Origin of the sequence: Limimaricola soesokkakensis (assembly GCF_900172345.1) — a bacterium.
Classification (GTDB): domain Bacteria; phylum Pseudomonadota; class Alphaproteobacteria; order Rhodobacterales; family Rhodobacteraceae; genus Limimaricola; species Limimaricola soesokkakensis.
In genome coordinates, this window is the sequence record NZ_FWFY01000010.1 from 110,904 (window position 1) to 162,457 (window position 51,554).

At 69.3% G+C, this 51,554-nt stretch carries 53 protein-coding genes and 1 pseudogene (1 of these 54 only partly in view); 20 read left to right on the plus strand and 34 right to left on the minus strand.

Going from position 1 to position 51,554, the window contains the following annotated elements; all coding sequences use genetic code 11:
- From LOS8367_RS14880 to LOS8367_RS14900, 5 genes are all read left to right on the plus strand, one after another.
- Positions 1–20 carry the end of a class I fructose-bisphosphate aldolase gene (locus LOS8367_RS14880; protein ID WP_085897327.1) on the plus strand. Its footprint begins 910 nt before the window's first position, so the window shows 20 of its 930 coding nt (coding positions 911–930); its start codon lies off the left edge, out of view; the stop codon is at positions 18–20.
- 160 nt (positions 21–180) lie between these two features.
- Entirely contained in the window at positions 181–477 is a 297-nt protein-coding gene (locus LOS8367_RS14885; RefSeq protein ID WP_085897328.1) for an FtsB family cell division protein, read from the plus strand.
- 164 nt (positions 478–641) lie between these two features.
- Positions 642–1,688 carry a pyruvate dehydrogenase (acetyl-transferring) E1 component subunit alpha gene (gene pdhA, locus LOS8367_RS14890; RefSeq protein WP_085897329.1) on the plus strand — a complete coding sequence of 349 codons (1,047 nt, stop codon included), beginning with the start codon at positions 642–644 and terminating at the stop codon, positions 1,686–1,688.
- 3 nt (positions 1,689–1,691) lie between these two features.
- On the plus strand, positions 1,692–3,092 hold the full coding sequence (locus tag LOS8367_RS14895) for a pyruvate dehydrogenase complex E1 component subunit beta (RefSeq protein ID WP_085897330.1): 1,401 nt from the start codon (positions 1,692–1,694) through the stop codon (positions 3,090–3,092).
- 12 nt (positions 3,093–3,104) lie between these two features.
- Positions 3,105–4,463, plus strand: a complete 1,359-nt coding sequence (locus LOS8367_RS14900) for a pyruvate dehydrogenase complex dihydrolipoamide acetyltransferase (protein ID WP_085897331.1) — start codon at positions 3,105–3,107, stop codon at positions 4,461–4,463.
- 100 nt (positions 4,464–4,563) lie between these two features.
- Here the strand turns inward: LOS8367_RS14900 and LOS8367_RS14905 are convergent, their stop codons facing one another.
- Positions 4,564–4,950, minus strand: a complete 387-nt coding sequence (locus LOS8367_RS14905) for a carboxymuconolactone decarboxylase family protein (protein ID WP_085897388.1) — start codon at positions 4,948–4,950, stop codon at positions 4,564–4,566.
- 343 nt (positions 4,951–5,293) lie between these two features.
- Between LOS8367_RS14905 and LOS8367_RS14910 the strand changes: the two genes are divergently transcribed.
- Entirely contained in the window at positions 5,294–7,540 is a 2,247-nt protein-coding gene (locus tag LOS8367_RS14910) for a pyrroloquinoline quinone-dependent dehydrogenase (protein WP_085897332.1), read from the plus strand.
- Positions 7,541–7,654: 114 nt separating this feature from the next.
- Positions 7,655–8,551, plus strand: a complete 897-nt coding sequence (locus tag LOS8367_RS14915) for a DMT family transporter (protein ID WP_085897333.1) — start codon at positions 7,655–7,657, stop codon at positions 8,549–8,551.
- Between the two features lie 34 nt (positions 8,552–8,585).
- Here LOS8367_RS14915 and cysE read toward each other — a convergent pair whose 3' ends face one another.
- The 21 genes from cysE to fabF all read right to left on the minus strand — a co-directional run bounded on the left by cysE (position 8,586) and on the right by fabF (position 26,268).
- Entirely contained in the window at positions 8,586–9,401 is an 816-nt protein-coding gene (cysE, locus tag LOS8367_RS14920; protein WP_085897389.1) for a serine O-acetyltransferase, read from the minus strand.
- A gap of 58 nt (positions 9,402–9,459) precedes the next feature.
- Complete coding sequence (locus tag LOS8367_RS14925; RefSeq protein ID WP_085897334.1) at positions 9,460–9,744, minus strand: DUF7742 family protein; 285 nt, start codon at positions 9,742–9,744, stop codon at positions 9,460–9,462.
- Positions 9,741–13,655, minus strand: coding sequence for a baseplate multidomain protein megatron (locus LOS8367_RS14930; RefSeq protein ID WP_085897335.1), 3,915 nt, complete (start codon positions 13,653–13,655; stop codon positions 9,741–9,743). The genes LOS8367_RS14925 and LOS8367_RS14930 overlap by 4 nt, the downstream gene beginning before the upstream one ends.
- Positions 13,655–14,074: an NlpC/P60 family protein gene (locus LOS8367_RS14935; protein ID WP_242665614.1), complete on the minus strand. Its 420-nt coding sequence runs from the start codon at positions 14,072–14,074 to the stop codon at positions 13,655–13,657. The genes LOS8367_RS14930 and LOS8367_RS14935 overlap by 1 nt, the downstream gene beginning before the upstream one ends.
- A 221-nt stretch (positions 14,075–14,295) precedes the next feature.
- The gene (locus LOS8367_RS14940) at positions 14,296–15,147 is read right to left on the minus strand and encodes a phage/gene transfer agent baseplate hub protein (RefSeq protein WP_085897337.1); all 852 of its coding nucleotides are present in this window, start codon (positions 15,145–15,147) and stop codon (positions 14,296–14,298) included.
- Positions 15,144–15,776, minus strand: a complete 633-nt coding sequence (locus LOS8367_RS14945; RefSeq protein ID WP_085897338.1) for a DUF2460 domain-containing protein — start codon at positions 15,774–15,776, stop codon at positions 15,144–15,146. The genes LOS8367_RS14940 and LOS8367_RS14945 overlap by 4 nt, the downstream gene beginning before the upstream one ends.
- 11 nt (positions 15,777–15,787) lie before the next feature.
- Positions 15,788–16,426, minus strand: coding sequence for an RcGTA-type gene transfer agent tail tape measure protein (locus LOS8367_RS14950; RefSeq protein WP_085897339.1), 639 nt, complete (start codon positions 16,424–16,426; stop codon positions 15,788–15,790).
- Entirely contained in the window at positions 16,423–16,608 is a 186-nt protein-coding gene (locus tag LOS8367_RS14955) for a rcc01693 family protein (RefSeq protein ID WP_085897340.1), read from the minus strand. Before LOS8367_RS14955 ends, LOS8367_RS14950 begins: the two co-directional genes overlap by 4 nt.
- Positions 16,608–16,922, minus strand: coding sequence for a gene transfer agent family protein (locus tag LOS8367_RS14960; protein WP_085897341.1), 315 nt, complete (start codon positions 16,920–16,922; stop codon positions 16,608–16,610). Before LOS8367_RS14960 ends, LOS8367_RS14955 begins: the two co-directional genes overlap by 1 nt.
- The gene (locus tag LOS8367_RS14965) at positions 16,922–17,335 is read right to left on the minus strand and encodes a phage major tail protein, TP901-1 family (RefSeq protein WP_085897342.1); all 414 of its coding nucleotides are present in this window, start codon (positions 17,333–17,335) and stop codon (positions 16,922–16,924) included. The genes LOS8367_RS14960 and LOS8367_RS14965 overlap by 1 nt, the downstream gene beginning before the upstream one ends.
- Positions 17,336–17,359: 24 nt before the next feature.
- Positions 17,360–17,770 (minus strand): DUF3168 domain-containing protein, encoded by a 411-nt coding sequence (locus tag LOS8367_RS14970; protein WP_085897343.1) that lies wholly within the window; start codon positions 17,768–17,770, stop codon positions 17,360–17,362.
- Positions 17,767–18,105, minus strand: a complete 339-nt coding sequence (locus LOS8367_RS14975; protein ID WP_085897344.1) for a head-tail adaptor protein — start codon at positions 18,103–18,105, stop codon at positions 17,767–17,769. The genes LOS8367_RS14970 and LOS8367_RS14975 overlap by 4 nt, the downstream gene beginning before the upstream one ends.
- On the minus strand, positions 18,102–18,701 hold the full coding sequence (locus LOS8367_RS14980; protein WP_085897345.1) for a head-tail connector protein: 600 nt from the start codon (positions 18,699–18,701) through the stop codon (positions 18,102–18,104). Before LOS8367_RS14980 ends, LOS8367_RS14975 begins: the two co-directional genes overlap by 4 nt.
- Positions 18,702–18,767: 66 nt before the next feature.
- Positions 18,768–19,919 (minus strand): phage major capsid protein, encoded by a 1,152-nt coding sequence (locus LOS8367_RS14985; RefSeq protein ID WP_085897346.1) that lies wholly within the window; start codon positions 19,917–19,919, stop codon positions 18,768–18,770.
- A complete protein-coding gene (locus LOS8367_RS14990; protein ID WP_085897347.1) occupies positions 19,912–20,460 on the minus strand; it encodes an HK97 family phage prohead protease in 549 nt (182 codons plus the stop codon). Before LOS8367_RS14990 ends, LOS8367_RS14985 begins: the two co-directional genes overlap by 8 nt.
- 11 nt (positions 20,461–20,471) lie before the next feature.
- Complete coding sequence (locus tag LOS8367_RS14995; protein ID WP_085897348.1) at positions 20,472–20,687, minus strand: GTA head formation protein, RCAP_rcc01685 family; 216 nt, start codon at positions 20,685–20,687, stop codon at positions 20,472–20,474.
- Positions 20,680–21,852: a phage portal protein gene (locus tag LOS8367_RS15000; RefSeq protein WP_085897349.1), complete on the minus strand. Its 1,173-nt coding sequence runs from the start codon at positions 21,850–21,852 to the stop codon at positions 20,680–20,682. The genes LOS8367_RS14995 and LOS8367_RS15000 overlap by 8 nt, the downstream gene beginning before the upstream one ends.
- Before the next feature lie 181 nt (positions 21,853–22,033).
- Positions 22,034–23,419, minus strand: coding sequence for a DNA-packaging protein (locus LOS8367_RS15005; protein WP_085897350.1), 1,386 nt, complete (start codon positions 23,417–23,419; stop codon positions 22,034–22,036).
- Entirely contained in the window at positions 23,322–23,654 is a 333-nt protein-coding gene (locus LOS8367_RS15010) for a hypothetical protein (protein WP_085897351.1), read from the minus strand. The genes LOS8367_RS15005 and LOS8367_RS15010 overlap by 98 nt, the downstream gene beginning before the upstream one ends.
- Before the next feature lie 182 nt (positions 23,655–23,836).
- Positions 23,837–25,000, minus strand: coding sequence for an endolytic transglycosylase MltG (gene mltG, locus LOS8367_RS15015; RefSeq protein ID WP_085897352.1), 1,164 nt, complete (start codon positions 24,998–25,000; stop codon positions 23,837–23,839).
- Positions 25,000–26,268, minus strand: a complete 1,269-nt coding sequence (gene fabF / locus LOS8367_RS15020) for a beta-ketoacyl-ACP synthase II (RefSeq protein WP_085897353.1) — start codon at positions 26,266–26,268, stop codon at positions 25,000–25,002. Before fabF ends, mltG begins: the two co-directional genes overlap by 1 nt.
- Before the next feature lie 155 nt (positions 26,269–26,423).
- Between fabF and LOS8367_RS15025 the strand changes: the two genes are divergently transcribed.
- Positions 26,424–27,242 carry a PilZ domain-containing protein gene (locus tag LOS8367_RS15025; RefSeq protein ID WP_085897354.1) on the plus strand — a complete coding sequence of 273 codons (819 nt, stop codon included), beginning with the start codon at positions 26,424–26,426 and terminating at the stop codon, positions 27,240–27,242.
- Positions 27,243–27,308: 66 nt separating this feature from the next.
- Here LOS8367_RS15025 and LOS8367_RS15030 read toward each other — a convergent pair whose 3' ends face one another.
- The 4 genes from LOS8367_RS15030 to LOS8367_RS15045 form a co-directional block, all read right to left on the minus strand.
- On the minus strand, positions 27,309–27,542 hold the full coding sequence (locus LOS8367_RS15030) for an acyl carrier protein (RefSeq protein ID WP_017929475.1): 234 nt from the start codon (positions 27,540–27,542) through the stop codon (positions 27,309–27,311).
- 182 nt (positions 27,543–27,724) lie between these two features.
- Entirely contained in the window at positions 27,725–28,462 is a 738-nt protein-coding gene (gene fabG, locus LOS8367_RS15035) for a 3-oxoacyl-ACP reductase FabG (protein WP_085897355.1), read from the minus strand.
- A gap of 122 nt (positions 28,463–28,584) precedes the next feature.
- Positions 28,585–29,511, minus strand: coding sequence for an ACP S-malonyltransferase (gene fabD, locus LOS8367_RS15040; RefSeq protein ID WP_085897356.1), 927 nt, complete (start codon positions 29,509–29,511; stop codon positions 28,585–28,587).
- A 72-nt stretch (positions 29,512–29,583) separates the two neighbouring features.
- On the minus strand, positions 29,584–30,138 hold the full coding sequence (locus LOS8367_RS15045; RefSeq protein WP_133056343.1) for a hypothetical protein: 555 nt from the start codon (positions 30,136–30,138) through the stop codon (positions 29,584–29,586).
- Between the two features lie 256 nt (positions 30,139–30,394).
- Between LOS8367_RS15045 and rpsF the strand changes: the two genes are divergently transcribed.
- The 6 genes from rpsF (at position 30,395) to LOS8367_RS15080 (ending at position 35,088) form a co-directional block, all read left to right on the plus strand.
- The gene (gene rpsF, locus LOS8367_RS15050) at positions 30,395–30,748 is read left to right on the plus strand and encodes a 30S ribosomal protein S6 (protein ID WP_085897358.1); all 354 of its coding nucleotides are present in this window, start codon (positions 30,395–30,397) and stop codon (positions 30,746–30,748) included.
- Between the two features lie 24 nt (positions 30,749–30,772).
- The gene (gene rpsR, locus LOS8367_RS15055) at positions 30,773–31,000 is read left to right on the plus strand and encodes a 30S ribosomal protein S18 (RefSeq protein WP_017929480.1); all 228 of its coding nucleotides are present in this window, start codon (positions 30,773–30,775) and stop codon (positions 30,998–31,000) included.
- A gap of 12 nt (positions 31,001–31,012) precedes the next feature.
- Positions 31,013–31,597, plus strand: a complete 585-nt coding sequence (rplI, locus tag LOS8367_RS15060; RefSeq protein WP_085897359.1) for a 50S ribosomal protein L9 — start codon at positions 31,013–31,015, stop codon at positions 31,595–31,597.
- 231 nt (positions 31,598–31,828) lie between these two features.
- Positions 31,829–32,578, plus strand: coding sequence for a PAS domain-containing protein (locus LOS8367_RS15070; protein ID WP_085897361.1), 750 nt, complete (start codon positions 31,829–31,831; stop codon positions 32,576–32,578).
- Positions 32,579–32,827 carry a sensor histidine kinase gene (locus LOS8367_RS15075; RefSeq protein ID WP_133056344.1) on the plus strand — a complete coding sequence of 83 codons (249 nt, stop codon included), beginning with the start codon at positions 32,579–32,581 and terminating at the stop codon, positions 32,825–32,827.
- Positions 32,828–33,129: 302 nt separating this feature from the next.
- Positions 33,130–35,088 carry a bifunctional 2',3'-cyclic-nucleotide 2'-phosphodiesterase/3'-nucleotidase gene (locus LOS8367_RS15080; RefSeq protein WP_085897363.1) on the plus strand — a complete coding sequence of 653 codons (1,959 nt, stop codon included), beginning with the start codon at positions 33,130–33,132 and terminating at the stop codon, positions 35,086–35,088.
- Positions 35,089–35,395: 307 nt separating this feature from the next.
- On the opposite strand, the gene LOS8367_RS15085 is transcribed toward LOS8367_RS15080, so the two are convergent.
- Complete coding sequence (locus LOS8367_RS15085) at positions 35,396–35,731, minus strand: DnaJ family domain-containing protein (protein ID WP_085897364.1); 336 nt, start codon at positions 35,729–35,731, stop codon at positions 35,396–35,398.
- A gap of 274 nt (positions 35,732–36,005) precedes the next feature.
- On the opposite strand from LOS8367_RS15085, the gene LOS8367_RS15090 reads away from it, so the two are divergent.
- Positions 36,006–36,272, plus strand: coding sequence for a hypothetical protein (locus LOS8367_RS15090; RefSeq protein ID WP_085897365.1), 267 nt, complete (start codon positions 36,006–36,008; stop codon positions 36,270–36,272).
- A 164-nt stretch (positions 36,273–36,436) separates the two neighbouring features.
- Here LOS8367_RS15090 and LOS8367_RS15095 read toward each other — a convergent pair whose 3' ends face one another.
- The 6 genes from LOS8367_RS15095 to LOS8367_RS15120 form a co-directional block, all read right to left on the minus strand.
- Positions 36,437–37,657, minus strand: coding sequence for a CaiB/BaiF CoA transferase family protein (locus tag LOS8367_RS15095; RefSeq protein WP_106535123.1), 1,221 nt, complete (start codon positions 37,655–37,657; stop codon positions 36,437–36,439).
- Complete coding sequence (locus tag LOS8367_RS15100) at positions 37,654–38,430, minus strand: enoyl-CoA hydratase (RefSeq protein WP_085897367.1); 777 nt, start codon at positions 38,428–38,430, stop codon at positions 37,654–37,656. The genes LOS8367_RS15095 and LOS8367_RS15100 overlap by 4 nt, the downstream gene beginning before the upstream one ends.
- Positions 38,427–39,707 carry a TRAP transporter large permease gene (locus tag LOS8367_RS15105; protein ID WP_085897368.1) on the minus strand — a complete coding sequence of 427 codons (1,281 nt, stop codon included), beginning with the start codon at positions 39,705–39,707 and terminating at the stop codon, positions 38,427–38,429. The genes LOS8367_RS15100 and LOS8367_RS15105 overlap by 4 nt, the downstream gene beginning before the upstream one ends.
- Positions 39,707–40,273 (minus strand): TRAP transporter small permease, encoded by a 567-nt coding sequence (locus tag LOS8367_RS15110; RefSeq protein ID WP_085897369.1) that lies wholly within the window; start codon positions 40,271–40,273, stop codon positions 39,707–39,709. The genes LOS8367_RS15105 and LOS8367_RS15110 overlap by 1 nt, the downstream gene beginning before the upstream one ends.
- 182 nt (positions 40,274–40,455) lie before the next feature.
- Positions 40,456–41,433: a TRAP transporter substrate-binding protein gene (locus tag LOS8367_RS15115; protein ID WP_085897370.1), complete on the minus strand. Its 978-nt coding sequence runs from the start codon at positions 41,431–41,433 to the stop codon at positions 40,456–40,458.
- Between the two features lie 125 nt (positions 41,434–41,558).
- Positions 41,559–42,746, minus strand: a complete 1,188-nt coding sequence (locus LOS8367_RS15120; protein ID WP_085897371.1) for a pyridoxal-phosphate-dependent aminotransferase family protein — start codon at positions 42,744–42,746, stop codon at positions 41,559–41,561.
- Positions 42,747–42,891: 145 nt separating this feature from the next.
- On the opposite strand from LOS8367_RS15120, the gene LOS8367_RS15125 reads away from it, so the two are divergent.
- Entirely contained in the window at positions 42,892–45,795 is a 2,904-nt protein-coding gene (locus LOS8367_RS15125) for an FAD-binding and (Fe-S)-binding domain-containing protein (protein ID WP_085897372.1), read from the plus strand.
- Between the two features lie 10 nt (positions 45,796–45,805).
- Positions 45,806–46,501 carry a GntR family transcriptional regulator gene (locus tag LOS8367_RS15130; RefSeq protein ID WP_085897373.1) on the plus strand — a complete coding sequence of 232 codons (696 nt, stop codon included), beginning with the start codon at positions 45,806–45,808 and terminating at the stop codon, positions 46,499–46,501.
- 78 nt (positions 46,502–46,579) lie between these two features.
- On the opposite strand, the gene nagB is transcribed toward LOS8367_RS15130, so the two are convergent.
- Positions 46,580–47,359 (minus strand): glucosamine-6-phosphate deaminase, encoded by a 780-nt coding sequence (nagB, locus tag LOS8367_RS15135; protein ID WP_085897374.1) that lies wholly within the window; start codon positions 47,357–47,359, stop codon positions 46,580–46,582.
- A gap of 741 nt (positions 47,360–48,100) precedes the next feature.
- On the opposite strand from nagB, the gene LOS8367_RS15140 reads away from it, so the two are divergent.
- From LOS8367_RS15140 to LOS8367_RS19100, 3 genes and pseudogenes are all read left to right on the plus strand, one after another.
- A complete protein-coding gene (locus LOS8367_RS15140) occupies positions 48,101–49,000 on the plus strand; it encodes an ROK family protein (RefSeq protein WP_085897375.1) in 900 nt (299 codons plus the stop codon).
- 142 nt (positions 49,001–49,142) lie between these two features.
- Entirely contained in the window at positions 49,143–50,234 is a 1,092-nt protein-coding gene (locus LOS8367_RS15145; protein ID WP_085897376.1) for an N-acetylglucosamine-6-phosphate deacetylase, read from the plus strand.
- 467 nt (positions 50,235–50,701) lie between these two features.
- Positions 50,702–51,554 (plus strand): annotated as a pseudogene (locus LOS8367_RS19100) (hypothetical protein); the annotation flags it as partial.

Below are 51,554 nucleotides of genomic sequence, written 5' to 3' on the forward strand. Positions count from 1 at the left end.
TCTATCTGGGCAAGGCCTGAGGGACGGCCTGACCGGACCGACTGCGCCAAAGCGGCAATCCGGTCACGGTCTCCGGCAATAAGGCGCCAAGGCGGCGGAAACGCGATGTTTCCGCCGCCTTTTTCGTGGCATGCTGGTCGCAGCCGCCCGACCCAAGAGGTGGCACACGAGGCACGAGTGATGTTGAAACGCACCCCTTCTCTGGGCCCCGCCCTCTACCTGATCGGCATGCTGCTGATCGGTCTCTACTTTACCTTTGCCGCCGTCCAAGGCGATTACGGCGTGTTCCGCCGGGCCGAGGTCGAGGCCGAGGCCCGGGGCCTGGAGAAGGAACTCGCCAGCCTGCGCGAGGAAGTGGCGCGGATGGAGAATCTGACCCGCCGACTCTCCGACCGCTATCTCGATCTCGACCTGCTCGACGCCCGCGCCCGCGAGGTGCTCGGCATGATCCGCGCCGACGAGATCGTCATCCGCTGACCTTGCGGCAGCTTCACCCGCCTTATTTTGCTGCGCCGCGTCGGTTTTTCGAGCGCGGCGTTCGTCATTTCGCCGATCGCCAGATTGCCCTGTTGCATCCCGCGCAAGTTCTGTAAGTGATAGTTCAAGGCTAAACTATCCGTCACAGCGCGAAGGGAGACGCCATGGCGACCCGGAAGACCTCCGACACAGGCCCCGCCAAGGGTTCCAATCCTGCCCCCAAGGGCTCCAACATCCCCGCAGAAGAGCTGAAGCACTACTACCGCGAAATGCTGCTGATCCGGCGCTTCGAGGAGAAGGCGGGCCAGCTCTACGGCATGGGTCTGATCGGCGGCTTCTGCCACCTCTATATCGGCCAGGAGGCCGTGGTGGTCGGGCTCGAGGCCGCGGCCGAGGAAGGCGACAAGCGCGTCACCTCGTACCGCGATCACGGCCACATGCTGGCCTGCGGCATGGACCCCAAGGGGGTGATGGCCGAGCTCACGGGCCGCGAGGGCGGCTACTCGAAGGGCAAGGGCGGGAGCATGCACATGTTCTCGAAGGAAAAGCACTTCTACGGTGGCCACGGCATCGTCGGCGCGCAGGTGCCGATCGGCGCCGGCCTCGCCTTCGCCGACAAGTACCTCGAGAACGGCCGCGTGACCTTCGCCTATTTCGGTGACGGCGCCGCCAACCAGGGCCAGGTCTACGAGACCTACAACATGGCCCAGCTGTGGGAGCTTCCGGTCGTCTTCGTGATCGAGAACAACCAGTACGCGATGGGCACGAGCGTGCAGCGCTCGACCAAGTCTCCGTCGCTGTGGGAGCGCGGTGCCGCCTACGGCATCAAGGGCGAGGAAGTCGACGGCATGGACGTGCTGGCGGTCAAGGAGGCCGGCGAGCGCGCCGTGGCCCACTGCCGCGAGGGCAAGGGCCCCTACATCCTCGAGATCAAGACCTACCGCTACCGCGGTCACTCGATGTCCGACCCCGCGAAGTACCGCTCGCGCGAGGAAGTGCAGAAGATGCGCGAGGAGCGCGACCCGATCGAGCAGATCCGGCAGGTGTTGCTTGCCGGCCAGCACGCGACCGAGGACGACCTCAAGGCGATCGACAAGGAGATCAAGGAGATCGTCAGCGAGTCCGCCGAGTTCTCCAAGGAAAGCCCCGAGCCCGCGCTCGAGGAGCTTTGGACCGACATCTACGCTGAAGAAGCCCCGCAGGAGGCCTGATCCATGGCGACCGAAATTCTGATGCCCGCCCTCTCCCCGACCATGGAGGAAGGCACGCTCGCCAAGTGGCTCGTGAAGGAGGGTGACACCGTCGCCTCCGGCGACATCCTGGCCGAAATCGAGACCGACAAGGCCACGATGGAGTTCGAGGCCGTCGACGAAGGCACTGTCGGCAAGATCCTGATCTCCGAGGGCACCGAGGGCGTGAAGGTGAACACCCCCATCGCGGTGCTGCTCGAAGAGGGCGAGGACGCCTCCGCCGCCGAGAGCGCCGGCACCAACAAGGGCGAGGACGCCAAGGCGCAGGTCAAGGAAGAGACCAAGGCCAAGGACACCCTGCCCTCCGACACCCCCGCCGCCGCGTCGCCCGCCGCCGCCGCGCCCAAGCCGCCGCGCACCCCGGACTGGCCCGAGGGCACCGAGACCAAGACCACCACGGTCCGCGAAGCGCTGCGCGACGCCATGGCCGAGGAGATGCGCCGCTCCGACAACGTCTTCCTGATGGGCGAGGAAGTGGGCGAGTATCAGGGCGCCTACAAGATCTCGCAGGGTCTCCTGGACGAGTTCGGCCCCAAGCGTGTGGTCGACACGCCGATCACCGAGCACGGCTTCGCCGGCATCGCGGTCGGTGCGGCCTTCGGCGGTCTGCGCCCGATCGTCGAGTTCATGACCTTCAACTTCGCCATGCAGGCGATCGACCACATCATCAACTCGGCGGCCAAGACGCTCTACATGTCGGGCGGCCAGATGGGTGCGCCGATGGTGTTCCGCGGCCCCAACGGCGCTGCCGCCCGCGTCGGTGCCCAGCACTCCCAGGACTACGCCGCCTGGTACATGCAGATCCCCGGCCTCAAAGTCGTGATGCCCTACTCCGCCGCCGACGCGAAGGGCCTGATGAAATCCGCGATCCGTGACCCCAACCCGGTGATCTTCCTCGAGAACGAGATCCTCTACGGTCGCTCCTTCGAGGTGCCGGTGCTGGATGACTTCACCATCCCGCTCGGCAAGGCGCGCATCGCCCGCGAAGGCACCGACGTGACCATCGTCTCCTTCGGCATCGGCATGACCTACGCCCTCGAGGCGGCCGAGAAGCTGGCGGCAGACGGCATCGAGGCCGAGGTGATCGACCTGCGGACCATCCGCCCGATGGACACCGACGCGATCATCGAAAGCGTGAAGAAGACCAACCGCTGCGTCACCGTCGAAGAGGGTTGGCCGCAGGGTTCGGTCGGCGGCTACATCTCCTCGGTGCTGATGCAGGAGGCGTTCGACCATCTCGACGCGCCGGTCATCAACTGCACCGGCAAGGACGTGCCGATGCCCTATGCCGCCAACCTCGAGAAGCACGCGCTGGTGACGACCGACGAGGTCGTCGAGGCGGTGCGCAAAGTGACCTACAAGTAAGGGGCGCGAGACATGCCAACGGAAATCCTGATGCCCGCGCTGTCGCCGACCATGGAGGAAGGCACGCTCGCGAAATGGCTGGTCAAGGAGGGGGACACCGTCTCCTCCGGCGACCTTCTGGCCGAGATCGAGACTGACAAGGCGACGATGGAGTTCGAGGCCGTCGACGAAGGCGTCGTCGGCAAGATCCTGATCGCCGAGGGCACCGAGGGGGTGAAGGTCAACACCCCCATCGCCGTGCTGCTCGAGGATGGCGAGAGCGCGGACGACATCGACGCCTCGACCGCGCCCAAGAAGGGCGACGCCGACAGCCACGCCGAGCCCGCCACCCCCAAGGCCGAGACCTCGCCCGCCAAGGGCTATGGCGACGATGCCGGTGCCGCGCAGCAGGCCAAGGGTGGCGACGCCGCCCCGGCCTCCTCGGGCGCCTCCGGTGATCGCGTCTTCGCCTCGCCGCTGGCGCGGCGGATCGCGGCCGACAAGGGCCTCGACCTGAGCCAGATCACCGGCTCGGGCCCGAATGGCCGCATCGTCAAGGCCGATGTCGAAAGCGCCAAGCCGGGCCAGAAGCCCGCCGAGGCCGAGAAGGCGCCCGCCGCTCAGGCCGACAAGGCCCCGGTGGCCGCTCCCGCCGCCCCGGGCGCGCAAGCCGAGCAGATCCGCAAGATGTACGCGGATCGCGAGTTCGAGGAGGTCAAGCTCGACGGCATGCGCCGCACCATCGCGGCGCGTCTCACCGAGGCCAAGCAGACCATCCCGCATTTCTACCTGCGCCGTGACATCAAGCTCGACGCGCTGCTGAAATTCCGCAGCCAGCTGAACAAGCAGCTCGAAGGGCGCGGCGTGAAGCTCTCGGTCAACGACTTCATCATCAAGGCCTCGGCCCTGGCGCTGCAGGCCGTGCCGGACGCCAACGCCGTCTGGGCCGGCGACCGGGTGCTGAAGCTCAAGCCGTCGGACGTCGCCGTCGCCGTGGCGATCGAGGGTGGCCTGTTCACCCCGGTTCTGCGCGACGCCGAGAGCCGCTCGCTGTCGTCGCTCTCGGCGCAGATGAAGGACCTCGCCAAGCGGGCCCGCGACAAGAAGCTCGCGCCGCATGAATACCAGGGCGGCAGCTTCGCGATCTCCAACCTCGGCATGTTCGGCATCGACAATTTCGACGCCGTGATCAACCCGCCGCACGGCGCGATCCTCGCGGTCGGCGCCGGCGTGAAGAAGCCGGTCGTCAACGACGCGGGCGAGATCGAGGTCGCGACGGTGATGTCTGTGACGCTCTCGGTCGATCACCGGGTGATCGACGGCGCGCTGGGGGCGGAACTGCTCAAGCAGATTGCCGAGGCGCTGGAAAACCCGATGATGATGCTGGCCTGACAGGTCGCGTCACGCCGTTCGAAGGGGCCGCACCAGCAAGGTGCGGCCCCTTTGCCTTTCCCGTCCGTGTCGCAGCAGTCGGCCAGTTCGATCGGTCGCATCAGTTGGTCGGCGGCATCCTCTCGTCATGCTCGGCCTTGTATGCCTCGAAGTCGTAATCCATCCCGTTGAGCATCGTGCTCCACATGCGGACATTGGCGGCGGTCGCCACCGCCTCCCGGACCTCGGCCTCCGACGCGCCCGCGCTCATCGCATTCTTCTTGTGGGCATAGACGCAGTAATCGCAGGGGATCTGCGCGGCGACCGCGAGCGCGACAAGCTCGCGGGTCTTGGCGTCAAGCTCCGCCTCTTCGCCTCCAAGGGCTCCGTAGAGCGCCATCGCCTCGTCGAAGGCGTGCTCGGGATAGATGCTGCGGAAGAATTCCGGCGGTCCCTGGTCGCCCTGCGCATCGGGCATCGCCTCTTGGGCCTCCTGTGCGCCGGCCATCCCTCCGGCACACGCGACCGCGATAGCCATCATCATGCGTTTCATGGCATTTCCTCCCATGAGCTTCTGAAAATGTGGGATCAGGGCCAGTCGCCAAGATGTTTTCGGCGAAGGCCGAAAATTTCCGCGAGTCTGTTCACGATTATACCACGTATTGGTGCGCGATGCACTTGGCGCCGTTGCCGCGCCGCGTCGTTCTCCTGCGATGAACCCGCGCGTTGCCTCATCCCGCGCGACCTTCCCCCTGTGCGGGCGATACGCCGTCGTTCCCTCGTTCCCTTGGCGCAGGCAGGAACCCGCCGCCCGACCTCGCGTTTCCCTCAGGTAAAAGTGAGGGAACCGAATGACCTATCGTGACAAGCAGCCGGGCATCGGCCTGACCCTGATCGCCGCCATCGTCGCCGGCGTGGCGCTGGCAATCGCCTATTTCCGCCCCGAGAGCGGCGTCGCCGGAAGCGTCGGTGCGGGGCTGGCGCTGTTCGGGGCGCTGGCGGTCGCTGTGGCCTCGGCGCTGGTCCTGTTCAAATGGATGCCCTACTGGCTGAACCTCACGCTGAAATGGCTCACGCTTCTGGGCGCGGCGCTGACGGCGCTGGCCGCCTATTTCCTGATGCAGGACATCGCGATGTGGTCGATGATCCTCGCCACCATCGGTGCCATCTGGAACCTCGTCTCCCGCAAGGGCCACGACCGCCGTGCCGCCGCACTGGTGCTACTGGCCATGCCCCTCGCCCATGCGCCGGAGGCGCGCGCGCAGGACTGGCCCGGCTTCCACGGCGACCTGCAGGCCCGCAAGTACAGCCCGCTGACCGAGATCACCGCCGCCAACGTGCACCTGCTGGAGCCGGTCTGGGAGGTCGAGACCGGCGACGTCTCGGACGGCTCGGGCGAGCTGCCGCAGACGGTCTGGTCCGCCACACCGATCTACGCCAACGAGACGCTCTATGTCGGCACCCCCTTCTACCGCATCCTCGCCCTCGACCCCGCCACCGGCGAGGAGCGCTGGTCCTATGACAGCCAGTCCCGGCTCGAAGCTCTCACCCAGCCCGCACTGAAGAACCGCGGCGTCACCTATTGGGAGGAGCCGGGTGCCAGCGGCATCTGCGCCAAGCGCGTCTATATCGGCACGATGGACGCCAAGCTGCACGCGGTCGACGCCGATACCGGTGCGCCCTGCGAGGATTTCGCCGAGGCCGGCGTGCTCGACGTGAACCAGTGGAACGACACCAATGACCGCTGGCCGCTGTCGCTGTTGCAGCCGCCCGTGGCCCATGAGGGTCGCCTGTTCATCGGCTGGGCCGGCAAGGACTGGGAAAGCGCGCAGGCCCCTCCGGGCACCGTCTTCGCGGTGGACGCGAAGACCGGCGAACTCGACTGGACCGTGAACTTCATCCCCAAGGAGCTGTGGGACCGCACCGGCACCGCCAATGTCTGGACCCACATGACCGTCGATCCCGAGCGCGACATCATCTACATGCCGGTCTCCTCGCCCTCGCCCAACTATTACGGCGGCAACCGCACCGAAGAGCTTCCCCTCGCCACCTCGGTAACGGCGGTGGACACCAATTCGGGCGAGATCATCTGGTCGCGCCAGCTCGTGTATCACGACATCTGGGATTACGACACCGGCGCCGCCCCCACACTCGTCGACATCGAGCGGGACGGCGAAACCATCCCGGCGCTGATCCAGACCTCGAAGCAGGGCATGCTCTACGTGCTGAACCGCGAGACCGGCGAGCCGGTCTTCGGCATGGAGGAGCGGCCCGTCCCCGCCTCGGATCTGCCGGGCGAAGAGGCGGCGCCGACGCAGCCCTTCTACGACGTGCCCAAGCCCACCAATACCTACGACACATGGCCCGGCATCTGGTGGCTCGCCGATCTGGCAAGCTTCGGCTATTGCTCGCGCACCCTCGAAGAGCTGCGCTACGAGGGGCTGTTCACGCCGCCCACCGCCGAAGGTAAGGGCACGCTGATGTATCCGGGCACGGCGGGCGGCATGCAGTGGGGCGGCGGCGCGCTCGATCCCGAGACCAACACCTTCTACGTGAACACCCAGAAGGTGGCGCAGATCCTGCGGATGATCCCGCGCGAGGAATACGAGGAGATCGCGGGCGAGAGCGGCGCCGAGCAGGGCTTCTACCCTCAGGAGGGCGTGCCCTACGGCTTCGAGCTGACCAACTTCCTGACGCCTCTGGGCCTGCCCTGCTGGAAACCGCCCTTCGGCACGATCCTCGCCTATGACCTCGACACCGGCGAACAGCTCTGGGAACGGCCCTTCGGCCAGACCCAGCAATGGGGCTTCTACGCGCCCGAGGATTGGGGCAGCCCGACGCTGGGCGGCCCGGCGGTGACGGCGGGTGGCGTGATCTTCATCGGCGCCTCGATGGACGCGCATGTCCGCGCGCTCTCGGCGGCGACCGGCGAGGAGCTGTGGAAATGGCGGGTCGAGGCGCCCGCGGTCGCCATCCCGGCGGTCTTTGAGCATGAGGGGCGGCAATATGTGAGCTTCGTCGCCGGCGGTAACCCGATCCTCAAGCCGCAGGTCGGCGACCAGCTGATCACCTTCGCGCTGCCGATGCTGGAGGAATGACCCCATGGCCGTCGCGAAGCGCGTGCCGGGCGGATCTAGCCGCCCGCTAATAGCCGAACGCGTCCGACCAGCCCGACGCGATGCCAACCCCGTCCTGCCGGGAGAGCCGCGCGCTTGACCGATGAGACCACCCGCCGCGTCGCCAGCCTGCTCGTGGTCGCCTCTGGCGTGCTCTGGGGCTTTTACTGGCTGCCGGTCCGAAGGCTCGAGGAGATCGGCCTGTCGGGCGCTTGGGGCACCTTCGCGATCACCCTGGCCGCGACGGCGCTGCTCTCGCCCGCCGCGCTGGCGCGCCGGCGGCTGCGCCATGCCGACCCCTGGGCCCTGGCCTCGGTGGCGCTCGGCGGCGCGGCCTTCATGCTCTACTCGGTGGGCTTCATCTATGGCCGGGTCGCGATCATCATCCTGCTGTTCTTCCTCACCCCGGTCTGGAGCACGCTGATCGGCCGCCTGCTCGGCTGGCACACGCCGAGGCTGCGGCTCGTGGCGATCGCGGCGGGGCTTGCGGGGCTGGCGGTGATGCTTGGCGCGGATGGCGAATGGCCGCTGCCGCGCGGCGCCGGCGAATGGCTGGCGCTGGCGTCGGGGCTCATGTGGTCGGTCTCGACCACCGGCATCCGGCTGCGCCCGGCGCTGGCGCCGCCCGAAGCCGCCTTCGTCTTCGCCGCGGGGGCGAGCGCGGGCGCGTTGGCGATCGCGCCGCTGTTCGGGCCGCTTCCCGGCCCCGGGGTCGAGATCGCCCCGGCCCTGCTGTGGTCGGGCGCCACCGGCGGGCTGTGGTGGGGGGTCTTCATGGCCGGGCTGATGTGGGCCACTACCCGGCTGGAACCGGCGCGCACCGGCATTTTGTTGATGTCAGAGGTGCTGGTCGGCGCGCTCTCCGCTGCATGGCTCGCGGCCGAGCATCTGGGGCCGCTGGAACTCGCGGGCGGGGCCTTGGTGCTTTGCGCCGGGGTGCTGGAGGTCTGGCCGGTGCGCCGCCCGACGGCGCCCTTGCCATCCGAGGGCTGACACCGTGGGCGGCCCAAAAGACCGCCCAAATCGCTCAGACCTGTTCGTCGCCCTTGAATGTCTGATCCATCGACACCGACGGCTGGGCGCAGCCCGCCTCGCCGACGATCCGCGCGGGCACGCCCGCCACGGTCTTGCAGGCCGGGATGTCGATCAGCACCACCGACCCGGCCGCGATCCGCGAGCAGTCGCCGATCCGGATGTTGCCCAGCACCTTCGCGCCCGCGCCGATCAGCACGCCGTTGCCGATCTTGGGGTGGCGGTCCTGCTCTTCCTTGCCGGTGCCGCCAAGCGTCACCGAATGCAGCATCGACACGTTGTCGCCGACCACCGCCGTCTCGCCGATCACCACCGAATGGGCGTGATCGATCATCACGCCGCGCCCGATCCGGGCTGCAGGGTGGATGTCGACGCCGAACGTCTCCGAGACGCGCATCTGCACGAAATAGGCGAGGTCGAGCCGCCCCTCCTGCCAGAGCCAATGGCCGAGGCGGTAGGCCTGGATCGCCTGGTAGCCCTTGAAGTACAAAAGCGGCTGCAGGAAGCGGTGGCAGGCCGGGTCGCGCTCGTATGTGGCGACCAGATCGGCGCGGGCCGAGACCACCAGCTCGGGCTCGGCGCCATAGGCGCCATCGATGATCTCGCGCAGGATCTGCGCCGGCATCTCATCCGAGGCGAGCTTGAGCGACAGCCGGTAGGCCAGCGCGCAGGCAAAGCTCTGGTGATGCAGCACGCTCGAATGAATGAGCCCGCCCATCAGCGGCTCGGCCGCGATCGCCTCCTCGGCCTCGCTGCGAATGCGGCTCCAGACCGGATCGATCTCGGCCAGCTGCGCCTGTGGTTTTGCCATCGCCATGGCCTCCTGATGCCGCGTCCTGTCTAGCCCAGATAGGGCCTCCCGGCCAAGATCAAAGGCCGGAGGAGCCGTCAAGGGCATCGAGCACCTGCCGCAGCGCCGCCCGCGCCTCGCGGCCCAGCGATGGCGGCAGCGGCCGCGCCGGGTGCCGCAGCGCCGCCGACATCAGCGAGCCGTCGCCCCACAACGGATGCGCCCGGCCGCGCCGCTTGCGCCAGGCATCGGCGGCGCGCGCTTCCGACACGATCCGCAGCGCCAGACCCGCGCGCCCCTCGGGCGGCGCGGCGAGCAGCGCCGCCACCGCCCGGTCGAGGCATCCCGGCAGGATCGGCCTCATCCCGCCACCGCGATTTCGGCGAAGGGGCCGGGCCCGAAGGCCTCCGAGATCTGTGCCACCTGCACCACGAGCGGCCCCGCCGCGCCGTCGGCTGCGCGCATCGCCGCCGTGTAGGCGAATCCGGGCGCGGCAAGCTCCGCCTCGCGCAGGGCCACGCCATTGGCTGAAATACGCAGCAGGTAGGCCTCGCGCGCCTCGGCCAGCGGCACCTCGCGCCCCTCCCAGCCATCGCCGCCGATCCGCGCCCGCCGGACCCACGAGATCGCGAGATCGCCCCCGGTTTGCCGCACCCGCAGATGCACCGGCGCCCAGGGCCGAAGCCCGATGCCCGCGAAGGCCCGCGCCGCGTGCCGCCAGCTCGGATCGGTCAGCGGCCGCCGCGCCGGGCCAAAGCGGTAATGCCGGGTCAGCCCGCGCGCCGCGTCCGGCAGCGCGACCTGCCGCGGCACGCCGTCGAGCAGCACGACGCGGCTGCCCGCGGGCCAGATGTCGGGCATCACCGCGTCGGTTCCCGCCTGCCCCCTGAGCCGCATCGAGATCTCGAAGACCCCCGGCTCCACCGGATCGGCCCGCAGGAATTGCAACAGCTCCCAGTGATCGCTCTCGCCATCGCCGATCGCCATCAGGTTGGCGCCCGCCAGAACCGCCGCCCGGCTGGCCCCGGTCAGCTGCCCCTGCGCCAGCCGCAGCCGCAGCGCCGGGCCGCGATCCCACAGCCCGGCAGGCGCGGCGGCGAGCGGCGTCAGCGTCGTGCCGATGGTGGCGGCCAAAGGCTGTGTCAGGTTGAGCCGATGATCGGCATCCTCGACCCCCGAGACCAGCGCCACCGCGCCGGGCCAGGGCCTCGCCGTGGCCGCGAAATGCGGCGCGTGCGGGACCTCCTCCCCGGTGAGCAGCGGCAGGTCGAGGAACACCCCCTCGACCGGCACCGGCGGGACATAGGCGCCGGGGGCCTCGGCGTCGTCCTCGGCGGGCTGCGGCAGATAGAGCCCCGGCGCGGTGCGCACCGCCTCGATTGCTGCATGGGACGTCCGCTCCAGCCGTTCGATCCGCCAGGCGCCGCCCTCCCCGCCATCCCCACCCGCGATCTCGACCACGTCGCCGGGGCCGAGGCCATGCGCCGAGGGCGGCAGCGCGAATTCGGCGCGCTCGCGCCCGAGCCGCATCTCCGCCAGCCAGCGCGCGGCCATGGCCTGCGCCTCGGCCCGGGTCAGCACCATCGGCAACTCGGCCGCCTCGACATGGCGCGCGGCGCCGCCCGGCAGCGCCGCCTCGACGCTGCCCGTGGCCCCGGTTTCGGCCGCGACATAGCCCAGCCGCACCCGGTCGGGCAGCGCCGCGCCAGCCTCGCGCGCGATCTCCAGGATCGGCATGTCCGGCGACACGCGCACCAGCCTCCCGGAATCGAGCGCGGCATCCGCCAGCCCGTCGCGGGTGCGGAACACCAGCCGCCCCTCGCGCTCCACCGCGTCGAAGCCATGCGCCAGCATCAAGGGCTGCAACATCGCCCGCGCGCTCTGCTGGCCCCGGGCGAGATAGCCGCGCACCAGCCCGTGCAGCCGCGAGGTGTCGATCTCGCTCACCCCCGCCTCGGCGCAGATTTCCGCCACCACCGAGGCGAGGTCGCGATGCGCGGTGCGCCCGGTGATCCAGTGCCCGCGCGCCCAGTTCGCGCCGTCGCCCCAGACCTCCGACAGCCCCGGAAACCACGGATAGGGCCGCAGGTCCCACGCCCAAACCAGCATCCGCTCGGTATCGAGCATCGGCGCGCCGTAGATCTCCGAGACCGGGTTCGCCCCCGGATCGGCGAAATGCCGATGCACGGCGCGCAGATACTGCATCTGGATCCGCTCGTCGCGATGGCCGCGCGAATGGTAGGGCAGCGCCGATTCCGAGGATTTCGGATCGATGAACTTGTTGGGCTGGTTGCTGCCCCGGTCGACGGCGGCGCAGCCCAGCTCGGTGAAGCGAATGGGCTTCGATCCCGGCTGCCACGCGGTCGGCGCATCCTGCCGCATCCCGTCGATCCGCTCGTGATGCGGGTTGCCCCACCAGCCCACGAGGTCCTTGTAGCGCCAGACCCACGGCTCGCCGTCGCCATCGGTGATCGGCGTGCGGATCTGCGCCGCGCGGGCCTCGGGCGAATGGTAGTACCAGTCATAGCCTTCGCCGCCCGCGACATTGCCCGCGAGATAGTCGAGATCGTAAATCGAGCGATGCTGCGCGGCGTCGAGATGATCGGTGCCGTCGCGCCAGTCCGACAGCGGCATGTAATTGTCGATGCCGATGAAATCGATCTCCGGGTCGGCCCAAAGCGGGTCGAGGTGGAACCGCTTGGTCGCCCCGCCCGGCTGGTGGCCGTGATATTCGGTCCAGTCGGCGGCGTAGGAGAGCTTCACTTGCTTCCCCAAGATGCCGCGCACCTCGGCCGCGAGATCGCGCAGCGCGTCCACGGCGGGGTAGCTGTCGCCCGCCCCCCGGATCGTGGTGAGCGCCACCAGCTCCGAGCCGATGCAGAACGCCTCGACCCCGCCCGCCATGGCGCACAGATGCGCCTGGTGCAGCACGAAGCGCCTGAGGCCCCAATCCTCAGGGCCCTCATAGACCGGCCCGTCGACACCGATCCTGAAATCCGAGGCCCGCGCCGCGCCGAAGAAGGCCGCGACCTCGGCCTCGGCCGCCGCCGTCCGGTCGGTGGTCCCCGGCTGCCCCGGCGCGCGCGCGGTGCTGATCCGGCCGCGCCACGGCAAGGCGGCCTGTTCGGTCCCGCCCCACGGATCGGGCAGGCCGTTGCCCGGCAGCTGGTCCATCAGGATGAAGGGGTAATAGGTCACCTCCAGCCCGCGCGCCGCCATCGCCCGGATCGCCTCGATCACCGAGAGGTCCGAGGGCGTGCCGCCATAGACCGGCCGATCCTCGACGCGCGGCACCGCCATCGCGCCCGCGCGGTCCAGCCCCGAGACCCGCCACGGCATCTCCTCGCCCTCGCCCTCGCCCTCGCGGCGCTCGACCTTGGGGCGGATCCTGCAATGCCCGGCGCGCAGGTCATCGCCGAACCACGACACCACCAGCGAGGCGGCGCGGCATTCGGGCAGCTCCTCCACGAGATCGTCGAGCGCGGCCTCGGCGTCGCTCGGCCCCGAGGGCCCGTGCAGGTTGGCGGGCCTTCGCTCGGCAAAGCCCGAGGCCACATGCACCGGCGTCGCGGCCAGCGCGTATTCGCCGGTGCCCGGGATCACCGCGACGCCGCGCACGAGACGGGCGATGTCCTCGGCCCGCGCGGGGTCCGACAGGTCGGCGGGGCGCAGCACCTCGAAGGAGAATTGCGGCACCCGGTTGCCGAAGCGCGCGAGGTCGAGATCCTCGATCACCACATAGGCGAGCCCGCGATAGGCGGGCGCGCGGCCGATCCCCTTGACCGCCTCGATCTTCGCATCCGGCCGCTGGTCCTCGCGGCCCTCGTGCAGCCGCCACGTGATCTCGTCGCGGCCAAGCTCGACCCCGTCGGCCCAGATCCGCGCCACCCGGCGCACCGGCCCCTCGCAGAGCCCGATGGCGAGGCTCACCGCGTAGGAATACTCGACCACCTCCGGGCGCGGCGCACCCTTGCCGCCGCCCGAACTGGCGCGGCGCTCCTCGAAATCCGAGGCCCAGATTACCTGCCCGCCGATCCGCATCCGGCCCCAGAGCCGGGCGATCGGCTCGCCCTCGCCCGCGCCGGTGAAGCGGTACCGGTCGACCCGTCCGGTCTCGACCGGGTCGGCCCCGGCCCCCAAGAGCCGCGCATCGATCGCCCGGCCCAGCGCCGCGCCGCCCGCGCGGCCCAGCATCGCGCCCGACAGCCCCATGAGGCTGCCGCCGACCGCGCCGCCAAGGGCCATCCCCGCCGCTCCGAACACGATGGTCGCCATCAGCCGATCCTTTCCGTTAATGCGAAACCGGCGGCGATGCGGCGCCGCCATGGCGGGGTCAGCGGGCTCTCGACCACGCCATGCCCCTCATAGGCGTGGATGAAGCGCGGCGCCTCGGGCGGCCCCGAAAGCAGCCCCAGATGCCGTGCCGCCATCCCGTCCCGAAGCCGGAACAGCAGCAGGTCGCCGGGCCCGGCCTCGGCGGGCGCGATCTCGCGCAGATGCCGCCGCGCCGCATCGCAAAGCACCTCGCCGCCCCGCGCCTCGTGGCGCGGATAGGCGGGCACAGGCTCGGGCTCCGTCCCCGCCAGCGCCATCCAGACGCCGCGCACCAGCCCGAGGCAGTCGCAGCCCGCGCCGCGCCGCGCGGCCCCGTGCAGATAGGGCGTGCCGATCCAGAGCCGCGCCTCGGCCACGATCCGGTCGCCCGCCGCTGGCAGCGGTCCCGCGCCCGCTCCTGGCGAGAATTTCTCACACGCGTTCGGCAGGACTTCCCTGCCCGAACCGGGCAAGACCTCTGCGCATGGCGTTGGCGAAACCTTTGCGCACGCTTCCGGCAACGCTCGCCCGCACGCCTTTGGCAAGCCTTCCCCACACACCTCCGGCAAGTCGTCCCGGCACGCCTTTGGCGTGACCCGTCTCATGCGCCGCCCGCCCGTGGCACCGCCATCAGCCAGTCCGCCCCCGGCAGATGCGGGAAGCCTCGGAAGTTCAGGAAGTTGTCGAATTTCAACCGACAGGTCTCGCCTCGCTTGTCGCAGCCCGCGACGAGGCGCAGCGCCGTGCCGGGCGCGAGCGCGACACCGATGGGCCGCCACAGTTCGAGGATCCGCGCGCCCCCATCGACCCGGTCCTCGCGGATTTCCGCCGCGAGCCCGGCGCCGGGCCCGTCCAGCACCTCGACCCGGCCATGGCCGAACCAGCCCGCGGCCGGCCCGTCGGGCCAGTCGAGGCGCAGCCGGGCGCCCTCCGCCGCCCCGAGCGAGCGCGTCACCGAAGCCCCGGCCTGCCCGAGATCGACCCCGCAGCGCGCATCGCCCAGGCAGGCGTCGCAGCGCGGCTGGTAGACCCGGCCCAGCGGTTGGTTCAGCAGGTCCGACAGCCCGCGCAGTTCGGCCCGGAACAGCGTGCCGTCTCGGCGGATCTCGCCCAAGCGCCCCCGGAACTCCAGCACCCGCTGCTCGGGCGCGGCCCAGTTGACCCGCCAGAGCCGCAGCTCGGCCCCGTCGAGCCGGCCTTCGGCGATCTCGGCCTCGGTGATCCCTGCATCCGAGATCGCGCCCAGCGCCTCGCCGGTATCGGCGGCGAGCCCCGCGCCCTGCACCAGCGCGCTGGCGCTCATCCCGGTCTCGGGGCGGAACGCGATGCCCTCGAAGGACAGGGCACGGTCGTGATCGGTAAAGCCGCGCTCCAGCCCGTCGGCGCGCCTGAGCGCCCAGGCGCGGCAGAGCGTCGTCACCCCGCTCGCGAGATGGCCCTCCAGCCCGCTCACAGCCGGATCTCCACCACCGGGATCTCCGGCACCGTCCCGGCCCGGAACCCCGCGACCGATCCCGACAGCGTTTCGGTGTCGAACCGCGCGGGCACGTCGAATTCGAACCCGGCGGTGACGATCTCGCCCATGGCGGGCGGCACCGCGAAGCGCACCGTCCCCGTGGCGTGATCCACCTCGACCCCCTCGCCCGGGCCGATCTCGTCGCCGCCCACCGCGACCCGGACGCTGCCCGCGATCGGCTTGACGATGGGGCGCAGATAGGGGCTCGGGCCGTCGCCATAGCGCTTGACCAGCTGGAACGCCGTCGTGGTGTCGTCGCCGAAGCCGATCTGCTGGTCGAGCGGCCCGACCGGGCGCGCCGCCGGGGCCGAGCGGAAGTCGAGCCAGTCCTTCCAGCGAAACCCGAAGAGCGGGCCGCGCCGCGCCTCGAAGAAACCCATCACCGTCTCGACATCCTCGAGCGCGCGCAGCCCGAGCCCGGCGTCGTAGCGGCGCCGCGCATGCGCCCAGGGGCTGTTGCGCTCCTCGAAGCCATTGGCGAGGGTGACGATCTCGCAGCGCCGCTCCGGTCCGCCAGAGGCGCCGAAGCTCAGCGCCACGGGAAATCTCACGTCGTGGAACCCCATATTCGCCTCCCTCACCTGTCGCGGCGGCCGCGATCGACCGCGCGGGCGATCTGCGCGGCCACCTGCCCGCGCGAGCGGCGGAACCCCTCGATGTCGGGCGTGGATATGTTGACCGTGACCTGCGCCGCCCCGCCGCCACCGCCCGCGGCGACGCCGAGACGCCCGTCGGCACCGCGCGCCAGCGGCAGGATCGCCTCCGGCCCCGCCTCACCCATCAGCCCGGTACCGCCGCGCATCGGAAAGGCCACTGGCCCCGAGACCACGCCGCCACGGGCGAATGGCGTGACCCGCCCGCCCGCGAAGGCGCCCCCCTCGGCGAAGGGCATCAGCCCCGCTACCAGCCCGTTCACCCCCTGCGCCAGCATCCCGCCGAGCCGGTCGGTCACGGGCCGCATCGCGTTGCCATAGACGGTGTGCGACATGCTCCCCGCCAGCCCCTTGAGCGCGCCGCCGACCGAGCGGCCCTCGAACAGCACGCCGTCGATGGCGCGGCGGATGCCGCCGGAAAAGCCGCGCTCCAGCCGGCCGAGATCGCGCGTCGTCTCGCTCAGCCCGGCGCGCATCCGCTCCAGCTCGCGCGAGAAGCTCTCGGCGACGCCGCCCGCCTCCTCCATGGCGCGCTCCAGCGCCTCGAACTCGTCCTCGGTCATGTCCTCTCCCTGTCAGGATGCTCGCGGCACAGCGCCTCGAAGCGGGCCCGGTCCATCGGCGCGGGCCCGGGCGGGCCCAGCATCAGCCGCAGTTCGGCCGGGGTCAGCGCCCAGAACTCGGACGGCCTGAGCCCGAGCCCGCAGATCCCCGCCCGCATCATCGCCGCCCAATCGAGCCGCATCAGCCGATCTCCCCGAAGGCGCGCGCCACCAAAAGCGCCGCGAGGCGCGCCGCCTCGACCGGCCCGCCCTCGATCTCGGCCGCCACCAGATCGGCGGCCCGGCCGGGCCAGCCGCCGCCCCTGAGTCCCGCGACGATCAGAGCCAGGACGTCGCGGGCCGACACCGCACCGCTTTCGAGCCGCGCCACCAGCGCCGCGATGCTGTCCGCGCCGAGGCTCTCCTCCAGCTCGGCCAGCGCGCCGAGGCTCAGCTTCATGATATGGCGCCGCCCGTCGAGGATCAGCGCCACCTCGCCGGCGCGCGGATTGGCCATCAGGGCGCCGCCTCGAAGGCGAGCGGCCCGGCCGAGACCAGCGCGATCTCGAAGCTGGCCTCGCCGTCATGGCTGCCGGCATAGTCGATCGAGGCGATCTGGAACGACCCGGTCATGGTGCCGAAATCGGGGATCACCAGCTGGAAATCCGGTGTCTCGCCCGCGAAGAAGATCGCCCGCGCCCGGGCGTCGGTCGAGGCGTCGCGGAACACGCCCGAACCCGCCACGGCGGCCGAGCGCATGCCGGCGCCGCCCAGAAGCTCGCGCCAGCCCTCGCTGCCCAGATGGGTGATGTCGACGCTCTGCGCGTTGAGCGTAAGCCGCGTCGCGCGCAGCCCTGCCATGGTTTCGAACAGCCCGTCGCCGGTCATGTCGATCTTGAGCAGGAGATCCCTGCCGTTCTGAGCCGCCATTGCCTGGCCCTCCCTCGCTTGTGTTCAGACGTCCTCGCTGCGGGCGCGGAACACCAGGTCGATGCGCCGCGCCTCGCCGCTGCCGATCCGCTTGGCCCGGGCGCGCAGGAACCACAGCCCCACCAGCCGCCCGCGATCCAGCGGAGGGATGGTGCCCGACAGCGCGTCACAGATCGCCGCCGCCGCCAGCTTGGCGCTTCGGAACCCGGCCGCGTCGCTGACCACGCTCACCGTGATGTCGTGCAGCGCCCCCGCCGCCGTCCCGTCGGAGCGATCGCGCGCCGTCTCGGGGCCGAGCACCGCGTAGAGCGGCGGCAGCGGCCCGGCGGGCAGCGCGTCGAAGATCGCGGCGCCCAGCAGATCGGCCAGGGGCGGATGCGCCGCCAGCCGCGCATGGATCGCGGCTTGCAGCGCTGCCGAGACCGCGTAGCTCATCGCGCCACCTCCTCTTCGGCTTCGCACAGGAGATAGCGCCCCTCGGCGTCGAGCTCGCGCACCGCGCGGATCGCGAAGATCCGCGCCCCCTCGCGAAAGCGCTGCTCGGGCGCCGGGCGCATCGTCGAGCCCGGCGGCGCGGCGCGGGTGACAATGCGCAGCCTGACTCGGCTCAGCGCCGCGCCCATGCCGTCGAGATCGCGCCCCGAGCGCGCCTCGACCGAGGCCCAGAGCGTGCCCAGCGCGGTCCAGCCGCGTTCGAACCCGCCCGAGCCGTCGGGGGCGCGTCGGGGCGCCTCGAGCAGGAGCGCCCGGTTCAGCCGCACCGGCCTCATGCCCCGCCCCCCGCCGAAAGCCGCAGCGCCCGGAACCGCTCGGTCAGCGCGGTGACGCCGAACGGCATGCAGCCCGGGCCGAGCGCGGTGTCGTGACGGTATTCGTGGTAATGCGCCGCCAGCATCATCACCGCCTGTGCCAGATCGGCGGGGATCTCGGACCAATGCGCCCCGTAACCCGCCTCGAAGCCGATGCGCGAGGTGCCGCCCTGCGGTATGCCCGGCCAGCCCGCCGCGACGGGCAAAAGATGCGGCCGCTGGTCGTCCATTACCGCCTGCCAGCGCTCCGGCGCCACCGCCACGGCCGCGCCCTGCGCGTCGACGATCTCGAACGCCGTCACCACGCGCAGCGGCGCCACCGGCAGCGCCAGCCGCCGCGTGTCGCGCCAGCGCCCGACTTCCAGCACGAAGCCGCGCGCCAGCAGCACCTTGCCGGTGCGGCCCTCGATCGCGGCGATCGCCGCGCGCAGGAACCCCGCCAGCGCCGCGTCCTGCAGCCCAGCCTCGGCAAAGCCGGTGCCGATCCGCAAATGCGCGCGAAAGCCCTCGACCGGCAGCGCCGCCTCGGGCACAGCGCCCGTCTCGATCAGTCTCATCACCCGTCCTTTCGCGGTCGCAGCCATGATGCCGTGCCGCGACGCCGCGCGGCCCGGCCCCCCGCATCAGGCGATGCCGAATTTCAGCAGCTTGATCGCCGCGAAATCGCTCACCGCGCCGCCGACCCGCTTGGTCGCGTAGAAGATCACGTGCGGCTTGGCCGAGAACGGATCGCGCAGCACCCGCAGGTCGGGCCGCTCGGCGATGGTGTAGCCCGCCTCGAAATTGCCGAAGGCCAGCGCGCAGGCGTCGGAGGCAATGTCGGGCATGTCCTCGGCGATCAGCACCGGGTAGCCCAAGAGCCGCGCCGGCTCGCCCGCCGAGAGGCCGTCGGACCACAGGAACCGCCCATCGGCGTCCTTGAGCTTGCGCAGCGCGCCCGCGGTGCGCGAGTTCATCACGAAGCTCGCGCCCGCGCGATACGGCGCGCCGAGCCGGTAGACGAGGTCGATCACCGCGTCGGCCGGGTTCGCGGCGTCGAAGCCGCCATCGGTCCCGGTCGCGACATAGCCGAGGCTGTTCCAGGCCCAGCCGTCATCATCGACCCGCGGATAATCGAGGATGCCGCGCGGCTTGTCGACGCCGTTGCCCGAGACGAAGGCCGCGGCCTCGGCCCGCGCGAAGGTGTCGGCGATGCGGCCCGAGAGCCAGCCCTCGATGTCGAAGGCGCTGTCGTCCAGGAGCCGCTGCGAGGTCTTGGGCAGTGCCGAGAGCTCGTGCAGCGGGATGTTGATCCGGTCGATCTGCGGCGTGCCGGTCTCGGTCCGGGCCGAGGTCTCGTCGGCCCAGCCGGCGCCCGGCTCGGCATGGTCGATCAGCACGTCATACGAGCCCGCATCCACCGCCACGACGCTGGCGATGGCGCGCAGCGAGGCGGTCGCGCCGAGCACGCCGCGCACCCGCTCGGCGGTCTGCGGAACGACGAGGTAGCCGCCATCGGCCGCCACGGTCGTGCTCATCGCCTTGCCCTCGAGCCCGAGCCCGCGCAGCCCCTCATCCTCGCCGGTGCGCAGATAGGCGCCGAAGGCGGCGCGATGCGGCTGGCCTGCGGCCTTGGCTTCGAGCGGGCTGCGCGCGGCCAGCGCGGTCTTGCGGTCCAGTCGGGTCATCCGGTCGTCCTGTGCCTTGAGTTTCGTTCGGATCTCGGCCGAGAACCGGCCCAGCTCCTCCATCAGCCCGCCGATCTCCCGGCCAAGCTCGTCATCATCGTCACGCATCGCGTTCCCCCTCGCGTCCCCCGAGCGCGCCCCGCGCCGCCCGTATCTTCGCCAAGAGCGCGCTCGACCGCTTGGTGCCGACCCGCGCCTCGCGCAGCATCGGGAAGGTCACCAGCGACACCTCCCACAGCTCCAGTTCGTCGAGCCTGCGGCCCGTGCCCGCCTTGCTCGACCGCCGCGTCCGGTAGCCGATCGACAGCCCGTCGATCGCGCCCGCTGCGACCAGCGCGGCCGCCTCGCGGCCCTGCGCCACCGCCTCGAGGATGCGGCCCCGGACCCAGAGCCCCTTGCCGTCCTCGCGCACCTCGTCCCAGACGCCGATCGGGCGCGCCGGGTCGTGCTGCCACAGCATCCGCACCCTGCCGCCACAGCCCTCCAGCCGCTTCAGCGAGGCGGCATAGGCGCCCGGCGCCACCACGTCGCCGCCCTGGTCGGCGCAGCCGAACAGCGAGGCGTAGCCCGAGATCACCGCCCCCTCGCCGATCTCCAGCGGCCCGGTGCCGTCTGTGCCGCCCGCGCAGAACTTGCGTTCCAGCTCCATCATTCTCTCCCTCAAAGCCCCACGATCCCCTGCGCTGCCTGCGCGCCGATCGCCGCCACGACGCCGTAGACGGCGAGCCAGAGCCTGCGCTCCAGCCGCTCCATCACCGCCTCGATCCGCTCCAGCGTCGCCGCCACCTGCGCGAATTGCAGCGCCACCAGCCGCTCATGCGCCTCGATCTTGAGGCCCGGCGCGCAGGCGAAGCGATGCTCGCGCAGATCATCCATCCGAGCCGACCTCGCGCGCGGGCAGGCCCAAGAGCGCGCGTTTTTCCGCATCGGTCAGGAACAGCGCCTCCGAGACCCGCCGCCACTGGCCGTCGCGCTCGGCGGCCAGCGCCGGCACTTGATCGAGATCGACCCGAAGCTCGAACCGCTCGTCCGCGAAATCAGACAGCCACTCGGCCAAGGCCGCCGCGACCCGCGTCATCAGCGGCAGCACCGTCAGCCGGTAGAAGGCGCGGTTGGCCTCCTGGTAATTGGCGTAGGTTGCGTCGCCCGGGATCCCGAGGATCATCGGCGGCACCCCGAAGGCCAGCGCGATCTCGCGCGCCGCGGCCTCCTTGGTCTTCTGGAACTCCATGTCGGAGGGGCTGAAGCCCATCGGCTTCCAGTCGAGCCCGCCCTCGAGCAGCATCGGTCGGCCGGCGTTGCGCGCGCCCTGGTGCTGGCTTTCCATCTCCTCGACCAGCCGGTCGTATTGATCGGGGGTCAGCCCCGCCTGCCCGTCGGCACCACGATAGACGATGGCGCCGGAGGGGCGCGCGGCGTTGTCGAGAAGCGCCTTGGACCACGCCGAGGCGGCGTTGTGCACGTCGATCGCGCTGGCGGCGGCGGTGAGCGCCGAGAGACCGTAATGGTCGTCCTGCGGGTGAAAACTCTTGATGTGGCAGATCGGCGAGAGGCCATCCGTTACCGTGAAACGGTGCTTGGCGCCGCCGGCTGCGTATTCATAGGCTGTGGGCCAGCCATCCGCGCCGGGCACCAGCGCCATCCGCTCCGAGCGCAGCACGTGAAGCTCATAGGGCAGCCCCTCGGCGCCCACCGCCTCGACATATCCGTTGCCGGTGAGCAGGATCTGACCGACCAGTGCCTCTATCATCTCGGCCCGGCCCTGCCCGGGGTTGGGCCGCGCCAGCAGCGCCAGAGCCGGGTGCTCTTCGTAGCGGCGACCCCGGTCCTGCAGCATCAAGGGCAGCGCCGCCGCGGCCTCGGAGATGAGCCGGACCGCGCGAAACCCCACCGGGTTGCCGAGAAACCCCGCCCGGGTGAGCGATCCGGTGTCGCGCGCGCTCCAGGCCGGGCGGCCCGCCCCGGGCCAGGCGAGGCAACGCCCCGCCGCCGAGGCCTTGGCCTCGGGCGCCCCCTTGCCGCGCTTGAGAAACTCGAACATCGCCGCCCCCCGCTGGTCGTCTTCCTGGCTCGGGAGGGAGAATGGCAGCGCCGGGTTGGGAAAGCCGGAACGGCGCTAACGGTGGTCCGGCCGTGGGCGCAACGGCCAAGGGTGGAGGGGGCTGCCGCCCCCGCCGCGTGCCGCGGCTCCCCCGCGCGTATTTTCGGAACACAGTCGGGCTTCAGAGCTGCCTCAGACGCGGGCGACGCCATTGCTGGGCCGGCAGGATCATCAGCTCGTGCAGCGCCCAGACCAGCGCGTCCACCCGGTCGGGCGAGCCCGATCCGACGAAACCCCGCGCCGTCATCTGCGCCATCTGGTCCTCGAGCGCGCCGAGACCGCGTAGGTGATGCACGCGGCCCTGCTCGTAGAGCGCCGCCACCGGTTCGGCCCGGCGGGCCTTGCCCCGGCTGGCATGCAGCGCCCTGAACGGAACCAGGGGGTCGATCTGGCGCACCACCGCCTCGACCAGCGCGCCGCCCTGGTTCACCTCGGCGACCATCCGCCCGGCCTCGTGCCGCGCCATCGCCGCGCAGGCGGCGCGGGCCCAGCCATGTGGCGAGGCCGCCGCCACCGTGGCATCCTCCAGCACGAAGGCGCGCCAGTCCTGCGGCGGCCCCTTGGTCACGGCGCCGGCCACGACGATGCCGCAGGCGTCCGAGCCGGCATGACCGCTTACCGAAGGGTCGACGGCGACGACCACACGGTCCAGCGCGGGCGCTGTCTCGACCGAGCAGCCGCTCAGCATATCGGCGGTCCACAGGGCGCCCTCGGCATCCGCCAGCAGCACCCCGTCGAGCTCCTGCCGGCCCTGCCGGGTGCCGGCGTAGCGACGGCCCATCTCGTCGAGGAATCCCCGGGCGAGGTTCGCCGCGTTGGCGGCGGTCGGCGCATGGGTGGTGACCGTGCTGTCGGCGGCCAGCAGATCGCGCAGCACCGCCACGTTGCGCGGCGTCGTGGTGACGCAGGCGCGCGGATCGCCCAGGCGCAGCCCGAATTGCAACATGTCCCACGCCGCCTGCCCGCGTTTCCACTTGGCCAGCTCGTCGGCCCAGGCCGCGTCGAATTGCGGGCCGCGCAGCGCCTCGTAATCATGCGCCGAAAAGAGCTGCGCCACCGCGCCGTTGGGCCATGTCAGCATCCGCCGCGTCGCGCTCCATTCGGGGCGGCGATCGGGCGGCGAACAGGCCATGATGCCGCTGTCGCCGAACACCATCACCTCGCGGGCCTGGTCGAGCGTCTCGCCCAGCAACGCCACGCGTCGCGCGGGTCCCGGCTCGTTGGCGCGTGCGCCCTCGACCTGCGCGCGGACCCATTCGGCGCCGGCGCGGGTCTTGCCCGCGCCGCGCCCGCCCAGGATCACCCATGTGCGCCAGTCGCCTACGGGCGGCAGCTGATGCGGCAGCGCCCAGATGTCGAAGAGCCAGGGCAGCGCCGCCAGCTCGACCGGCCCCAGCCCGTCGAGAAACTCAGCCCTCGCGGCAGCAGGCGCGCAGGCGATCCAGCCGGCAACCGATCCGTCGCCGCGCCTCGTCGAGATCGAATTCGTCTGTGGCGAGCCCGCCATCCTGCCGCCTGTGCCAGTCATTGAACTTCCTCTCGACATCGAACGCCCCCTTAAGAGCGCTCTCCAAGTCACTGATCTTTTTCTGAATGTCCTTCGGAGCCACGGCGTCCGCCCGCAGCTCCGTCAACAGGTCCGCCAGCGTTGACCGCACCGATGACAGGAGCAGCCACGCATCCTCCCATTCCTTGCGGCGCGCGGCTTCGTCCGGTCCCGAGGGGCCCGTCATCTCGCTCATCTTCCATTCTCCCGGCTGTGTCCCGGGCCGGGAGCGGACACGAAAAAGGCGGCGCCGGATTGCCCCGGTGCCGCCTCGTCGTTCTTTCCCAGCCTGTGCTTGACCTTAGGTCATTGCGCGCCGAATGTCAATCGAAACGAGTTGAAGAGCGCTGCACAAGCGCCCGGTCCGTTTACGAAAAATCAATTCTGGGCCGCGCGTTCGGCCTCGATCTTGCGCCATTCGGCGACGTTGCTGTTATGCTCGGCCAGCGTTTCGGCAAAGGCATGGCCACCGGTGCCATCGGCCACGAAGAACACATAGTCGGTGGTGGCCGGGTTCAGCGCCGCCTCGATCGCCGCGCGCCCGGGATTGGCGATCGGCGTCGGCGGCAGCCCGTTGATCACATAGGTGTTCCACGGGGTCTCGGCCTGAAGCTCGCTGCGGCGCAGGCCCCGGCCCAGCACGCCTTTGCCCTCGGTGATGCCGTAGATCACCGTCGGGTCGGTCTGCAGCGGCATGCCCTGCCGCAGTCGGTTGATGAAGACGCTGGCGACCTGCGGGCGCTCGGCGGCGACACCGGTCTCCTTCTCGACGATCGAGGCGAGGATCAGCGCCTCTTCCGGGCTCTCAAGCGGCAGGTCGCCGGCGCGGTTCTCCCAGGCCTCGGCGAGGATCGCGGCCTGCGCCGCCTCCATTCGGTCGAGCACCGCCTCGACCTGCGTGCCCGGCGCGATCTCGTAGCTGTCGGGCGCGAGGCTGCCCTCGGCCGGGATCTCCTCGACATCGCCTTCGAGCGTGTCGAGCGCGTTGAGCGCCTGCACCACCTGCCAGGAGGTCACGCCCTCGGCCATGGCGATGCGGTAGCGCGTATCGGCGCGCTCGCGCATCTCCGTGTAGGCTTCGGGGATCTCGACGCCCTCGGCGGTCGGGTCGAACTCGGCGAGCTCAGTGAATTCCGAGCTCGCGGGGTCGAGCTCGCGCACCTCGGCCAGCACCGCGTTGACGCCGATCTTGTAGAGGATCTCGGTGCCGCAGGTCGAGGCGCCGCCGCGGGTCACGATGTCGACGATCTGCTCCATCGAGGCCCGCTCGGGGATCAGGTGGCTGCCGGCCTTGAGCTGGCCCGCCTTCTCGGAATACTCGGCACCGATGCGGAAGATCGGCGCCGAGCCGATCGCGCCCTGCTCTTCGAGCCGGGCGCTGACGCTGCGCATGTTGGTGCCCGGCTCGACCCGCAGGCAGATCGCCGCCTCGAGCGGGCCGTCGCCCGAATACTCGTTCACGCCCCAGGCGATGACCCCGGCGGCGCCCGCGAGACCCACGATCAGGAAGGTGATCGTGTTCGAGGCGAGATGACGCCACATCAGGAGGCGACCTTTCCGAACAACACGCTCGCATTGGTGCCGCCGAAGCCGAAGCTGTTGGACAGCGCATAGTCGATGCGGCGCTCGCGCTTCTGGTTCGGGGCAAGGTCGACGACGGTCTCGACCGCCGGGTTGTCGAGGTTGATGGTCGGCGGCGCGACCTGGTCGCGGATCGCGAGGATCGAGAAGATCGCCTCGATCGCGCCCGCGGCCCCCAGCAGGTGGCCGGTCATCGACTTGGTCGAGGACATGGTGACCTTCGAGGCCGCCTCGCCCATCATCCGCTCGACCGCGCCAAGTTCGATCGTGTCGGCCATGGTCGAGGTGCCATGCGCGTTGATGTAGTCGATCTGCTCGGGCGCGATCCCGGCATCCTTGAGCGCGGCGCGCATCGCCCGTTCGCCGCCCTCGCCATCCTCCGACGGCGCGGTGATGTGATAGGCGTCGCCCGACAGGCCGTAGCCCAGCACCTCGGCATAGATCTTCGCGCCGCGCGCCACCGCGTGCTCGTACTCCTCGAGCACGACGATGCCCGCGCCCTCGCCCATGACGAAACCGTCGCGATCGGCGTCATAGGGGCGGCTGGCGGCCTTGGGGTCGTCGCGGCGCTTGGTCGAGAGCGCCTTGCAGGCGTTGAAGCCCGCGATGCCGATCTCCGAGATCGCGGCCTCGGCGCCGCCTGCGACCATCACGTCGGCCGAGCCGTACTTGATCAGCCGCGCCGCGTCGCCGATCGCATGCGCGCCGGTCGAGCAGGCGGTGACGACCGAGTGGTTCGGCCCCTTGAAGCCGTAGCGGATCGAGACCTGGCCCGAGATCAGGTTGATCAGCGCGCCGGGAATGAAGAAGGGCGAAACGCGGCGCGGGCCCTTGTCGCGAATGAGCAGCGCGGTCTCGGCGATCGAGTTCAGCCCGCCAATGCCGGAGCCGATCATCACGCCGGTGCGCTCGCGGCTCTCGTCATCCTCGGGCGCCCAGCCGCTATCCTCGACCGCCTGTTGGGCGGCGGCGATCCCGTAGAGGATGAAATCGTCGACCTTGCGCTGCTCCTTGGGCTCCATGTAGGCGTTCGCGTCGAAACGCACCGACGGATCGGCATCCTCGCCGCGCGGCACCTCGCAGGCATAGTTCGTCGCGAGATGGCTCGCGTCGAAGCGGGTGATGGTGCCCGCGCCGGATTTCCCGGCCAGGATCGCGTCCCAGCTCGGCTCGACCTTGTCTGCCAGCGGCGTCACCAGCCCCAGCCCCGTCACGACCACTCGCCGCATCTGACCATCCTCTTCGCAATAACTCGCGCCCTGATACCGCAGGGCTTTGCGCAGGAGCAAGAGCGCGGGCGTGGCGAATTCGCGGGTCGGCGACACTGCGCGGCTTAACGCGGGGTTCAGCTAGATCTGCTTTGCTGTGCCAAAGGAGTTTCGCCATGCGCGTCTGGCCCGTGCTGCTGTTCCTGATGCTGGCCGCGCCGCTGCGGGCCGATCCCGCCTGCGATACCGTGGCGGCGCTCGGCCGCGTGGTGACGAGCGCGCAGAACCGCGATGTCGCGACGCTGAACCGGGCGCTGCGGCGGATCGATACGGCGCGGGCGATGTGGAACCTCGCGGATTACCCCTTGGTGCGGCATCGCACGGAGATCGAAGCCGCGCTGCGGATCGCAGTGGACTGGGCCAATGCGGCGCGCGGACCCGGCCTCGACCGTGCACCGCTGTCTTCGCGTGACGAGGCCGCCCTCGCGCGTCTGGATGCGCTGCTGGCCAGCTCCGGCTGCGGTGACGAAATCGGCGCACCGGGCTTGTCGGGCATGGCCGAGAGAAAGGCCGGGGCGGTCGCGGGAACCGGGGGGTGGGAGGCGATCCGGCTTGTCGGCGTCGGCGTGGCGGCGCTGGTCGTCGCCGGGTGCGGCGGCGCGCTGGTCTGGGTTCTGGTACGTCACGGGCAGAGGCGACGACGGCGCGAGCAGCGCCATTCGGTGAATCTGCCAGCGCGGCTGCGCAGCGGCGGCGAGGAGATCGAGGCGCGGCTGCTCGACATCAGCCGGCTTGGTGCCAAGCTGCGGATCGACCCCGGGGTCGGAGCGCCGGACCCGTCGCGGATCGTGCTGTTTCTGGGCGATCGCGAGATCGAAGCGGCGCCACGCTGGCGCAACACCCATTATCTCGGGGTACAGTTCGTCCGGCCGCTCAGCGAGGAGATGATGGCGCCGCTGATCCAGCCCGCGCGCGGGCCGCGCGAGGGGCCCTGAATCGAAAACGGCACCCGCGAGGGGTGCCGTTTCCCGTGCCAGGCCGGAAGGCCGTGGCCCCGTCGGTTACTGCGCTTCCTTGATGAAGCGGACCGCGTCGCCGAAGGTCTGGATGGTCTCGGCGGCGTCGTCGGGGATCTCGATCCCGAACTCTTCCTCGAAGGCCATGACCAGCTCGACGGTGTCGAGGCTGTCGGCGCCCAGATCGTCGATGAACGAGGCGTTCTCGACGACCTTGTCCTCTTCGACACCCAGATGCTCAACAACGATCTTGCGCACGCGGTCGGCGACGTCGCTCATAACAGTTCCTCACGTCTTTCCGGCCCATTTGGGCCTTTTTCTCTTGCCCCGAAGGACATTCTCATGCCCGAGCGGGCCGCTCACCGACAGGGGCCATGACGGCCCCTTCCGGAAAATCTCGTCGTCCTTTAGCAGAGAATCCGGGCCGCGCAAACGCTTTGTGGGCCCCGATCTTCCCGGCTTCAGAGCATCGCCATGCCGCCGTTGACATGCAGCGTGGCGCCGGTGACATAACCCGCCTCCGGGCTCGCCAGATACAGCACCGCCGCCGCGATCTCCTCGGCCTCGCCCATGCGGCCCGCGGGAATCTGGCCCAGGATACCCGATTTCTGCTCGTCGTTGAGCTTGTCGGTCATCGCCGTGGCGATGAAGCCCGGCGCCACGCAGTTCACGGTGATACCGCGGCTGGCGACCTCGTAGGCGATCGATTTCGACATGCCGACCATGCCGGCCTTGGCGGCGGCGTAATTGGCCTGGCCGGGGTTGCCGGTGGCGCCGACGATCGAGGAGATGTTGATGATCCGGCCCCAGCGCGCCTTCATCATCGGCCGCACCACGCCCTTGCACAGTCGCATCGTCGAGGTGAGATTGACCTCGAGCACCTGCGCCCAGTCCTCTTCGGACATGCGCATGAACAGGTTGTCGCGGGTGATGCCGGCATTGTTGACGAGGATGTCGAGCCCGCCCATCGCCTCGATCGCCTGCTTGGGCAGGGCGTTGACCGCCTCGGCATCCGAGAGGTTGCAGGGCAGGACATGGGCGCGGTCGCCCAGCGACGCCGCCAGTTCCTCGAGCGGCGCGGTACGGGTGCCGGACAGCCCCACGGTGGCGCCGGCCCCGTGCAGCGCGGTGGCGATGGCGCCGCCGATGCCGCCAGAGGCACCGGTGACGAGCGCGCATTTCCCGGTCAGATCGAACATGTGTGGTCTCCTGCGTAAGCAATTGGCAACGGGTCTAGCAGCGGCGAGGCGCCCGGACCACCGCCCGCGCGCATCGCCGTGCGCGCGGGTTTGCGTATTTGTGGAACAAAGTGGCCGCGAACTCAGCCCTTGGCCGCCGCGACATCCTCGGGCGTGCCGATGGCGCGGGTCTCGGCCCCCTTGGCGATGCGGCGGATCATCCCCGAGAGCGCCTTGCCGGCACCGACCTCCCAGAACGCGGTGACGCCCTGTGCCGCCATGAACTCCACGCTTTCGCGCCAGCGCACCGCGCCGGTCACCTGCTCGACCAGCAGCGTGCGGATCAGCGCCGGGTCGGAAACCGCGTCGGCGCGCACATTGGCGACCAGCGGCACCGCCGGCTCGCGGATGTCGACGCTTTCCAGCGCCTCGGCCATGGCGCGGGCGGCGGGCGCCATCAGCGCACAGTGGAACGGCGCGCTGACCGGCAGCAGGATCGCGCGCTTGGCGCCCTTCTCCTTGGCGATGTCGAGCGCCCGCTCGACCGCGGCGCGGCTGCCCGAGATCACGACCTGTGAGGGATCGTTGTCATTGGCGGCCTGGCAAGTCTCGCCCTGCGCGGCGGCCTCGGCCACCTCGCGCGCGGCGGCGAGATCGAGGCCCAGAAGCGCGGCCATCGCGCCCTCGCCCACCGGCACCGCGTCCTGCATCGCCTCGCCGCGCAGCCGCAGCAGCCGCGCCGTGTCGTCGAGACGCAGCGCGCCGGCGGCGCAGAGCGCCGAGTATTCGCCCAGCGAATGGCCCGCCACATAGGCGGCGTCGGTGACGCCGATGCCCTCGGATTTCAGCGCCTCCATCGCGGCGATCGAGGTGGCCATCAGCGCCGGCTGAGCGTTGCGGGTGAGAGTCAGGGTCTCGATCTCGCCCTCGAAGATCAGGGTGCTGAGCTTTTCGCCCAAGGCCGCGTCGACCTCGTCGAACACGTCGCGCGCGGCCGGATAGGCCTCGGCCAGCGCCCGGCCCATGCCGATGGTCTGCGATCCCTGCCCCGGAAAAACGTATGCGCGCATGGCCCTGCTCCCTTGTGATGCGGTGCGTTGCGCCACCGCATAGCGGCTCGGACCCGCCGCGACAAGAAAGCCTCAGCCGATGGCGGCGCGGCGGAACAGCGGCACGCCCGGCCGCTGCGGCAGGCCGAGATCGGCCTCGATGCGGCGCGCCAGTTCGGAGATCGCGTGCAGATCGCCCTGCGCCACCCGCACCGAGAGGTTCTCGCCCGACAGCCGCAGCTCGGCCCGCAGCGCCATGCGCCGCGCGTCGTGGCGGTCGCGGATCTCGGTGCCGCGAAATTCGTCGAAGCCCCAGCTTGCGACCTGCTCGACCCGGCCGCCGGGACGGCGCAGTACCTCGCGCACCAGCCGCCGCTCGGTGTCGAAATGCATCTCGCTGCGGCTGCTCAGCCCGGCATAGCAGAGCAACCCGCCGCCCAGCGCCACGGCCAGCGCCAGCTTGGCCCAGAGCGTGGCGTCGATCGGCTGGCCCAGCGGCGACAGCCAGACCGCCCCCGCCGCCGCGGTGACGCCGAGGCCGAAGGCCCAGATCGCGAGGAGGCCCAGACCGGCCAGCCGGCGGCATCGGGGGCCGCAGCCGAGCACGAGTGGGGCATGTTCGGAGCGGGCTTGGTGGGATGCGTTCATGAGGCGCGACCTTGGAACCTGTGCAATCGGACAGGTCGAGCTTCCATAGGGATAAGGGCGGGATTATGGCCGGGTCCGGGCGCGGATCGGCCTTTCAACGCGGTTTCGCCCACGCCGCTTGCGCCGCGCCGCATGATCTGTATAAGGCCGCATCCTTCCGCGCATTCGCATGAACCGCGCAGACTCTCGTGAACGGGGAGCGGAAGGCCAAGGCCCCGTTCTATGAAATGCGCCCGGAAATCGAACTGGAGTTCACATGCCGCTTTACGAGCATGTCTTCATCGCGCGTCAGGACCTGTCCAACGCGCAGGCCGAAAGCCTCGTCGAGCACTTCTCGACCGTCCTCGCCGACAATGGCGGCAAGGTGCTCGAGAACGAGTACTGGGGCGTGAAGACCATGGCCTACAAGATCAACAAGAACCGCAAGGGCCACTACGCCTTCCTGCGCTCGGACGCCCCGTCGCCCGCCGTGCAGGAAATGGAGCGCCTGATGCGCCTGCATGACGACGTGATGCGCGTCCTGACCATCAAGGTCGACGCCCACGAAGAGGGCCCCTCGGTCCAGATGCAGAAGCGCGAAGAGCGCGGCGAGCGCCGCGAGCGTCGCTGATCGCCTCCAGGAAAGGATAAGAGAATGGCCACCAAACCGTTTTTCCGTCGCCGCAAGACCGACCCCTTCGAGGGCGAGAACGCGCCGAAGATCGACTACAAAGACACGCGTCTGCTGCAGCGCTACATCTCCGAGCGCGGCAAGATCGTGCCCTCGCGCATTACCGCCGTCGGCTCCAAGAACCAGCGCAAGCTCGCCCAGGCGATCAAGCGCGCGCGGTTCCTGGCGCTGCTGCCCTACGCCGTGAAATAAGGAGACCGACACATGGACGTGATCCTTCTGGAACGTGTGGCCAAGCTTGGCCAGATGGGCGAAATCGTGAAGGTTAAGGACGGCTACGCCCGTAACTTCCTTCTGCCCCAAGGCAAGGCGCTCCGCGCGAACGAGGCCAACAAGGCCCGCTTCGAGGAGCAGAAAGCCCAGCTCGAGACCCAGAACCTCGAGTCGAAGAAAGAGGCCGAAGCGATGGCCGCGAAGCTCGACGGGCAGCAGTTCGTCGTGATCCGCTCCGCCTCCGACGGCGGCTCGCTCTACGGCTCGGTCACCACCCGCGACGTCGCCGAAGCCGCGACCGCCGATGGTTTCTCGGTCGATCGCAAGCAGGTCGTGCTGCGCGGCGCGATCAAGGAACTCGGCCTCTACGAGGTGACCGTGGTCCTGCACCCCGAGGTGGACGCCACGATCGAGATCAACGTCGCCCGCTCGCCCGAAGAGGCCGAGCTGCAGGCGTCGGGCAAGTCGATCCAGGATCTAGCCGCGGAAGAGGAAGCCGCCGCCGAGTTCGAGATCCAGGGCCTGTTCGACGACATCGGCGGCGCCGCCAATGACGACGAGGGCCAGGAGGGCTGAAGCCCGCCTGAACCAGCATCCGGACATGGCCGCGTCGAAAGACGCGGCCATGTTCATTTTCGGGGACACGATAGGGGACCGTCGCGGACGCGACGCCGTGTCGCCGGTCGGTACGCTTTCCCCCCTACTGACACTCCCGGCGCCCGCCTATATGATCCGACTGTACTCGAGTGCCGGGCCCGTCCGGCCTCGCTCGGGCAATGGGCGCAACGACCGGGAGATGGACGGGCGGTGAATATCGAAGCGGACACGACGACGAGGCCGGAGACCGACCGGCTGAACGAGGAGCGGCTGCTCGAGACCATCCGGCATGCCCGGCTGCCCCTGTGCATCACCGATCCGACCCTGCCCGACAACCCGATCGTCTTCGCCAACGCGGCGTTCTGCGCGCTGACCGGTTACCCGATCGAGGAAGTGGTCGGCCGCAACTGCCGGTTCCTGCAGGGCCGCGACACGACCAAGGTTAGCATCGAACGGATCCGCCAGATCATCGTCAGCGGCGAGGTCGACACGGTCGAGATCCTGAACTACCGCAAGGATGGCACCAGCTTCGTCAACGCCCTGCAGATCGGACCGATCATGGGCGAGGACGGCACGCCGGTGCTGTTCTTCGGCTCGCAACTCGACGCCTCGTCGCGCCGCGAGGGCGAGCGTCAGGCGCGCGAGCTGGCCGATCGCGAGCTTGGCCACCGGCTGCGCAACATCGTCAACGTCATGTCGGTGATGATCCGCATGTCGGCGCGCGAGGCCGAGGATGTCCAGACGCTGGCCCGGATCGTCGACGGGCGGCTCAAGACCCTGAGCGAGGCGCATTTCCGCACCATCGGCGACAGCTCCGAGAGCGCGGCGCGGCTGCGCGAACTGCTGCGGCCGATCCTCGACGCCTACGCGCCGCGCGGCGACGCGCAATTCGCCTTCGAGGGCGACGATCCGCAGGTGCCCGCCGATCTCATTTCGGCGCTGACCCTCACGGTCCACTAATTGGCAACTAATTCGGTGAAGCACGGCGCGCTGGGCGCCCATGAGGGCCGGGTCGCGCTCGAGGTCTCGGCCGATGACGGGCTGAGGCTGTGCTGGACGGAGCGCGGCGGCCCCGAGGTGGTGGCGCCCGAGCGGCGCAGCGGCTCCGGCATCATCCGCTCGCTGGTGGCCGGCGTCGGCGGCACGCTCGAGCTCGACTGGCAGCGCGAAGGGCTGGTGGCCCGGCTCGCCTTTCCTGCCGACCGCTGAACCGGCCCGACCGCGCGCCCGGCGCGCGATGTCCCGGTCGCACCGAGGATGCCGACCGGTCATCCCGTTCGGCTCCCCTTCATTGCCGCCACCCTGCCGGACGCGGACGCCCCGCCCGCGCACGCAGGACGCCGCAATTGCGCGCGCCCGACCCCGGCCCTGTCCGGCGCTGCCAACCGGGCCGGCGCGCAGGCTTCCGCCACGGCAGCCCGCGAAAGGTCATTCCCCTGTGACGCGAAGCCGCTACCCTGCGGCCACCAATTACGGGGGCGAAACGACCCCCGATACCAGGGAGACGATCAATGGCACTGATCCTGAACCGCCGCGGCTTTCTTGCCGGAAGCTCGGCCATGCTGGCGCTGCACCCTTTCTCGGTGCGCGCGCAGGGCAATCAGGCGCATCTGCGCATCATGGAGACGACGGACCTGCACGTCCACGTCTACCCCTACGATTATTACGCCGACAAGGAGATCGACACCGTCGGCCTCGCACGTACCGCCAGCCTGATCGAGGACATCCGGTCCGAGGCCACCAATTCGGTGCTGTTCGACAATGGAGATTTCCTGCAGGGCAACCCGATGGGCGACTACATCGCCTATGAGCGCGGCATGCCCGAAGGCGCCATGCACCCGGTGATCGAGGCGATGAACACGCTGGGCTTCGACGCCTCGACGCTGGGCAATCACGAGTTCAACTACGGGCTGGAGTTCCTGATGAACTCGGTCTCGGGCGCCGCCTTCCCGATCGTCTCGGCCAACGTCGTGACCAGCATGGGCGAGGAGATCACCGGCGACGAGACCCTCGTGCCGCCCTACGTGATCCTCGACCGCGAAATCACCGACGGCGCCGGAGAGACCCATGCCATCAAGATCGGCGTGATCGGCTTCGTGCCGCCGCAGATCATGAACTGGGACCGCAAGCATCTCGAGGGCAAGGTCGAGCCGCGCGATATCGTGCGCGCCGCCGAGGCCTATGTCCCGAAGATGAAGGAGGAAGGCGCGCAGATCATCGTGGCGCTGAGCCATAGCGGCATCGGCCCGGTCGAGCATACCGAGGGCATGGAGAACGCCGCGATCCCGTTGGCGGGCGTCGAGGGGATCGACGTGGTCCTCACCGGCCACAGCCACCTCGTCTTCCCCGGCCCCGATTACGAGGATCACGAGGGCGTCGACGTGGCCGCCGGCACGATCAACGGCAAGCCGGGCGTGATGGCGGGTTTCTGGGGCTCCCACATGGGTCTCGTCGACCTGATGCTGGAGCGCGACGGCGAAGGCTGGCGCGTCGCCGGATCGGAGGTCGAGGCGCGGCCGATCTACGAGCGTGGAGAGGATCGCTCGATCACGCCGCTGGTCGAGAGCCACGAGCCGGTGCTGGAGTCGGTCGCCGAGGAGCATCAGGAGACGCTCGACTACGTGCGCCGCGCCGTGGGCAAGACCGACGCGCCGCTGCACAGCTACTTCGCGCTGGTAGCCGACGATCCAAGCGTGCAGATCGTTTCCAACGCCCAGACCTGGTATATCGAGCAGATGCTCGCTGGCACCGAGCACGAGGGGCTGCCGATCCTCTCGGCGGCGGCGCCCTTCAAGGCGGGCGGGCGCGGCGGCCCGGACTATTTCACCGACGTGCCCACCGGCGACGTCGCGATCAAGAACGTGGCCGATCTCTACCTCTATCCCAACACGGTGCGCGCGGTGCGGGTGACCGGGGCCGAGGTCAAGGACTGGCTCGAGCGTTCGGCGGGGATGTTCAACCAGATCGAGCCGGGCCGCGAGGATCAGGTCCTGCTCAATGACGAGTTCCCCTCCTACAATTTCGACGTGATCGACGGGGTGACCTACGAGATCGACCTGTCGGAACCGGCGAAGTTCGACCGCGACGGCAACGCCGTGGCGCCCGAGGCGAACCGTATCAAGAACCTGCAATTCGAGGGCCAGCCGATCGACCCCGAGCAGGAGTTCATCATCGCGACGAACAATTACCGCGCGACGGGGGGCGGCTCCTTCCCCGGCGCCGACGGCTCCACGATCGTGTTCGAGGCCCCCGACACCAACCGCGACGTGATCGTGCGCTACATCGTCGAGCAGGGCACGATCAGCCCCTCGGCCGATGCCAACTGGCAATTCACGCCGATGGACGGCACCACGGTGCTGTTCGACACCGGCCCGCGCGCGGCGGAATACCTCAACGACGTGAAGGGCGTGCAGATCGCGCCCGCAGGCGACGGCCCCGACGGCTTCGCCCGCTTCGTGATCCGGCTCTGACGCCGAGGCCGCCGGGCGCCATGGCGCCCGGCGGCGCGACCGCTTTGCGCGTCACCCCCGAGCCATCGCCCCAAAACGCAGGGGGCTGAGGCCGATCCACTGCGAACCCCAGCCCTTTGCACTTCGTGGCGCAGCCTCCGACGAAGGCCCCTGTGAGTGCGAAGGCATGGCAATCAAAGCCTCCCCAAAAAAAGTCCTCGGGAGCCTCTGACTGATGTCAGCTATGCGGACGAAGCTGACGTTCGCTGAGGGTGCGCGATCAGGAGAAGTGCTCGCGGTGCTTTCCAAAAAAGATGGGGAGTAGAATTTATCTGCGCATGAACTTCTGGCGAGCTTCACGAGCGATATTGTATCGCAGTTCAAGGCGAGCGAGTTCAGCCATCGCTTCCTTCCGTTCAGGCCCGTTCGCAAGCGTGGCGAGGTGGCTCTGATGCGCAGCCATCTTCTTCTTGAGTTCGATTTCTTCCGGCACGACACCGGCTTGAGCCATGATGCGGAACCCCACAGCTTCTCCCGCATCCACAAAAGCATCCGCTGAGCGATCAGGCAGTGGTTTGCCTTCGCCTTCAAGACCTTCAAGCTGACCTTGCAGCTTCGCCTTCTGTATCTGGCGCTCAATGAGTCTCTGAAGATTTCGGATCATGCTGACCAATAGCACAGTATTAAGGTAACGGATACTAAGGGCTCGAAGCGAACATTGCGCTCCGAGCCTTGGTATCACTCATCTGCACCACAAAATGTAGAGGGCTGGCTGCAAAGTGCAAAGGACTGGCTGCGCCCCCCTCCCGTTTTCCGGCCCTGAGGCCCTTGGGGCGGCATTTGCCCGGAACCGCCCGCATTGGTTGCGCAGCCCTCTGGCTCCGACGCGCGAAACGCGATCTAATGATCCTCGCGGGATTAGATGCGTGGAGGATCGAGTGGCAGGCGAGACGGAAGATCATCCATCGAGCCCGGACGAGCCGGAAACCCGTCAGGTCAGCGTCCGCGTCGAGGCGGCCCTCGTCGAGCGATTCATCGCGGCGCGGCGGATCTGCGAGGCAAACGGCAAGGAGCTGCCCATCGCCGAGGTGGTGCGGCTCGGCATGGAAGCCGCCATCCGCGAGGTCGAGGCCACCTTCGGGGAGGCGGTCGAGAAACAAGCCCCTTCTCGTGGCGAAGCCCGGAGAACCTCGCCTGGCGCCTGAGCGTTAGGGCGACGCGCCTCGGCCAGCCCATCGATCAGTCGAAACCGTATTGGGCGCAGGAGTTCGGGAGGGCCGCAGGAGGACGCAGGCGCGGTCGGGCTGCACGCTCACGCGGGGTCCGGCCGACCGCAAGTCCCGGCGAGGCCCCGCCACCAACCCTGTTCCTATGCCATAACGGCATCCGCCGGGCAGATCAGCGCCCCCGCCGCGATCAGCGCCTCGATCTTCTCAGACGCATAGCCCAACTCCCCGAGCACCTCGCGGCCGTGCTGACCCAGGAGCGGCGCGGGCGTCGCGGTCTCGGCCTCGGCGGCCGAGAACTTCACCGGGTGGCCGATCCCCTTCACCCGGCCCGCGATCGGGTGCTCGGTCTCGACGATCATCCCGCGCGCCAGCGCCTGTGGGTCGGCCTGCATCTCGGGAATGCTCAGAACCGGCCCGGCGGGCAGGCCCTGCGCCTCCATCCGCTCAAGCCAGTCGGCCGTGTCGCGCTGTCTCAGGTGATCGTTGAGCAGATCGACCAGTGCCGAGAGGTTCTGCATTCGGTCGCGGTTCGTGGCAAAGCGCGGGTCCTCGCCCAGCTCGGGCGCGTCGATCACCTGCAGCAGGCGCAGCCAGTTCTGCTGGTTGGCGGCGCCGACATTGATCCAGCCATCGCGGGTCTCGAAGGCCTGGTAGGGCGCGTTCAGCGGATGCGCGGAGCCCACCGGCCCCGGCGTTTCGCCGGTGGCGAAGGCGATGGCGCTCTGCCAGTAGGTGAGCGTGATCCCGGCCTCGAACAGCGAGGTGTCGACCTTCTGCCCCTGCCCGGTCGCGCGCGCCTGCGCATAGGCGGCGCAGCAGCCCATCGCGGCGAGGATGCCGGCGGTGATGTCGGTGATCGGGGCGCCGGGCTTGACCGGCGGACGGCCCGGGCCCTCGCCGGTGATCGACATCAGCCCCGACATGCCCTGCGCGATCAGGTCGAAGCCGCCGCGGCCGGCATAGGGCCCGGTGCGGCCAAAGCCGGAAATCTCGCAATAGACGAGGCGCGGGTTGATCTCGCGCAGGCTCTCGTAGCCGAGGCCCAGCTTCTCCATCGTGCCGAGGCGGTAGTTTTCGATCACCACGTCTGCTTCGGCCAGCAGGTCGCGCAGCGCCTGAACCGCCTCGGGCTGCTTGAGGTCGAGCGCGATGCCGCGCTTGTTGCGGTTCATCATCAGATAGGCCGCGCTCTCGCCCGCGATCTCGGGCGGCACGAAGCGGCGGCTGTCATCGCCCGTGGGCTTCTCGACCTTGATCACGTCGGCGCCCATATCGGCCAGCATCAGCCCGCAGGCCGGCCCGGCCATGATATGCGCAAGCTCCACCACCTTCATGCCCGCCAAGGGTCCCTTGCCGCTCATCTGCCCCTCCATTCCGGCTTGCGCTTGGCGAGGAAGGCTTCCATCCCGTGGCGGAAATCCTCGCTCATGTAGCATATCTCGATCAGGTCGGCGTCCTCCACCGCGCGCGCCTCGCGGTTGCGGCGCATCGCCTCCTTGGTGGCGCGCAGGGTCAGCGGCGCCATGCCCGCCAGCGTGTCGGCGATCTCGCCCGCGCGCGCCATCAGCGCCGCCTCGTCGGGCAGCAGCTCGGAAACGAGGCCGATGGCGCGGGCCTCCTCGGCCTCGATCAGCCGGGCGGTGAAGATGATCTCGCGCAGCCGCCCTGCGCCGACGAGCTCCGAAAGCCGCGCGAGGTTGGCGGCCGAGAGGCAGTTGCCCAGCGTCCGCGCGATCGGAAAGCCGAAGCGCAGGTTGGCCGCCGCGATCCGCAGGTCGCAGGCCGCCGCGATCGCCGCCCCGCCCCCGGTGCAGGCGCCGTTCAGCGCCGCGAGCGTCGGCAGCGGGCAGGTCTCGACCGCGCCCAGCACCTCGGCGATCCGCGCCTCGTAGCGATGCGCGTCCGCCGCCGTCTCGAAGCCCCGGAACTGGGTCATGTCGGTCCCCGCCGCGAAGGCGCGCCCCCCCGCGCCCGAGATCACCACCGCGCGGACCGAGCCGTCGGTGGGCACATTGGCGCAGGCCTCGGCCAGCGCCTCGTACATGCCGAAGGTGAGCGCGTTGCGCGCGGCGGGGCGGTTGAAGATGATGTGAAGCGTCGCGCCGCGACGCTCCGTGATCAGCTCATCTGTCATCTGTAGAAATACTCCACGAGAAACAGCGGCACCGAAGGAACATAGGTGCACAGCATCAGCACCGCGAGCAGCACTGCCACGAAGTAGACATTGACCTTCGAGACCTCCCAGATGTTGGCGCGCGCCACGGCGCAGCTGGTGATCAGAACCGAGGCGACGGGCGGCGTCTGCTGGCCGATGGCGAGGTTGAGCGTCACGACGAGGCCGAAATGCACCGGGTCGATGCCGGCCTGCTGGATCAGCGGAATGACGATCGGCACCACCAGGATGATCGCCGCCGCCGAATGCAGGAAGAAGCCGATCACCAGGAAGAAGACGTTGAGGATCAGCAGGATCGCCCATTGCGCGCTGGTGATCGCCAGGATGCCTTCGGCCAGCTGCTGCGGGATCTGTGCCCGGGTGAGGAAGCCGCCCATCAGCACCGAGGCCGCGACCAGCAGCATCACCACCGCCGTCTGCATGCCGCCGTCGAGCATCGCCTGCCGCAGATGTTTGAGATCGACCTTGCGATACCAGGCCGAGACCACCAGCGCCGCGATCACCGCGAGCCCCGCCGCCTCGGTGGCGGTGACGTAGCCGCCGAAGATGCCGCCCAGGATCACCACCGGCAGCGCGAAGGCCGGCAGCGCGTCGATGAAAGTGGCCCTGACGCGGGGGATGTTGAACGCCTCTTCGGTGGGCAGGTTGTAGCGCCGCGCGAACCAGTAGGCGACGCCCATCAACCCGGCCGCGCCGAGCACGCCTGGCACGAGGCCCGCGACGAAGAGCTGCTCGACCGAAGTGTTGGCCGAAGCCGCGTAGAGGATCATCGGGATCGAGGGCGGGATGATGATTGCCAATGAGGCCGAGGACGAGGTCACCGCCGCCGAGAGCGCGCCGGAATAGCCGCGCTTCTTCATCTGCGGGATCAGGATCGAGCCCATCGCCGCAACGTCGGCCACGGCCGAGCCGGAGATCTCGGCGAAGAACAGCGACACGCCGATATTGACCATGGCGAGGCCGCCCCGGACGAAGCCGATCAGCGCCGAGACGAAGTTGATCAGCCGGTCGGTGATGCCGCCCGCGTTCATGATCGCGCCCGCGAGCACGAACATCGGGATCGCGATGAGCGAGAACTTGGTCGCGCCGCCATACATGTCGAGCGCGATCGCCGCGAGCGAGTTGACGCCCTCGGTGGCCAAGAGGCCGATCACCCCCGCCATGGCCAGCGCCACGGCGATCGGCACGTTGATGCAGATCAGCGCCACCAGCGCCACGAAGATCGACAGCATCAGCATCAGCGGACCTCCCCGATCACGTGGCCGGCGCTGCGGCTCATCTCGGTATCGACCTCCTCCTCGATCTCGGCATGTTCGAGCGAGATGCCGCGCGCGGTCTTGGACCAGTAATCCGGCAGGCTCAGCAGCTGGCCGAGGATGAACAGCAGCGCGCCGATCGGGATCACCGACTGGGTGAACTGCACCGGTACCCAGGTCAGCGAGACGAGGTAGGAACCTTCGAGGATCGCCAGCACCTGAAAGCCGGCCCAGGCCATCAGCGCGAAGAAGGTCAGCACGACCGCCTCGCCGAACAGAAGCGCCGCCAGCCGCGCCCGCGGCGGCAGCGCCAGCAGCACCGTGTCGAAGCCGATATGCCGCCGCTTCAGCGCCGCCAGCGCCGATCCGTAATAGGTGATCCAGGCCAGCATGATCGCGGCGACCTCGTCGTACCACGAGAAGCTTTCGCCGAGCAGGCGGGCGATCACGGCGACGATGACCACCACGGTCAGCGTCACCATCAGCGCCACCATGACCCATTCGAGCAGCAGCGCCATCACGGTCGATATTCGGTTGAGATTATGCATGGCCCTTGGGGTCCTCGCGGCCTGTGAGGGGGTGCGGCGGGGCGAATGCCCGGCGCCGATCGTCGCTTGCTGTGTCATCGCGCGCTCGCTGGATGGGCAGGTCGCGCCCCGCCTCGCGCGGAGTGCGCGGAAGGCAATGGGCAAGCGGGGCGCCCCTGATGGGGGCGCCCCGCTTCCGTTCCTCAGCTCGAGCCGCCGAGCGCGAGCACCTGATCGATCAGCTCGCCACCGCCTTCGACCTCCGCGGCGAAGGCGTCGTAGACTGGGCGCGAGGCTTCGATGAAGGCATCCTTGTCGGCCTCGTTCACCTCGACCCCGGCGGCCTTGATCTCCTCGAGCAGGTCGACCTCGAGCTGGGCCGCGTGCTCGTAGGTGAAGTCCTGGGTCTGGCTGGCGCAGTCCTTGAGCGTCGCCTGCATCTCCTCGGGCAGACCGTCGAAATGCTTCTTGGAGGCGAGGATGTAGGCCGGCGTGTAGACGTGGCCGGTGATCGAGAGATAGTCCTGCACCTCCTGGAACTTGGCCGAGGCGATCTGCGCGTAGGGGTTTTCCTGGCCGTCGATCACGCCGGTCTGCAGCGCGGTGAACACGTCCGAGAAGGACATCGGCGTCGGGTTGGCGCCATATTGCTGGAACATCTTCACCCGCCAGCTGCCATTCGGGGTCCGCAGCTTCACCCCGTCGAGATCGGCCGGCACGTTGATCGGGCGCAGGTTGTTGGTGATGTGGCGAAAGCCGTTCTCGGCGAGGCCGACGATAGTGTAGCCCTTGTCGTTGGCGGCCTGCTCGAAGGTGTCCATCATCTCGGCCTGGACCCGGCGCATGTGGTCGCGATCCTTGATGATGTAGGGCATCTCGAACACCCCGAAGCGGTCGTCGACCGAGGACATCACCGAGGAGGGCAGCGCGAACTGCACCTGCCCGAGCTTGAGCTTCTGCAGCATCTCCTGATCGTTGCCGAGCTGCGACGAGCCGAAGGTCTGCACCTCGGCGGTCTCGCCCAGCGCGGCATTGGCGCATTCGGCGAAATGCTCGGCGGTCGCCTCGAAAAGCGAGCCCGGGTTGCCGACATGGCCGAAACGCAAAGTCATGTCGGCGGCCATCGCCTGGCCGGCGATCAGCGCCGACACCGCGGCGGTCGCGAGAATCCTGATGGTCATTCTGTCCTCCTCCCTGATGGACATTCCTCGATCATGGCTGGGCGCCCGGCCGTTCCGGCTCTGTCCGCCCTGCCCTTCGCCTTGCCCGAAACCCGCCATCTCCTCCAAGCGGCGGGCGCGCGGCGCTACTCGGCGGCGGCCCGCATCGCGGACTGGCCGCCGCCGAGCACCTCCATCGCCGCTTGCACGCCACCCTTGCGATGCGGCACGCCCGCATCGCTCAGCGCCATCTCGACCCCCGACAAGGTGCCGCAGAGCATGAGGTCGTTGAAATCGCCCAGATGCCCGATGCGGAACACCCGGTCGGCCACCTTGCTCAGACCGTTGCCGAAGGAGATGTCGTAATTCTCGAGCGCCGTGGCGCGGAAGCCGTCGGCGGAATGGCCCTCGGGCATCACCACCGCGGTCAGCACGCCCGAATAATCCTCGGACCGCGCGCAGAGCACCTCGAGCCCCCATGCCTGCACCGCCGCCCGCGTCGCCTCGCCATGGCGGGCATGGCGCGCGAAGACGTTCGCCAATCCCTCCTCCTTGAGCATCGCGATCGCCTCGTTGAGGCCGTAGAGCAGGTTGGTTGCCGGGGTGTAGGGGAAGTATCCCTTGTCGTTCGGTCCCATCATGTCGTCCCAGGCCCAGTAGGATTTGGGCAGGCCCGACCGCTTCGAGGCCCCGATCGCCTTCTCGCTGATCGCGTTGAAGGACAGGCCCGGCGGCAGCATCAGCCCCTTCTGCGAGCCGGACACGGTGACGTCGACGCCCCATTCGTCGTGGCGGTAGTCGATCGAGGCGAGGCCCGAGATGGTGTCGACCATGAACAGCGCCGGGTGACCGGCCGCGTCGATGGCGCGGCGGATCGCGGCGATCGGCGAGACCGAGCCGGTCGAGGTCTCGTTGTGGACCACGCAGACCGCCTTGATCTCATGGCCCTTGTCCTCGCGCAGCCGCGCCTCGATCGCCTCCGGATCAGCACCGCGGCGCCAGTCGCCCTCGATGAACACCGGCTTCAGCCCGAGCCGCTCCGCCAGCGCCTTCCACAGCGTCGCGAAATGACCGGTCTCGTACATCAGCACGGTGTCGCCCGGCGACAGCGTGTTGACCAGCGCCGCCTCCCAGGCGCCGGTGCCCGAGGAGGGGTAGATGATCACCCGGCTGTCGGTCTTGAACACCCATTTCGCCCCTTCGAGCGCGGCCCGGCCGACATCGGCGAAGGCCGGGCCGCGATGATCCATGGTCGGGTAATCCATGGCCCGCAGGATGCGGTCGGGCACGTTGGACGGCCCCGGGATCTGAAGGAAATGGCGGCCGGCAGGCATGGGTGACGCTCCCTTGATAGGTGGCCCGGTGCGCTTGGCGGCCCCGGATTTCGGGACCGGGCCTCTCGGTTGACTTGAATTGAATTCTGAATTCATAATTCGAGTCAAGAACGAATATGATTGGAATGGCCGGGGGATCGACAGGATGCTGCGCGAGGGCTTGAGACGCCGGCTGACGGAGGAGTTCGAGGGCGAGGTGCTGTTCGACGCCTTCTCCCGCGGCCGCTACGCGACCGATGCATCGCATTACCAGATCATCCCGGCGGGGGTGGCGGTGCCCAAGGGCGCGGCCGACGTGGCGCGCGCGCTGGAGGCCGCCCGCGAGGCCGAGATCCCGGTCACCATGCGCGGTGGCGGCACCTCGCAATGCGGCCAGACCATCAATACCGGGCTGATCCTCGACTGCTCTCGGCATCTCAACCGGATCCTCGATCTCGACGTGGCGGGGCGGCGGGCGCGGGTCCAGCCGGGCATCGTCCTCGACGAACTGAACCGCCAACTCAAGCCGCACGGGCTGTGGTTTCCCGTCGACGTCTCGACCGCATCGCGTGCCACCATCGGCGGCATGGTCGGCAACAACTCCTGCGGGGCCCGGTCGCTGCGCTACGGCACCACGCGGGACAACGTGATCTCGATCCAGGGCCTTCTGGCGGACGGTACCGAGTTCGATTTTGGCCCCGGTTCCGGCAACCGCGTGCCGGAGGAACTGATGCAGCGGCTCCTGGGTCTGGGCGAGCGCGAGGCGATCGAGATCACCAGACGGTTTCCGCAGGTGCAGCGCCGGGTCGGCGGCTACAACATCGACGCGCTGATCCCGAACGGCCATCCGGTCAATCTCGCGCATCTGCTGGTCGGCTCAGAGGGCACGCTCGCGGTTTCCACCGCGATCGAGATCAGGCTGTCGCCCCTGCCCGCCCAGCAGAAGGTGCAGGGCGTCTGCCACTTCCCGACCTTCCGCGCGGCGATGGAGGCGGCGCAGCATCTGGTGAAGCTCGATCCCGCGCAGGTCGAGCTGGTCGACCGCACGATGCTGTCGCTCGCGCGCGACATCGCGGTCTTCGTGCCGACGCTCGACGCCTTCGTGAAGGGCGATCCGGCGGCACTCCTGTTCGTCGAGTTCGACGATCCCGACACCAACGTCGAGAAGATCCGCGAACTGCACGATACCATGTCGGATCTGGGCTACGGCTTTGGCCGCGGCGGCGAACATGAAGGCGGCGTGGTCGAGGTCTGGGACGCGAAGCTGATGGCCGATATCGGCGAGCTCCGGAAATCCGGCCTCAACATCATGATGTCGATGAAGGAGGCCGGAAAGCCCGTCTCCTTCGTCGAGGACGCGGCGGTCCCGCTCGAACATCTCGCCGATTACACCGACCGGCTGAGCGAGGTGTTTCGCAAGCACGGGACCGAAGGCACATGGTATGCCCATGCCTCGGAGGGCTGCCTCCATGTCCGCCCGGTCCTGAACCTGCGCCTCGAGAAGGACGTGAAGGCGATGCGCGCCATCGCCGAGGAAGCCTTCGACATGGTGCGCGATTACAAGGGCTCGCATTCGGGCGAACATGGCGACGGCATCGTCCGCTCGGAATTCCACGAGAAGATGTTCGGCCGTCGAATGGTGCGCGCCTTCGAGGAGGTGAAGGACGCCTTCGACCCGGAGCGCCGCCTGAACCCGAACAAGATCGTCGAGCCGCCGCGCATGGATGACCGCTCGCTGCTGCGCTACCCCGAAGGCTACCGCTTCGACGATCTCGACACCGGTTTCGACTGGTCGGCCTGGTCCGGCGCCTCGGGCGGGCTGCAGGGCGCGATCGAGATGTGCAACAACAACGGCGCCTGCCGCAAGCTCTCGGGCGGCGTCATGTGCCCGAGCTACCGGGTGACGCGCAACGAACGGGACGTGACCCGCGGCCGCGCCAACACCTTGCGCCTCGCGCTGTCGGGCAAGCTCGGCCGCGACGCGCTTTTTCGCGACGAGATGGCCGAGACCCTGAAGCTCTGCGTCGGCTGCAAGGCCTGCCAGCGCGAATGTCCCACCGGCGTCGACATGGCGAAGATGAAGACCGAGGTGCTGTATCAGCGCGGCCAGCGCTTGGGCTTCTCGCTCAAGGACCGGCTGATCGCCGAGATGCCGCGCTATGCCCATCTCGCCGCGCTGGCAGGCCCGCTCTTCGCGCTGCGAGACAAGGTCCCGGCCGTGGCGCGGCTCGTCGAGCGGGTCACCGGCATCTCGGCCCGGCGCTCCCTTCCCCGCTTTCGCCGCGACGCCTTCCGCGAGGCCGAGATCGACGCCGCGCAGAAGGGCGATGCCGGAGAGGTCGTGCTCTTCGCCGATACCTTCAACCGGTGGATGGAGCCCGAGATTCCGCGCGCCGCGCTAAGGGTGCTGGGCCGCGCCGGTTACAAGGTGCATTCGGCGGTGCCCGAGGGGGAACGGCCGCTTTGCTGCGGGCGCACCTACCTCGCCGCCGGGATGCTCGACCGCGCCCGCGAGGAGGCGCGGCGCACGCTCGAGGCGCTGTTGCCGCATGTCGAGGCGGGCCGCCCGGTGATCGGGCTCGAACCCTCCTGCCTGTTGACGCTGCGCGACGAATTCAAGGCGCTGCTGCCGGGTGCCGAGGCCGAGAAGCTCGCCGGCAGTGCGCTGCTCTTCGAGGAGTTCGTGGCACGCGAGACCGGGGCCGGCCGGATGCGCCTGCCCTTCGCGGCGACCCAAGCGACGGCGCATGTGCATGGTCACTGCCACCAGAAGGCCGCAGGCACGATGGACGACATGACCCGCGCGCTGGCCGCGATTCCCGGTCTCGAGGCCGATGTGATACAATCGTCCTGCTGCGGCATGGCCGGGGCCTTCGGCTATGGCGCCGACACCATCGACGTGTCTTTCGCCATGGGCGAGGCCGATCTGCTGCCGGCCGTGCGCCGCGCCGCGCCGGAGGCGCTGATCATTGCAAACGGCACCTCCTGCAGGCATCAGATCGCCGACGGGACCAGGCGGCGGGCGCTGCACATCGCGGAGGTCTTCGACCGGATGTCGGCGGGTGAATGAGGAGAACGGCATGAATGTGGACCGGCCGGTTCCGGAACAGGCGGGGCTTCTGGCCCGGCCCGCGCTTGCAGTGCAGGTGGCCGACGCGCTGCGCAGCCTGATCCTCGAAGGCGAGCTGAAGGGCGGCGAGAAGATCCGCGAGATCGAGCTGACCGAGCGCTTCGGCGTGTCGCGCACGCCGCTGCGCGAGGCGATGAAGATCCTCGCCGCCGAGGGGCTGATCGATCTGATCCCGAACCGCGGCGCCACCGTGGCGCGGCGCTCCGACGCGGAGCTCGCCGATGCCTTTCCCGTCCTTGCCGCGCTCGAGGGGATCGCCGGGACGCAGGCCGCCGAGCGCGCCACCGACGCCGAGATCGCCGAGATCGGGCGGCTCACCGCCCGGCTGCGCGCCGCGGTGGAGGCCGGTGACCGGCCCGGCTATTTCGAGATCAACCAGCAGATCCACGCGGCGATCCTCGCGGCGAGCCGCAACGAGGTGCTGGCCCGCACCCATGCCACCGTGGCCGGGCAGATCCACCGCGCCCGCTACCAGGCCAACCTGACGCGAAGCCGCTGGGAAAAGGCCATGGCCGAGCACGAGCGGATCGCCGAGGCCCTCGCCGCGCGCGACGCGGCGACGCTGGGGCCGCTGCTGCGCGACCACATGATGGCCAAGCTCACCGCGATACTGGGCGCCCGCCGCGACAAGACCGCCATCGACTGATCCGCTCCAGCCTTTGATTGCGGCGCCATGCGGGCCATGCGCCGCACGTTGCCTCCGACCCCGGCCGATCCCGCATGATCAGGCCTTCGCGTCGCGGGCCGACTGGATCTGCTCGGCGCGAAGGTAGTGGTCCCTGAGCGCGAGGTCGGCGGCCGCTTCGGCGTCGATGACGACCCGGACGCGCGGATGCATCTGCAGGATCGAGGCCGGACACATGGCCGTGACGGGGCCCTCGACCATCGCGCGGACCGCCGAGGCCTTGCGGGCACCGGTGGCGAGCACGACGATGCTTCGGGCCTCGCAGATCGTGGCGATGCCCATGGTCACGGCGGTTTCCGGCACGGCCTCGCCCGGGCCGAAGAACCGCCGGTTCGCCTCGACCGTGTCGTGGCTCAGCAGCTTCTCGCGGGTTCGCGAGCCGAGCGAACTGCCCGGCTCGTTGAAGCCGATATGACCGTTCTCGCCCAGCCCCAGGAGCTGCAGATCGACCGGACCGCGCCTCGCGATCTCGGCCTCGTAGGCGCGCGCCGCCGCGGCGGGGACGCCGCGACCGGAAGGCACGAAACAGGAGGCTTCGGCGATATCGACATGGGCGAACAAGCGCTCGCGCATGTAGTGGCTGTAGCTTTGCGGATGCTCCGGGCCCAGCCCGACATATTCGTCGAGGTTGAAGATGGTGACCTCGGCAAAGCTCAGGCCGGCACGATGACGAGCGATGAGGCCCTCGTAGACCGGCTCCATCGTGCCGCCCGTGGCAAGGCCGAGAACGCTGCGCGGGTTCTCCCGCAACTGACCCGCGATCAACTCGGTCACGTGGCGCGCCGCATCAGCGGGGGTCGGAAGGATGACGACCCGCATGGCCCTAGACCGGTGCCGGGAATGCGCGCGCGCCGGGATGGCGGCGCGGAGCAGGTTTTGCCAAACCCGGGCCGCTTTGCCCCCGGCCGGCTCGAGCGACGGATAGTCCGCCCACCCTAGGGCCACGGAGGATGAGGGCGTTGGAGCGGAAGATCGAAATCTCTGGGAAGCCGCGATCATGGGCCACCGCGCCGCGGCCGTCGCCGAAGCCCGGGATCAGCGAAGCCTTTGCAAACGCTCCGGCCAATCGGTCAGCTTCAGGCAAGGCGAGCCCATCTGTCGCCACGCGCCGCTCCCTGCTGGAGCCTGCTATACCATTGTCCGATAGGGGTTGAGGATGCATCCGAAACCGACCGAGATGTTGTCCCATGGCAGGCTGTTACGAAGCCACATACGATGCAAGGTGATTTGTCCGCCCGTGTTTAATATGACATCGCAGTGTTTCGAGAGATTGGAACGCCGGGTCATCGCCCGAACCAAGACGGATGCGCGAATGAGACGAGTCGATAGCCGTTTCGGCCTTGAGCTGACGGGTGCGGAATCACGCTTCGCCCGCTTGCCAAGGCGTGTGAAAAGGCCACTCGGGATGTTGCCGTCGAATGAGATCGCCGCTTGGGCCAAGGGGCCGGTTGCCGCGTCGCTCCCGAACCGGCCGGAACGTTCCTCTGTCGGCAATGACTTGTCGGGCATCTCGTTCGGGGCAGACCGCGTCTCACCGAGCCCGCGCGATGGACGGTCGATATGACCGCGTTGCTCTGCGGCGGGATCGATCTCGGTGGGACCAAGATCGAGGCCCGCCTGTTCGAGGGGCCCGAGGCCAGCACCACCGAGCTGCGCCGCATCCCGACGCCGCGCCAGAGCTATGCCGCCATGCTCGAAGCGCTGGAGGAGCAGATCCGCTGGCTTGCCGAGAAGGCCGAGCGCGCCGACCTGCCGATCGGCATCGCCGTGCCGGGGATCATCGACCCGGAGAGCGGCCGCATCTTCGCCGCCAACATCCCCGCCACCGGCCATTCGGTGCGCGACGACCTGCAGGAACGCCTCGGCCGGACGTTTCCGGTGGTCAACGACTGCATGGCCTTCGCCCTGTCGGAGGCGCGCGGCGGCGCCGGCGAAGGGCACGGCACCGTGATGGGGCTGATCCTCGGCACCGGCGTGGGCGGCGGCATCTGTGTCGATGGCGCGCCGAGCCGTCGTCATGGCGGCCTCGCGGTCGAGCTGGGCCATATCGGTCTTCCGGCCAGCGCGGCCGCGCGCCACGGCCTGGCGCTCAGGCGCTGCGGCTGCGGCCGGATGGGCTGCCTGGAAACCGCCGTCTCCGGCACCGGGCTCGCCAATATCGCCGAGGACATGCTAGGCACCCGCATGAGCGGCGAGGAGCTGGTCCGCCAAGGCGAAAGCGGGGTCCTCGACGTCTGGGCCGACATCGCCGGGGAATGCCTGCTGACGATCCAGCTCATGCTCGCGCCGGACTGCATCATCCTGGGCGGCGGCCTGTCCAACCTGCCCGACGTGGTGCCGCGACTGGAGCGGAGCCTGCGGAGCCACGCGCTTGACAACATGAAACCTACAAGGCTCCTGCGGGCCCGACACGGCGACAGCTCGGGAACCCGCGGAGCCGCATTGCTGGCGAGAAGATGAGCCGACGGAACAAGAGCACCATCCGTGCCGACCGGACCGGGCGGGGCCCCGCCCAGCCAACCGCGTCACGGCCCCGTGCCGGGGCGATCATCAAGGCGCATGGGCAGAAGCGCCCCGTGCCCGGCTTCGACTGGACGCCACGATGCTGATCTCCGTGAAAGCTCTGTGGCAGGACGGACGCCTGCTCCACGACATGGCGCTAGACGTCCGGGCGGGCCGGATCGACGCCATCCGTCCCTTGGGCGATGACACGGCGGATATCGAGGTGGCGTTGGCCTCGCCCCTGCTATGCGATCTGCAGGTCAATGGCAGCGGCGGCGTCATGGTCAACGGCACCCCGACCCCCGACGCGCTCCGGACCATCGCGGCGGCGCAACAGCGCTGCGGCACCGGCGCCATCCTGCCCACCGTCATCACCGACACGGCGGAAGTCATGGAGGCGGCCGGGGAAGCCGCGCTGGCCGTGTTCGGCGAGGACGGCATCGTCGGGCTGCATATCGAAGGGCCGCATATCGCTCCGGCGCGACGCGGCACCCACAAGGAGGACTACATCCGCCCGCTCGACGCGCGCAGCGTGGCCTTGGTCGAACGGCTTCGCGCGGCCGGAATGCCGGTGATGATCACCCTCGCCCCGGAGCTTGCGCCGCCCGACCTCTTCGCCCGGCTCGTCGATTGCGGCGCGGTGGTCTCGGCCGGTCACACCATGGCGACCGCCCAAGAGACCCGCGACGCGCTGGCGCGGGGTCTGTCGTGTTTCACGCATCTCTTCAACGCGATGCCACCGATGACCTCGCGCGCACCGGGAGTGCTGGGGGCTGCCCTGAACTCGGGAGCCCATGCCGGGATCATCGTCGACGGCATTCATGTCAGCTGGGACATGCTGCGCATCGCGCTGCGGGCCCGCCCGAGGCCCGGGCTGACCTTCGCCGTCTCGGACGCGATGGCGACGGTGGGCGGTCCGGATCATTTCGAGATCTACGGCCAGAGAATCGCCGTGCACGACGGCATGCTCGTCAACGCCGAAGGCGCCCTCGCCGGGGCGCATATCGACCTGCGCCAAAGCCTGGCCAACCTCGTGACCGAGGTTGGCCTGCCGCTCGCCGAGGCGCTGCCGATGGTCTGCGACATCCCGCGCCGGCTGATGGGCCTGAGGCCCGCCCGTCTCGACGAAGGCAGCGCCATCGCCGATGCGCTGCTGCTGGACGAGGCCTTCGCGCGGATAGAACTGGCATGAAGCCCGGACACGAGACGATCGGTGCCACGATCAATCTGAGCGAGAAGCGGTCGAGCCCCACCTGATCGACACCCGCCGAAAGATCGAGGTGCAGAATCGAACCGTACTGACCATGCGTCGCGGCAATTCTTCGAGTGGACCGTTCTCTAAGGTTTACAGCTCGGCTGCTCCGCCTCTAACCGATGTCATCCCCCCGCCCGATCACCATGGCAGAATGCTGCTCAACACCGAAACCGGGGGACGCCAAGCTTGCTCGAAAACCGGGCTGGCGCTATCGTTGAGCAATTCGACGACCGCGTTGCCCACTGGTTTACCGGCTGCAGGCTGTGCCGCATGTCTCGAAGCTAGCGCGTCCGAAGGCAATCTGGTCCTCCAAGCGGTACTGGGGTTGCCTTATGTGTTACCCGGATGGCGCAAGCTCAGTGGGCGTTCAGGGAAAGCCCCTCGGCTCCCAGGTGACGGCCGCCTTGGCATGGGGCCTCCGCTTCCTGATCCTGCTGTGCCTCCTCGTGCTGGGACCCGGCCTGCGCGCGCAGGAATCGGGGGGCATCGCCGGAGAATTCTCGGATTTCGATCACGGCGCGACCGGGTTTCCATTGGAGGGCGTTCATGGGGAGGTGACATGCGAAAGCTGTCATCTGGACGGCGCCCTGACTGGTACACCGGAAACCTGCGTTGGCTGCCACGATTATGGCATCGCGGCGGGCAAGCCGGAAACCCACCCCCCCTCCTCGGACAATTGCGGCCAGTGCCACACGGCCCAGAACTGGAAACCTTTCGCGTTCGACCACGCCTTCGTGGAAGGCGCTTGCGTCGAATGCCACGACGGCGGGACGGCGTCCGGCAAACCGGCGGACCATATCGCGAGCACCGACACCTGCGATGCGTGTCACGTCACCAGCGACTGGACCGATGTCCGCGTCGACCACGCGGCCGTGAGCGGCACCTGCGTCAGCTGCCACAACGGCGTAACGGCGACCGGAAAGTCCGAAAACCATCTTCCGACTACGGATAGCTGCGACGACTGCCACGTCGTCACCGACTGGACCGATGTCCGCTTCGACCACGCCTCGGTCAGCGGCGCCTGCGCCAGCTGCCACAACGGCAGCACCGCCACCGGCAAGCCCGGCAACCACATCCCCAGCTCCAACAGCTGCGACGACTGCCACGTCGTCACCGACTGGACCGATGTCCGCTTCGACCACGCCTCGGTCAGCGGCGCCTGCGCCAGCTGCCACAACGGCAGCACCGCCACCGGCAAGCCCGGCAACCACATCCCCAGCTCCAACAGCTGCGACGACTGCCACGTCGTCACCGACT

Coding starts and splice junctions, on each gene's coding strand:
- LOS8367_RS15130 (WP_085897373.1), top strand. CDS start 45,806: ATGAATGTGGACCGGCCGGTTCCGGAACAGGCGGGGCTTCTGGCCCGG.
- LOS8367_RS14960 (WP_085897341.1), bottom strand. CDS start 16,922: ATGGCCAATCCGCGCGCCGGCGAGGTGGCGCTGATCCTCGACGGGCGG.
- LOS8367_RS15145 (WP_085897376.1), top strand. CDS start 49,143: ATGCTGATCTCCGTGAAAGCTCTGTGGCAGGACGGACGCCTGCTCCAC.
- LOS8367_RS14990 (WP_085897347.1), bottom strand. CDS start 20,460: ATGGAGCTGGAACGCAAGTTCTGCGCGGGCGGCACAGACGGCACCGGG.
- LOS8367_RS14925 (WP_085897334.1), bottom strand. CDS start 9,744: ATGAGGCCGATCCTGCCGGGATGCCTCGACCGGGCGGTGGCGGCGCTG.
- LOS8367_RS14995 (WP_085897348.1), bottom strand. CDS start 20,687: ATGGATGATCTGCGCGAGCATCGCTTCGCCTGCGCGCCGGGCCTCAAG.
- nagB (WP_085897374.1), bottom strand. CDS start 47,359: ATGCGGGTCGTCATCCTTCCGACCCCCGCTGATGCGGCGCGCCACGTG.
- LOS8367_RS15080 (WP_085897363.1), top strand. CDS start 33,130: ATGGCACTGATCCTGAACCGCCGCGGCTTTCTTGCCGGAAGCTCGGCC.
- LOS8367_RS14910 (WP_085897332.1), top strand. CDS start 5,294: ATGACCTATCGTGACAAGCAGCCGGGCATCGGCCTGACCCTGATCGCC.
- LOS8367_RS14975 (WP_085897344.1), bottom strand. CDS start 18,105: ATGAGGCCGGTGCGGCTGAACCGGGCGCTCCTGCTCGAGGCGCCCCGA.
- LOS8367_RS14985 (WP_085897346.1), bottom strand. CDS start 19,919: ATGCGTGACGATGATGACGAGCTTGGCCGGGAGATCGGCGGGCTGATG.
- LOS8367_RS14970 (WP_085897343.1), bottom strand. CDS start 17,770: ATGAGCTACGCGGTCTCGGCAGCGCTGCAAGCCGCGATCCATGCGCGG.
- LOS8367_RS15115 (WP_085897370.1), bottom strand. CDS start 41,433: ATGACCATCAGGATTCTCGCGACCGCCGCGGTGTCGGCGCTGATCGCC.
- rplI (WP_085897359.1), top strand. CDS start 31,013: ATGGACGTGATCCTTCTGGAACGTGTGGCCAAGCTTGGCCAGATGGGC.
- LOS8367_RS14965 (WP_085897342.1), bottom strand. CDS start 17,335: ATGGCGGCTCAGAACGGCAGGGATCTCCTGCTCAAGATCGACATGACC.
- LOS8367_RS14950 (WP_085897339.1), bottom strand. CDS start 16,426: ATGACCGAGGACGAGTTCGAGGCGCTGGAGCGCGCCATGGAGGAGGCG.
- LOS8367_RS15100 (WP_085897367.1), bottom strand. CDS start 38,430: ATGACAGATGAGCTGATCACGGAGCGTCGCGGCGCGACGCTTCACATC.
- LOS8367_RS14955 (WP_085897340.1), bottom strand. CDS start 16,608: ATGCGGCTCGATTGGGCGGCGATGATGCGGGCGGGGATCTGCGGGCTC.
- LOS8367_RS15010 (WP_085897351.1), bottom strand. CDS start 23,654: ATGAGCGAGATGACGGGCCCCTCGGGACCGGACGAAGCCGCGCGCCGC.
- LOS8367_RS15125 (WP_085897372.1), top strand. CDS start 42,892: ATGCTGCGCGAGGGCTTGAGACGCCGGCTGACGGAGGAGTTCGAGGGC.
- LOS8367_RS14905 (WP_085897388.1), bottom strand. CDS start 4,950: ATGGCCGGCGCACAGGAGGCCCAAGAGGCGATGCCCGATGCGCAGGGC.
- LOS8367_RS14885 (WP_085897328.1), top strand. CDS start 181: ATGTTGAAACGCACCCCTTCTCTGGGCCCCGCCCTCTACCTGATCGGC.
- LOS8367_RS14900 (WP_085897331.1), top strand. CDS start 3,105: ATGCCAACGGAAATCCTGATGCCCGCGCTGTCGCCGACCATGGAGGAA.
- LOS8367_RS15000 (WP_085897349.1), bottom strand. CDS start 21,852: ATGTTCGAGTTTCTCAAGCGCGGCAAGGGGGCGCCCGAGGCCAAGGCC.
- LOS8367_RS15005 (WP_085897350.1), bottom strand. CDS start 23,419: ATGGCGGGCTCGCCACAGACGAATTCGATCTCGACGAGGCGCGGCGAC.
- LOS8367_RS14895 (WP_085897330.1), top strand. CDS start 1,692: ATGGCGACCGAAATTCTGATGCCCGCCCTCTCCCCGACCATGGAGGAA.
- LOS8367_RS15110 (WP_085897369.1), bottom strand. CDS start 40,273: ATGCATAATCTCAACCGAATATCGACCGTGATGGCGCTGCTGCTCGAA.
- LOS8367_RS15095 (WP_106535123.1), bottom strand. CDS start 37,657: ATGAGCGGCAAGGGACCCTTGGCGGGCATGAAGGTGGTGGAGCTTGCG.
- LOS8367_RS15140 (WP_085897375.1), top strand. CDS start 48,101: ATGACCGCGTTGCTCTGCGGCGGGATCGATCTCGGTGGGACCAAGATC.
- cysE (WP_085897389.1), bottom strand. CDS start 9,401: ATGGCAAAACCACAGGCGCAGCTGGCCGAGATCGATCCGGTCTGGAGC.
- rpsF (WP_085897358.1), top strand. CDS start 30,395: ATGCCGCTTTACGAGCATGTCTTCATCGCGCGTCAGGACCTGTCCAAC.
- pdhA (WP_085897329.1), top strand. CDS start 642: ATGGCGACCCGGAAGACCTCCGACACAGGCCCCGCCAAGGGTTCCAAT.
- LOS8367_RS14980 (WP_085897345.1), bottom strand. CDS start 18,701: ATGAGACTGATCGAGACGGGCGCTGTGCCCGAGGCGGCGCTGCCGGTC.
- LOS8367_RS15045 (WP_133056343.1), bottom strand. CDS start 30,138: ATGAACGCATCCCACCAAGCCCGCTCCGAACATGCCCCACTCGTGCTC.
- LOS8367_RS15030 (WP_017929475.1), bottom strand. CDS start 27,542: ATGAGCGACGTCGCCGACCGCGTGCGCAAGATCGTTGTTGAGCATCTG.
- fabD (WP_085897356.1), bottom strand. CDS start 29,511: ATGCGCGCATACGTTTTTCCGGGGCAGGGATCGCAGACCATCGGCATG.
- LOS8367_RS15105 (WP_085897368.1), bottom strand. CDS start 39,707: ATGCTGATGCTGTCGATCTTCGTGGCGCTGGTGGCGCTGATCTGCATC.
- LOS8367_RS14930 (WP_085897335.1), bottom strand. CDS start 13,655: ATGGCGACCATCGTGTTCGGAGCGGCGGGGATGGCCCTTGGCGGCGCG.
- mltG (WP_085897352.1), bottom strand. CDS start 25,000: ATGTGGCGTCATCTCGCCTCGAACACGATCACCTTCCTGATCGTGGGT.
- fabF (WP_085897353.1), bottom strand. CDS start 26,268: ATGCGGCGAGTGGTCGTGACGGGGCTGGGGCTGGTGACGCCGCTGGCA.
- LOS8367_RS15120 (WP_085897371.1), bottom strand. CDS start 42,746: ATGCCTGCCGGCCGCCATTTCCTTCAGATCCCGGGGCCGTCCAACGTG.
- rpsR (WP_017929480.1), top strand. CDS start 30,773: ATGGCCACCAAACCGTTTTTCCGTCGCCGCAAGACCGACCCCTTCGAG.
- LOS8367_RS15085 (WP_085897364.1), bottom strand. CDS start 35,731: ATGATCCGAAATCTTCAGAGACTCATTGAGCGCCAGATACAGAAGGCG.
- LOS8367_RS15025 (WP_085897354.1), top strand. CDS start 26,424: ATGCGCGTCTGGCCCGTGCTGCTGTTCCTGATGCTGGCCGCGCCGCTG.
- fabG (WP_085897355.1), bottom strand. CDS start 28,462: ATGTTCGATCTGACCGGGAAATGCGCGCTCGTCACCGGTGCCTCTGGC.
- LOS8367_RS14945 (WP_085897338.1), bottom strand. CDS start 15,776: ATGGGGTTCCACGACGTGAGATTTCCCGTGGCGCTGAGCTTCGGCGCC.